This window comes from Marinobacter sp. L-13, assembly GCF_056857715.1.
The window spans coordinates 57,672-98,682 of the sequence record NZ_JBSXNQ010000056.1 but is presented as its reverse complement, the minus strand read 5'-3'; the positions used below and the strand labels follow the sequence as shown (position 1 = coordinate 98,682).

Here is a 41,011-nt window from a genome sequence, read left to right as displayed (position 1 = left end):
CACTCGTTCAGGCTCGGGGGAAGAAGCAGTTCCTGGCCAGGCGAATACGGGCGGAAAGTGGTTCCCATCAGTCATCCTGTTGCTGAAGAATTTTGATCTATTGTGCCAGAATGTAGCTTCTGCCGCGCAGACTCCTAGGCGGTTCCATCCAGCTGCTGGATGGCAGCGGAGAGGTTGTTCCAGCGATGGTTCTGGTGAAAGGCAATCGGATAACGGTGGACCCTTGTGTGGTCGAGGATCCCAGGGACTGTGGCAGCAAGGACGATATCCTGGACACCGGCCAGACCTATACCCTGCGCCTGGAAAACCTGGCCAGCCTGACTTCGCCCGAAGCAGACCGGTTCAGTGAGGAAATCGCATTCACGCCCCGCGAGACAGGCCCAACGGTCGTACTTCAGCAGTCTGCTGTTGATTCCGGGCTGGCCGCAGGTATTGCTGAGCAAGACGTCACCCGATCAGTCCTGAACGGCCAGGTCATTAACGGCGTCACGCTCAACTCGGTGCTCCAGGGAGAAGCAGGCCCCTCCCAACAGACCGGCGATCTGTTTGCAGAGCTGGCTTATGCGCCGGCCTTCGAGGCTGATGAAGCGCTTCCGTTGCGTATCGCCCGGGGCAGCGTGCTGAACAGTACCAGTCTGGATGTTCTGGTGGGCGGCGAGGTTCCTGTGCTGGACGCCGCGACCGGCCAACTTCAGACCACCGGCAACATCAAGGTCACCATGTTGTCAGACGCATCCGGCTACCTGAGCCCCAACCCCTACACCGATGACATTAACGCGCCCAGACATATCACGCTGTTTATGGATGTCGCCATGAACACCGAAAATGCCCAGCCCAACGCTGCACTCTCCCAGGATCTGATGGGGGTCGAGTTGCGGGGCATCGCGCTGGTGCAGGATGGCGTATTGACCATCGATGCCATCGGAATGGTGGAACCAAACCTTCTCGGCCAGGAGTACACCGACTCGACCATCGCGTTCCATCTTCAGGCGGCCACCGATGCCGATTCGGTTCTCGACGCCGAGCTACTCCGCGAGCTGGATAGCACAGCCCCCAGCCTGATCAGCTGGATGCCCGGACCGGACAACGCCATTCCGGATACGCGCCAGTCCATGCAGCGCCCCGGGGATCCGGTCATTCTGTTCTTTGATGAGCCGCTTGCCGCGGACTCCATTGATACCGGAATTTCACTGTTCGCGGATGGTGTTCCTGTTGAGACACTTGAGACACAACTGGACGGAACTGCCGTTATCGTGAATCCGGGCGATGGCCTGCGCCATGGCGTTGACTACGAAATCGTCATCGATGGTTTGACCGATCTGGCCGGCAACTCAGCCACCGTGGCACCGTTACAGTTTTCACTGGATGATATTGGCGGCTCCGCTGTAACCCGACGCCCTGCCCTGGCCCTGACCACCTATCCGGGCTACCCCTGCGAAACCGATCATAGTCTGCTGGATCTCTCCGCCGGCGTACTGGGACAGTGCTATTCCGATGGAGGTGTGGGTGACACTCTACCAGTCAGCACCATGCCGTCAGATCGTCCCATTACCGTTGTCTTCTCCAAGTCCATGGACCTGAATTCCATTATTCAGGGAGACACCTTCATCGTCGAGAAAGTGAGGCAGGAACCCAATGGTTCGGTCACGGTTGTGGAAAGCAACGTACCTGGCCGGCTTGAAAAGAATCTCCAGCGGATCCGGTTCTACCCGGACCAGCCCTGGGAAGCCGACGCACACTATCGGTACACCCTGAAGTCATCGGAGGATGCAGGAAGCTGCTCGACTGGAAGCTACACCTCAGTTTGCGATTCCGATGGCCTGGCACTGAAAACCGACCTGCTTGAAGGGCTTGATGACGGAGGTGGCAACAACGGACCGGACGACATGGTGATCTATTTCACCGGAACCGAGCCTCTGGACAGCGTTTTCACGCCTCTGCGAAACCTGCCAGTTCGCGACACCAATGCCAACTTCATTGTGGACTGTGACTCCAACACTAACCCGGACTGTCTTGAGCCGTTTGACCACCAGGGCAGCGACGCTGAGGGCTGGGCCGCTTCAGCCAATTCAACGAAACTGAGGGTCCGCAATAACGAAGCATCAGCCTCTCCGCCCGTGATTGTAGCCAGTACCGCCGATGCGCGGGTTGGCTGCGAGACCGGCGAGCGTTGCCCAAAAGATAAGTTCATCTACCAGACCTACGCCCTCAACACGGAAGTTATTGGCCCTGGCGTTTATGAACCAACCGGTGATGAGGGGATTCTGGTGAACCTGTATCCCACGCAGTTGGCGACCACATCGATCAGTGTGTTCACAGAGCTTAGGGTTTTTGGATTTATCCCACTCCAGGAGGAGTCCATTACCAATACCCAGGTCCTCCGCATGCGCTATGCCAAGGACGACCCGGCGTGTTCCGGCCCGGGCTGCAGCCGCTCTGGCCTGATACCCGGGGTAATAACCGAGGGTGAAAATGGCCAGCCGGTCTTCAAAACCCGGGCCGAATTGATGCTCGATGCGCCCGATATGGAAATCCCGCTGGGAGGCCGCCACGACCTGTACGGTCGGGAGTTTGTGCTTGAACTGGAGGGCAACATCACCTTCTTCGATGACGGCCGGATGCAGATTGAGCAACGCAACTCAAACCTGGTCGACATTAATGTCCGGGCGCGGGCGCTTGGAGTGCCTGGCGGCGAAATCGTGACGATTGATCTGCCCCTGCAAATCCCCGAACAGGGCGTTTACCTCAACTTCATATCCAACCCGGTCAAAGAGATCCCGACAGAGCATTAAAAATGCTCTGAAACCATTGCAAAGGGCCAGCCTTCGGGTTGGCCCTTTTTGCACAGGGTACAAACGGTGGTTATTTCCCCATCCAAGCCATTTACTGCTAATCTGGTTGCAGATTGAAACTGCTATAGCAAAACAACAACCCTTCAGGAGAGCCCCTTCATGGAAAACGGCACCCACTATCGTACCTGTCACCTTTGCGAGGCCATGTGCGGTGTCGCGATCGAAATGAAGGACGGCCGGATTGCTTCCATCAAGGGCGATGAGAATGATCCGCTCAGCCGGGGGCATATCTGTCCGAAGGCGGTTGCGCTTCAGGATCTGCACGAAGATCCGGACCGCCTGAAAAAGCCCATACGCAAAACCGGGACCGGCTGGCAGGAAATGGAGTGGGCAGAGGCGTTTGACCTGGTCGCCGAAAAGCTCCACCAGACCCGCCAGGACCACGGCCACAACAGCATCGGCGTTTACCTCGGCAACCCGAACGTACACAACCATGGTTCCCTGGTTGCCACCATGCCATTGCTGCGAGCCATCGGAACCCAGAACCGGTTTTCAGCAACGTCCAACGATCAGCTGCCTCACATGCTCGCCAGTCTCGAGATGTTCGGGCACCAGGTTCTTTTCCCCATTCCCGATATCGATCACACGGATCTGTTTATCTGCATTGGCGCCAATCCCATGGCGTCCAATGGCAGCCTGATGACGGTTCCGGACTTCCGCGGGCGACTCAAGGCCCTGAAGCAGCGCGGCGGCAGAATGGTTGTGGTGGACCCCCGCCGCACCGAGACCGCAAAGCTGGCCGACGAATTCCACTTCGTCCGGCCCGGAAGCGATGCCCTGCTGATGATGGGCATGGTGCATACATTGTTTGAAGAAAAGCTGGTGGATCCCGGTCCGGCGGAATGGCTGGTGAAAGACGCAGACCTTCTGCGCCTGGCGGCTCTCAGCTTCACCCCGGAAGCGGTCAGCGCACACACCGGTATTTCCGCGGAGGACATTCGCGCCCTCACCCGACAGCTCGCCACCACGCGAAAGGCGGCTCTTTACACGCGCATGGGGACAAGCACCCAGACCTTTGGCGGTGTGGCAACCTGGCTGGCCTATTGCCTCAACATCCTGACCGGGAAACTGGACCTGCCCGGCGGCGTTCTGTTCTCGCAGCCGGCGATTGATCTGGTAGAGCTTGGTGCCATGGCCGGTCAGAAGGGTCACTTCGGCAAGCGCCACAGCCGCGTGAAGGGGCTGCCTGAATTCGGCGGAGAATACCCGGCCAGCACCATGGCCGATGAGATGTTAACCCCTGGCGATGGGCAGATCAGGGCTTTTGTCACCGTTGCCGGCAATCCCGTTCTCTCCAGCCCCAACGGCCGACGTCTGGAGGAAGCCCTGGGCGGCCTCGACTTCATGGTCTCGGTGGATTATTACCTCAACGAAACAACCCGGCATGCGGATATCATCCTGCCCCCGACCGCGGCGCTGGAACGCAGCCACTACGATCTGATTTTCAGCATGTTTGCGGTGCGCAATTTCGCCAAATACAGCGAAGCACTGTTCGATGCCGGCCCGGGAGCCCGCCATGACTGGCAGATTCTACTGGAGCTGGCCCATCGGTTGGAAAAGCTCCGGAAAGGTGGGCAACTGGCCCTTCGGGCGGAACTCGGCTGGCGCGCCTTCAAGCAGATTGGGCCAGACCCGATTCTTGATCTGCTCTTGCGATCCGGCCCCTATGGCGCTGATGCCGGGCGTGCGCGGGGCTTGCTGCAGCCTGCGGTCGATCTGGTGATGGATATCCTGCCGAAACGACATCCGCTTCGTGGACTGGCCAAGCTCAGCCCCCTGAACCGCCACTGGCAGGAGCTACCGAAAGGGCTTTCCCTGAGTGCCCTGAAGGACAACCCGAACGGCGTCGATCTGGGCCCTCTCCAGCCGTCCCTGCCTGAACGCCTGTTTACCCGCGATGGCAAGATCAACCTTGCGCCAAGGCGCTACCTGGACGACCTTGGCAGGCTGCATGAGGCCCTGGCTGCACCGGCCGGCGAGTCTCTGCAACTGATTGGCCGGCGCCACGTCCGGAGCAACAACTCGTGGATGCACAACAGTCAGCGGCTGGTTAAGGGCAAGGACCGGTGCACCCTGATGATTCATCCCAAAGACGCCAGCCGCCTGGGTTTGCAGGCCGCTGACTCGGCAGAAATATCTTCGGAATCCAGGCAGATAGTCTTGCCGGTTGAAATTACCGAGGATGTCATGCCCGGCGTGGTATCCATTCCCCATGGCTGGGGCCATGACCGCGACGGCACTGGCCAGTCAGTGGCGGCTGCCCATGCCGGTGCCAGCATCAACGACTTGCTCAGCGACGGTCGAATTGATCCGCTCTCTGGCACTTCCGTATTGAATGGACAGTCCGTTGCTGTCAAAGTCTGGCGCCCGGAGCGCCAACGCAAACGGGCCTGATTCATAAGAGGAGCTGAAAATGCCCCAGTGGCTGCAGTGGAGTCTGATTATTGCTGGTCTCATCGCCATCGTTCTGCTGGCGGTCTTCATCCGGCGTCAGATGGGGTTGCTTTCGGAAAATCGCAAACGGCAGGCCAAAGCCGAGGCGTTCCAGACCAACCGCAGACAAGACATGATCCGCAGTGTTCATGTTATTGCGATGGCGGTTGAAGAGGATCAGATCGAATACTCGGAAGCCTGCCTCAGACTCAAGGGCCTGCTCGATCACATTGCTCCGGAGTTGCTGGAGCAATCACCTTTCGGTGTATTCCAGAAAGTGCATGACCAGTTGCAGCACATGCCCACGCACCGGGCACGGCAAGCAACTGAGACAAAGTTCGTGGACAAGATGGACAAGGAACGTTTCGAAGTGGAACAGAAGCATGCCGATGCGATTCGCCGGGCCGCAACCGCTATCCGACACCACTCCTTTTCAGGTTAGAGTCAGCTATTCAAGCATCCAGGGAACTGGTCAGACCTTATTTTTGTAACATTTTGTAACTACTCGGTCGACAAAAAGAATAATTTAGCTCATGAAATCAAAAGGTTCTGACGCGGTGAAAAACTGACACGACGATCATTCCTTCCAGGTTACAACTGTTGACTTTTCTTTTTTCCATCAGGGTCTAAATTAGAAGCAAGGGGGCACCGATCATCTGCGGCAGGTGCCACCTAACGTTGTTTTCTCCTGATAAGTTTGGACGACTCTGCAATAAAGCGGGTGAGCTTGCCGGCCTCTGAGCCGGCTTTTTTTGAATCAAAATATGGGGATGTAGACCTTACTGACTCATCATACCGGCCATTGCCATAACGCTATCTTTATTGTGAACCAGTTCATCGAACTGTTCCTCAACCTGCCCTCGATCAAGACCCAACTCATCGAAGACTGCCTGATCAACCTCTTCACCAGCGCCGAGAGCTACACCTCGTGCCGTTAGCAACTGCCGGCCGAGCCAGAGCAAACGGGCGTACACGCTGTTCGATCCACTGTAGAAGCGATTCTTTTGATAACGGATTGCCAGTGTGACCTCGTCGGGCATGCCCCAGTTCTCCATGAGCTGGGCTGCAATCTGCTCTCGGGTAATGCCAAGTAAATAGTGTTCAGTAACCGAGGAATCAATATCAGGATTCACTTCCAGCGAACGGCATACCAGCTTAAAATGTGGCGGAAACACTTGCGCCAGAACCAGGTGGCCAAAGTTGTGGAGAAGGCCTCCCAGATAGGCAAGACCAAAGACAGGACGCTCTCCGCGGGGCATCATGCTGGCCAAAATACCGGCGGACTGGGCTTGCCAGATAGCCTGCTGCCAGTAATCCACATAACCTTCGGGATGATCCTGAGGCTGCTTTAATGCCCGCCCCAACGAAAGGCCCATGGCCAGGTTCATGACAAGGTCGAATCCGAGAACTCGGGACACCGCATCATGCACTGATTTTACCTGGCCGGCGGCGGCATAGAACGAAGACGACGCCCAACTGACCACCTGCGCTGCCAAGCTTGGATCGCTCTCGACGATATCAACGAGGTCCCCCATAACAGCATTGGGATTTACTCGTAAATGGATGATTCTCTGCGCGGTTTCAGGCAGTGGTGGTAACTCAAGCGTATCTTCAAGTCTCTGCTGTATTCTTAAACCGGTGAATTTTTTGATGGCCGAATGGAATTGATCCCGATCTCTGTCTTGGTCATCATAATTAACCGAAATGGATTCCAGGGCGACTGCAAGAGAGTGTCGATCGGCGTTGGCTGTCAGAGCCTGAAAGTCCTCTGCAGGCATGACCATCGCGAGATTCTGTTCGCCAAGCTCCAACGCAACCGCAGAAAGTTGATCCACACGCTCATCAACAAGCGTCGGCCAGCCGGTCAATGAAGGCAGTGCTGGAAGCGCTTTAAGGCCAGCCCGCTCTCTCACCCGCACTTGCTCGCGGCGCTTCATCAGACGCAGATCACGCCCGAGTTCCTTGTTCATCTGTTCTAAATCAATCAGATCGTCCTTGCGACAAATCACCTGAAGGTTACCTTGCTCATCAGTCAGCAAGACCATGCGTAACAGTTCTTTTCGGCTGGCGGTGCTGACATCCCTCAAGGATACACCCGCTGCGGTCTCACCCAGAGCCTGCTGAACTGCGACAGGTAATTCCATAAATTTCTCCCGAATATTGCTGTTTTCCGCCGGATAACCCGAACCCGAAAATCATACTGAACCCAGTATAGGGCAAAGAAATGACTCTGACGTTGACTGAACTCTATTTCCAGAGCGTTTTCATACGCTTTCAGTGAATAAACGGACGCCTTTACACATCGCCGTAACGGGTTCTCTCACCGAGCCATCGTCGCACCAGAGCGCGGACAGTCTCCGGATGAACCATCAATCCCGGTGCCATTTTCCGAACTGGCTCAATCCAGCCCTTGTCGCGTTCGAAGTCCGCCAGACGAAACTGCATCATACCGGTTTGCCGGGTACCCAATACTTCGCCCGGCCCCCGAATCTCCAGGTCTTTCTCGGCAATAAAGAAGCCATCCTGGCTGTCCCTGAGCGCCTGCAGCCGGGCCTTGCCATTGGCGGACAAAGGCGGGTGGTACATCAGGACACAGAAACTTGCCTGCTCGCCCCGGCCAACACGACCACGGAGTTGATGCAACTGGGCCAGCCCCAGGCGTTCCGGGTTTTCAATGATGATCAGCGACGCGTTGGGGACGTCCACCCCAACCTCAATCACCGTGGTCGCGACCAGCAGGTCCAGCTCGCCAACTTTGAACTGCTCCATCACCGCCGCCTTTTCCTGAGCCTTTAGCCGGCCATGCACCAGCCCCACTTTCAGGTCCGGCAATCGCTCGGCAAGCTCCTGGGCAGTCACCTCCGCGGCTTGACACTGCAGAGCCTCGGACTCCTCGATCAGAGTGCACACCCAATAGGCCTGTCGACCTTCCCTGCAGGCGCCCCGAACCCGTTCAATCACATCTTCCCTGCGGCTGTCGGGAATCACGATGGTTTCGATCGGCTTCCGTCCTGGAGGCAGTTCATCAATCACCGAGGTATCGAGATCGGCATAGGCGCTCATGGCAAGCGTACGGGGAATGGGTGTTGCGGTCATGATCAACTGGTGAGGTGCCAGTGAGCCACCGACACCCTTTTCCCGCAAGGCCAGCCTCTGGTGTACGCCGAAACGATGCTGTTCATCGACGATGACCAGGGCAAGACGATGGAACCTGACGTCGTCCTGAAACAGGGCATGGGTGCCGATCACCACGGCGGCATCCCCTGACTGGACCGCTTCCAGCGTTTCCGTCCGGGTCTTTCCTTTTACCTTCCCGGATAGCCACGCGAGACGGATGCCCAGAGGCTCCAGCCATGCCCGGAAATTCTGAAAATGCTGTTCGGCAAGGATTTCGGTGGGCGCCATCAGGGCTACTTGTGCACCGGCGCCAATAGCCTGCAACGCCGCCAATGCCGCGACGACGGTCTTGCCCGAGCCAACATCGCCCTGAACAAGCCGGAGCATCGGCAGTGGCTGGCTCAGGTCCTGACGGATGTCGGCCAGCACATGGCGCTGGGCACCGGTGAGTGCAAAGGGCAGGGAACCGAGGAAACGCTCGGGCAAATCCCCCGTGGGCAGGAGCGGGAGCGCTTCACGGGCCTGAATCTGTTCACGCACCTGGAGCAAGCTCAGCTGATGGGCCAGCAGTTCTTCCATCACCAGGCGCTGTTGCGCCGGATGGCGCCCTTCCATAAGCAGGTTGACCGGCGCGCTGGCTGGCGGGGAATGCACCAGCTGGACAGCTTCGGTGATTCCAGGCAGCTGATACTCGGCCAGCAGGTTTCCGGGCAACCAGTCACGGATCGGGAACCGGTCAAGATAGCCCAGAGCCTGCTGGCAGAGCGAGCGAACGCGTGGCTGCTGGATGCCCTCTGTCAGCGGGTAAACCGGGGTCAGGGTCGCATCACCTTCCGCCGGCATGGGCGGCGGATTGGTCTGGTACTCCGGGTGGTAGAACTCATAACCTGCGCGCCCGGGCCGGACTTCGCCAAAGCAGCGAACCCTGGCGCCCTCGCTAAACTGGTTTTTCTGGGCCGCGTTGAAATGAAAAAAGCGCATCACCAGAAACCCGCTGTTATCCCGGAGGGTTACTTGCAAACTGCGTCTGCGACCCATGATCAGGTCCGCTTTCATAACCTCCCCTTCCACCACGGCCACGTCACCGATGCGAAGACTTCCCATGGGTATTACCCGGGTTCTGTCTTCGTATCGGTGAGGCAGGTGAAACAGCAGGTCCTGCAGGGAGATAATACCCAGCTTGGCGAGCTTTTCTGCCAGGGCGTTTCCTACGCCCTTGAGCTGGGTGACCGGTATGTCATCCAGTGACGTCATAGTCAGGCTCAGGCGCTTTCGGCCACAACCGGTGTGTCTGTTTTCGCCTTTTCGATTACCCGGCACTGGCTGGCAGCCAGGGAAAGCACATCAATAGCCTTGGGCCGCGGGAACGTGACCCGCCAGGCCAGAGCCACCGTGCGGAACGGCACCGGGGGCGCAAACGGTCGAACGGCCAGAATGTCCTCGTGGTACTGCATGGCGGTGGCGGCCGAGAGCGGTAACACCGTAATACCCAGGCCGGAAGCGACCATATGGCGAATGGTTTCCAGAGAACTGCCTTCGGTCACCAGCGCCGGTGAGCCGTTGTTTGCCCGGTGGGTTACGGCTTCTACCAGGGGTGGGCAGGATTCCAGAACCTGATCCCGGAAACAGTGTCCGGGCCCGAGCAATAGCAATTGCTCCTTGGCCAGCTCGTCGGCAGTCAACTGCTCCTTGCTGGCCAGCGGATGTCCCGCGGGCAGCAACACAACGAACGGTTCGTCATAGAGCGGCAGGGTAACCACTTCCGGCTCCTCGAACGGCAGGGCAATAATAATGGCATCCAGCTCGGACTGCCGGAGCTTCTGCCTCAGGTTGGCGGTGTAGTTCTCTTCGATATAAAGCGGCATTTCCGGGGCCGCACGCCTCAATTCGGGGAGCAGGTGCGGGAACAGATAGGGACCGATGGTGTAGATCGCACCGACCTTCAGAGGCGAATTGAGCTGGTTCTTGCCATCCTGAGCCATGTCTTTGATCAGGCCGACCTGATCGAGCACCCGCTGGGCCTGCTCGATAATGCGCAGACCGGTTTCGGTCACGCGGATGCTGCTTTTGCTTCGCTCGAATAGAGGGATACCGAGCTCGTCTTCCAGCTTTTTCACAGCAACACTGAGCGTTGGCTGGCTGACATGGCAACGCTCTGCAGCCCGGCCAAAATGCCTTTCGCGGGCCAGCGTAACGACGTATCGTAACTCGGTGAGAGTCATGGTGAGCTCCGGTCAGATAGATGCGGGTCGAAGTTTCACGAATTTATGAGGTAAAGCATAAGGATTGAAATTGTCTATGGCAATCACTGAAAGTCGTAAGACGCCCCGAATTCTCGTTGCCGGTTGCGGCAAACTCGGTGGCGCCATTGCCAGCCGGCTGACAACCTCGGCCACCGTGTTTGGCCTGCGGCGAAATCCCGGGCTTGTTCCCGAGGGCGTTCACGGCATTGGCGCCGATCTGACCAGGCCTGAGACCCTGGCCCGCAAACTTCCTGCTGATCTCGATATCATCCTCTATTGCCTGACGCCCTCCAGCTACGACCAGCAGGGCTATCGCGATGCCTATGTGACTGGCCTGGAAAATTTGTTGGCGGCCGTCGGCAGTCAGTCTCTGAAGCACCTTTTCTTTGTGAGCAGCAGCAGTGTCTATTCACAGGATGACGACAGCTGGGTAGATGAATCCAGCTCCACAGAACCGGCCCGGTTCAGCGGCGAGCAGGTCCTGGCCGGTGAACAGACCGCATTGGAAAGCGGCCATCCGGCGACAATCATTCGATACAGCGGCATTTACGGGCCTTCACGGCGTCGTTTTCTCGAGGAGGTACAGGAGGGGCGCATGAATCCGGCGAAGCCAGCACCGTTCAGTAACCGGATTCACGAGGAGGATGCAGCGGAGGCGGCTGCCCACCTTGTGAAGCTGGCACTTTCGGGAGCGTCATTGGAGACCTGCTACCTTGCCAGCGATTGCGAGCCGGTAAGACTTGATGAGGTAGTAGATTGGGTGCGGCAGCATACGCCCTGCGCCGATCCGCAGCCTGATGCCCGGAAAGGTGGCCGGGCCGGGAGCAAACGCTGCAGCAACAAGCGACTGCTGGGCACCGGCTTCCAGTTCCGCTATCCAGATTTCCGTGCCGGCTACCGCGCCATGATTGACCAGGGATGAGCCTTCGGCATTAAAAAAGGCGGCCAAGGCCGCCTTTTCTCAATTCAGGTGTTTTCAGGTCTTAGCTGAGCACCATCACCGCTTCCATTTCAATGGGCACTCCCTTGGGCAGCGCCGCGACACCTACCGCCGCTCGGGCCGGATACGGTTCCTGGAAATAGGTGGCCATGATCTCGTTGACCGTGGCGAAATTGGCCAGGTCTGTCATGTAGATGTTCAGTTTTACAATGTCCTTCAGCTCGCCACCGGCGGCCTCGCAAACGGCCTTGAGGTTATCGAATACCTGCCGGGTCTTGGCAGAGAAATCGCCGGCGACAACTTCCATGGTTTCCGGCACCAGCGGAATCTGGCCAGACAGGTACACGGTATCCCCTGCCTTTACCGCCTGGGAGTATGTGCCGATTGCCTGGGGCGCATTCTCGGTCTGAATTACGGATTTGTTGGTCATGACCCTTGGTTTCCTCTCTTCCAAAACGCCAATCCTCGCCCTTGCGTGGCGCGCCTGTCAACCGGGCTTTGGTCGGGGTCAGTGCCGCACACGGCTGATGTGGGTAATCGCACGAATGTTGCGGATCCGGCGCATCACCCGGGCCAGGTGCCGGCGACCATTAACGTGTACCACGAGACTGACAACGCCAAAGCGTGCGTTCTGCTCTTCCACGTTAATGCGCTCGATGTTGCCGTCCGCCATGGCAACCGCACTGGCCATCTCGGCAATCACACCGCGCTGGCGCTCCAGCTCTACCCGGAGCTCCACGGAAAATTCGTCGGTAATGTCCTTGGCCCATTTAAGATGCGTGAGGCGAGCCCGCCCCTCATCGTCCTCGGGCAACCGGGAGCAGGTATCGGAATGAATCACCATACCTTTGCCGGAATCCATCACGCCAACCACCGGGTCTCCCGGAATCGGCTTGCAACAGCTGGCGAACCGAACCAGAAGGCCTTCCGTGCCCCGAATGGTCACCGGGCTATGATTGCCACCCTCGATATCCCTGGGAGCCTCGATGGCTTCGGCAACCTCCGAGCCGCTCGCGAGCTGACGAGCCACCAGATAGGCCATCCGGTTGCCGAGCCCGATGTCACTGATCAGATCATCAAAACTGTTCACCTGATTGTGGTTTACCACCGCTTGCTTCTGGGCGTCGCTGATTTCCGACAGTTTCGCACCAAACCCCTTCAGGGATTTCTTCAGCAGGGTGCGACCGAGCTCCAGCGATTCCGCGCGCTTCTGGCTCTTGAGCACATGCCGGATACTGCTCCGGGCCTTGCCGGTCACCACGAAACTGAGCCAGGCCGGGTTGGGGCGGGCGCCGGGCGCGGTGATGATTTCCACGGTCTGGCCACTCTGCAGAGGCTGGCTGAGAGAACCCAGGTTGCGGTTGATTCGACAAGCTACGGTGGCGTTGCCGATGTCCGTGTGGATGGCATAGGCAAAGTCCACCGGCGTCGCCCCGCTTGGCAACTCCATGATGCGGCCTTTCGGGGTGAAAACGTATATCTCGTCCGGGAACAGGTCTACCTTCACATGCTCGATAAACTCCATGGAGTCATCGGCCCGCTCCCGCATTTCCATCAGCCCCTTCACCCATCGGTCGACCCGGGCCTGGTTGGCGCTGGTCACGCTGCTGGGTTCATTCTTGTACATCCAGTGCGCCGCAATCCCGTTATTGGCGATATGCTCCATCTCCTCGGTACGGATCTGGATCTCGATGTTTACGTGCATCCCGAACAGAGTGGTGTGGATGGACTGGTAGCCATTGGCCTTGGGCATGGCTATGTAGTCCTTGAAGCGGCCCGGGAGGGGTTTGTAGAGGCTGTGTACGGCACCAAGGATCCGGTAGCAGTCGTCTTCGGTATCGGTGATGATCCGGAACGCGTAAACGTCCATGATTTCATGGAAGGATTTCTGCTTGAACTTCATCTTGTTGTAGATGCTGTTCAGGTGCTTTTCCCGGCCCAGAATCCGCCCCGGCAGGCCCCGCTCCTCTAACTTTTCCTGCAGTTTGCCACGAATATCCTCGATGATTTCGCGGTGGCTGCCCCTGAGCTTGTCCACCGCTTTTGATATGTACTTCGAACGCATCGGATACAGCGAGGTAAACCCCAGATCCTCGAGCTCGGTGCAGATCGAGTGCATGCCCAGACGGTTGGCGATCGGGGCGTAGATATCGAGGGTCTCGGTGGCAATGCGCTGGCGCTTCTCATAGGGCATGGGGCCCAGGGTTCGCATATTGTGAAGGCGGTCCGCCAGCTTCACCAGGATTACCCGAATATCTCTGGCCATGGCCAGAGTCATCTTCTGGAAGTTTTCAGCCTGGGCTTCCGCCCGGGACCGGAATTCGATCTGGGTGAGCTTGCTGACGCCATCCACCAGTTCCGCAACATCGTCGCCGAACTGCTCCGCCAGCGCATCCTTGGGAATGCCGGTGTCTTCGATCACATCGTGAAGCATCGCCGCCATCAGGCTCTGATGGTCCAGACGGAGATCGGCGAGAATGTGGGCGACAGCCAGGGGGTGCGTAATGTACCGGTCGCCGCTTTTACGCATCTGGCCCTCGTGGGCCTGCTCGGCATAATAATAGGCGCGTCGCACCTGATTGATGCGAGTGGTATCCAGATAGGAACTTAGCTCTCGAGCCAGTCCTTCAACCGTAGCCTCTGCCGACACCGCGCCTCCACGACTTCATGAAATTCAGGGACAAAAAAACCCGAATGCACGCATCCGGGTCCTTCCAGAGTCCTTCCAGCAACGCTCTATAGCTACACTATAAAACCGCGGGGACAGATTTCAATGCTTCTCGCTTGCGGACAGATACTTATATACCCGGGTCCGCAGCTGGATCACTCGTCGTCTTCTTCCTTGAGGAGATCACGAGTAATCTTGCCTTCGGCAATTTCGCGCAGAGCGATAACCGTGGGCTTATCATTTTCTTCAGCCACCATCGGCTCGGCACCCTTGGTAGCGAGCTGACGGGCACGCTTGGTTGCCAGCATTACCAGCTGGAAGCGGTTATCAACGTTTTCCAGACAATCTTCAACGGTAACTCGTGCCATAACTTCCCCGACTCATAAAATGACTGTTTCAGCAGACCGCACAGTTTACTGTGGCCGGTTCAATTTGTATACAGGAAAACCCCGTATCACGCCGGGCCGGACAATCCCGCCAGCAACGCTCGATGCCTTGGCTGCTGCACTTCCATGCGAAGGCGCTGGGCCCGGACAATCGCGAGCAGATCTCCGAGGGCGGCTTCGAAGTCGTCATTGACCACCAGAAAGTCGAACTCCACTGCGTGACGGCACTCTTCCTCAGCCTCGGCCAGGCGCCGCTCCACGACCTCCGGCGCATCGGTACCACGCCCGACCAGTCGCTCGCGCAGCACTTCCGGCGACGGCGGCACGATGAAAATACTGACACACTCGGGAATAAGCCGTCGCACCTGTGCGGCACCCTGCCAGTCGATCTCCAGGATCACATCCTGGCCTGTTGCCAGAGTTTCCCGAACCCATGCCTGGGAAGTGCCGTAGTAATTGCCGAAGACATCGGCGTGCTCCAAAAAGTCGCCCTCGCCAATCATCGCCTCGAACACGGTCCGGCTGACAAAGTGATAGTTCACCCCGTTCTGTTCGCCCTCCCGCATCGAGCGGGTCGTGTGCGAGACGGAAACACCGAGCTTCTCGTCATTGCGGAGCATTTCCGCCACAAGGCTGGTCTTGCCGGCACCGGATGGCGCGGAGATAACGTACAGAGTACCCTGCTCAACTGCCTGACTCATAACCCGAGAACTCCAAACCTGGACACGGCGGCCGCGTATTCCGGCCAGTAAAGCACGGAATTATACGGACTTTGGCAAAACACCGCACCCCACAAGGGCGTCAGCTGATACTATTTGCCTATCCACTGTTCAGCGACTGCAAGAACCCATGCGAACCACCATCGACATCACCGTTAAGCAGCCAGGCAAAGCCATCGACGCCCTGAGCGAGGCGGCCCCCGGGCTTTCGCGTCAAAAAATCAAGGACGCCATGACTAAAGGCGCCTGCTGGTGGACTCACAAAGGCAAACGCCTTCGGCTACGCCGTGCCACAAAGGAGCTGAAACCGGGTATCCGACTGCAGCTTTACTACGACGAGAAGGTGCTTGAGAGGAAACCGGAAAAGCCGATTCTCCTTGAGAATGCGGGGCGCTACACCGTCTGGTTCAAACCTCATGGACTTCTGGCCCAGGGCTCCCAGTGGGGCGACCACTGCAGTTTGCTTCGCCTGGCCGAAATCCAGCTTGAGCAACCATGCCACCTGATCCACAGGCTCGACGCCGACGCTGCCGGGCTGATGCTGATCGCCCATGATTCGAAAGCGGCCGGCGCCCTTTCCCAGTGTTTTTCGGGGCGGACCATGACCAAACACTACAAGGCGCGAGTGGCCGGCCTTATAGACGCTCGGGAGCAGCTCGTTGATGCGCCCGTCGAGGGCAAGGCGGCCGTCAGCCGTGTATCAACGCTCGAGCTGGACGAAACCGGGGAAACTTCGCTGTTGGAAATCAGTATCGAAACCGGACGAAAACACCAAATTCGCCGGCATCTGGCGGGCCTCGGCCATCCGATCATCGGTGATCGCCTTTACGGGCGACCGGCCGGCGTACCCTTGCAGCTTCTCGCCTTTTTCCTGGAATTCGACTGCCCCCTGAACAAGCGCAAGATGACGTTCGAACTGCCGGCGGAACTGAGCGACCTCACACTGAATTGACCACCGGCGTAGAGATCCGGCTTATTCCAGATTCTGGACCTGCTCTCGCATCTGTTCGATCAGAACCTTGAGATCCACTGCAGTACGGGTAACGCCGGCATCAATGCTCTTGCTGCTCAGGGTGTTGGCCTCTCGATTGAGCTCCTGCATGAGAAAATCCAGCCGCCGACCAATGGCATCTTCGCTTTTCAGAGTATCGGACACCTCACCGATATGGGCATCCAGCCGGTCCAGCTCCTCGGCCACATCGCTTTTCTGAGCCAGCATCACCATCTCCTGGGCAACCCGCTCGGCATCCAGTTCCACTTTGGCCTTTTCGAACCGATCTCGCAGCGCTTTCTCCTGCGCCTCGAGCAATTCCGGCATACGCTTACGGACATCGGCAACGAGATCACCCATGGTTTTCAGGCGATCTTCGAACAGTGGCCGCAGGCGCTCCCCCTCCCGCTCGCGCACCGATGCAAGTTCGGCCACGGTTTGCTCGAACAGTCCGACGGCAGCCTCTTTTGCAGGGCTATAATCCTGTTCCGGCACTGACAGCACGCCCGGCCACCTGAGTATGTCCAGGGCATTGATGTGGGCCGGATTATCCAGAATCCGGTTGATGTGGTTGGCCGCCTCATTCACCGCCTGGGCCATGTCTTCGCTGATCTCGAAACTTTGCGAGCCTTTCTCTGCCGACTGCAAGCGCATGGAGACATCCACCTTGCCCCGTTTCAGCTGCTTTCTCAGTTCCTCCCGGAACCGGTTCTCCAGCTCCCGGAACGCTTCCGGCAGGCGGAAGGAGGGTTCGAGATACCGGTGATTCACGGTCCGGATTTCACAGGTCAACGTTCCCCAGTCTCCCTGGACGTCCTTGCGGGCAAATGCAGTCATACTTCGGATCATGTCAGCTCCGCTTCGATAGTGTTGTATCGATGAAGTTTAACAGGCTCTTAACAGCAACGGCGAACCGGACAAAAGGCCAACCCCAACGTGATATACTGACCGGCCTTTTCGACAAACGTTCGCCCGGGACTCGCTCCCGGACATTCAAAACTGACTTCAGGAAAAACTATGCGTCCAAGCGGCAGAACGCCCGAACAACCCAGAGATGTTCGAATCACCCGCAACTACACCCGTCACGCCGAAGGCTCTGTGCTGGTGGAATTCGGGGACACAAAAGTCATCTGCACTGCCTCCGTCGAAAACAAGGTCCCTCCGTTTCTGAGGGGTGAAGGCAAGGGCTGGATCACCGCCGAATACGGCATGCTGCCCCGCTCTACCGGCAGCCGAATGGGCCGTGAAGCTGCCCGCGGCAAGCAGGGTGGCCGGACCGTCGAAATCCAGCGCCTGATTGGCCGTTCCCTGCGTGCAGCGGTGGATCTGACCGCTCTCGGTGAACACTCCATCACCATTGACTGCGATGTCATCCAGGCCGATGGCGGCACCCGCACCGCAGCCATCACCGGCGGCTGCGTGGCACTGGTTGATGCCCTGAACCACCTGGTTGCTGACAAGCGCCTCAAGAAATCTCCGCTCAAGCAGATGGTCGCCGCGCTTTCAGTCGGTGTTTACAAAGGCACCCCGGTGGTGGATCTGGACTACCCGGAAGACTCCGAAGCCGAAACCGACATGAACGTCATCATGACGGACCAGGGCGGTTTCATTGAGATTCAGGGGACTGCGGAAGGTGCACCGTTCGACCAGTCAGAACTGGACAGCATGCTGACTCTGGCCAAACAGGGTATTGAGCAGTTGTTTGAGATTCAGAAGGCGGCGCTGGAAGGCTGAATTCGAGTCTGGCGCCCGCGTGTCCGGAGGGGGGAACCTTTCCGGGACACGCTACTGTTCGAAAAACCTCACAAGCCCGGGGCGCCTGCGTGGCAACGCGTTCCCAGACTGTTGAGGGCCATGGATGGCCCGATTCAAGCGCACATGGATGTGCTTGTAGCGTGTCTGGGAAAGCGTTGCCGCGCAGGCGCCTTCCTCAGAGCTTAGAAGCCGATTTCGATGTCGTAATCCATGATCACGGGGGCGTGATCGGAGAAGCGGGTTGAGTCGTCAATCCAGCCATCTTCGATGGTCTTGCGGATTCCCGGTGTCAGCAGCTGGTAATCCACCCGGATGCCGGCATTCTTGCGGGAACCCTCGGCCTGCTCGGGCCACCAGGTGAACTGGTTGCTCTGCTTGTTGATCTCCCGGAAGCCGTCAACGCAGCCCATCTCATCGAACAGACGATCCAGCCAGGCACGCTCGTGGGGCAAGAAACCGGAGAAATCCAGTTTGTGGTACAGCGGGCTGGCGTCGGTTACGTGATGAGCAGTCTGCAGGTTGGCGCAGAAGATGAACTGACGGCGCTTACGGAGGGTCTTTTGCATGTGCAGACCGAAGGACTCCATGAATTCGTCCTTGTGGTCGAGAACCGTCAGGTCGTCCTCGCCAATCAGCTCGTCCTCACGACCCAGCGCACAGGGCGCCAATACGCAGGCAACCGAGACCTTGTCAAAATCGGCCTGAATGAACCGGCCTTCCCGATCGGCCTGTTCGTTGGCAAATCCATACATGATGGCCTTCGGGAAATGACGGGTGTATATGCCGACACCGCCATCTTCATTCTTTTCGCCATCAATAAAGTAGGCCTCGTAACCTTCCGGAATCAGGTTATAGTCCTCAATCTCATAGGCCCGCATGCGATGGTCCTGAACGCAGACCACGTCAGCGTCCTGCTCCGCCAGCCAGTCGAAAAAACCTTTTTCAACAGCCTGGGCGAGGCCATTGACGCTGATTGATACTACCCGCATACGTATTCCCTGATTCGGTTTGTGTGTATGATACCGTTTTTACGAGCTAATTAAAGATCAACACCCGCCAGAAGCCTTGTCATGCACGACTATCAGCAAAAATTTATCGAATTTGCCATCCGCCGGAATGTACTACGCTTTGGTGAGTTCACGCTCAAGTCAGGCCGAACCAGCCCCTACTTTTTCAATGCTGGACTTTTCAATACCGGGGACGACCTGCTTCAGTTAAGCAAGGCCTATGCCGCCGCGATCGCGCGCAGTGGCCTGGATTATGACATTATTTTCGGCCCTGCCTATAAGGGCATTCCGTTGGCCACGGTCACAGCAATGGCGCTGGCTACAGACGGTAACAGCAAACCCTTTGCGTTTAATCGTAAGGAAAAGAAAGATCATGGTGAGGGCGGCAACATTGTTGGCGCACCGTTGCAGGGCAAAGTACTGATTGTCGATGATGTGATCACCGCCGGTACCGCGATCCGGGAATCCATCGATATCATCCGGGCCACCGGGGCTGAACCTGCAGGCGTGCTGATTGCTCTGGATCGCCAGGAAAAAGGCAATGGCGAACTGTCTGCCATCCAGGAAGTGGAAAAGGAATTCGGTATTCCGGTCGTGAGCATTATTCGTCTCGAGCAGGTTTTGGACTATCTTAAAGCCAACCCGGAGTTTGCCGGGCATGCCGAAAAGGTAGCCAGTTATCGGGATCGTTACGGAGTCTGATTGATGGCCAATCGTCTGACCGCACTGTCTGTTAAAACAACGGCGCTGGCGCTTGCCCTGGGGTTTTCTGCCCAGGCGGCTGCCAATATGTACCGTTACACGGATGAGAACGGCCAGATCGTAATCAGCAGCACCATCCCCCAGGAAGCCACCAAGCGGGGCTATGACATCCTGAGCAACAATGGCCGCGTGATCGAAACCATTCCGCCGGCACCAACCGAAGAAGAAATTGCTGCCCGGGAAGCGGAAAAACAGCGCCAGAAGGAACTCGCAGAGCAGCGCGAGCAAGACCGCGCGCTGCTGAAACGCTTCAGCCATCCGGATCAGGCCGTGAAAGCCATGCACCGGAAAATCCGCGAGCTCGAGGGTCTTATCCAGCTCAAGCGCGGCAATATATCGGTGATATCGAGCCAGTTGGATAACGAACAGAGCCGGGCCGCCAACATGGAGCGGGCCGGTCGCGAGATTCCCGAGGGCACGCTGGACAAGATCCGGCGGCTGGAGGCCCAGATTCGCGACATTGAGCGGGAAATCACCTCACAAACCCAGGAAATCGAAGAACTGCGCAAGGCCTTCGAGGCCGACATAGAGCGCCTGGAAGAGGTTACCGGCGAGCCACGGACCTTACCGCTTGACCATACCGAAACCGAAAACTGATCCTTTTACTGGAAATGCCCAGCAGACTAAAAAGGCCACCGGTTTTACCCGGCGGCCTTTTGGTTTCACTCACCTATCGGTAATTCACTATCCGCGGCTCAGGCGGAAGCAGTACTCTTCTTGGCAGTGGAAGTGGTCTTGCGCGCAGTGGTCTTGCGTGCAGCCGTCTTCTTCGGCTCAACCGTTTTTTTCGCATCCTTCGCAGCGTCAGACACATCTTCCGCGGCTTCTGCAACTGCATCAGCGCCTTCGGCTGCTTCTTTTTCCAGCTTGGCGACCAGGTCACCAGCAAAGCTGCCAAAACGGCTGTTCAGGTTGCGCAGCTGATCGAACAGGCTATCGCTGTAGCCGTTGTAACGCTTGCGCAGGGTCTTCACGCTGTACTCGCGCGCTTCAGACTCGAGCTTCTCGGCGTAATCGAACGGCTTGGAAGCCAGCTTCTTCTGCTGCTCTTCAGCGGCGTTGATACCCTTGTCCACGATTTCCTGGAGCTGTTCCTGATAAGACTTGAGTTTACCCATGATAAATCCCCTTGGTTTCCTGAAAGTTCCAAGGCCCTGTCGAAACCAGTGCAACGAAGGCCTTACTTCAATCTCACCACCCAAGTTACGCCTTAAAATTAGAATGTTCATACTAAAAGCAGGAAGTGAACGAATAAGGGCTTTTACGGATTATTCACTTGATCCTGAAAACCCGGCTGGCATAATGCCGTGCTTTCACAGAAGCCCGTCTCCCCGTTTTATTCAGGCTCCATACGCTTAATCACCAAAGGCCTCGATCAGGCCCGTATGCGAGTAACCATGACCACCAGCAAAACCCGACAACCGCATTTCTTCATATTTCTTTTACCAGTGATTGCCGCCTCTTTCCTCCTTGCTGCCTGCCAGGAAGATTCCCGCGCCGTCAGCACCAGCTCTGACAGGGCCAGTGAAATCGCAGATTCGCGGCTGAACAAGGCGACCGACGGGCTCATGACCACACTTGGGCAGACTCGGGAAACCGGATATACAGCCACTGAGCCGAAGGAGTTGACATGGACAGCTCCACTGACCCGTGAGGACGGCTCGTCACTGGCACTTGGAGAGATTGCGGAATTCAGGGTCTACTATCGGTTCAGACACCAGGACAACTTCAAGGTTATCCACATTGAGAGTCCTGCAACCACAAGACTCTCTCTGGCGGAGATGGCGCCAGGCGCTTACGAGTTCGCCATCACCACCGTGGATATTCAGGGGTTGGAGAGCCGGCGCTCAACGCCGGTCAACGTCGATCTGATCTGACTGAGGTTTACCAGCGGAAAATCACCCAGCTAGGCACCAACATGTCGGACTCGGTTTCCCGGATCCAACCGCCGCCATCCGCCGGCACCAGGTAATACTCCGGTCCGACTTCCGGTACAACCTTGATTTCCATCAGCTGTCCGTTGACCCGGTATTCATAGAACACTTCCTGCTCACCCGGGCGAATAACAATCTCGGGGCCCTGGCTTGCAGGCTGGTAATCCGAGATCACCACTGGCTCGTCGGGAGTTGTCACCGGCGTCTCATCCAGAGCGCCTTCTTCCTGGGCCAGAGCAGCCAAAGGCAGACAGGCGAGCAACAAAGCCGGGCAGGCGATTCGTTTCATTTTCGTGATACCCTTTCGTCCATCGATTTCAGTACAGAGTTGCATAAGCCAACCCACGCTTCAATCAGATTCCGGACCTGTTTTGACATGACCAGCAAAAACACACCACCTGTGGTTCTTGTGGACGGATCGTCCTATCTTTTCCGTGCTTATCATGCACTTCCACCGCTCACCACAAGCAAGGATCATCCGACAGGAGCCATTAAAGGCGTGATCAGCATGCTCCGCCGCCTGGAGCAGGATTTTCCCGGGTCCAAGATGGTGGTGGTGTTCGACGCCAAGGGCAAAACCTTCCGGCACGATCTCTATGAAGAGTACAAGGCCAACCGACCTCCCATGCCGGAGGATCTCGCCTGCCAGATCGAGCCTATTCACGAGATCGTAAAGGCCATGGGGCTGCCGCTGCTAACGGTGACAGGCGTTGAGGCCGACGACGTGATCGGCACCCTTGCCAACGAAGCAACCAGCAAAGGCATCGATGTGGTGGTCTCCACCGGCGACAAGGACATGGCGCAGCTGGTCAGCGATCACGTTACGCTGATTAACACCATGACCGAGACCCGGATGGACCGGGACGGCGTGGTGGAGAAATTCGGCGTTACTCCGGAGCAGATTGTCGATTACCTGGCCCTGGTGGGCGATAAGGTGGACAACATCCCCGGCGTCAACAAGTGCGGACCGAAGACCGCGGTCAAATGGCTTCAGAGCTACGACAACCTGGACAACGTCATCGAACACGCCGACGATATCAAAGGCAAGATCGGTGAATACCTGCGGGACGCAACGGAGACCCTGCCCCTGAGCCGTGAACTGGCGACCATCCGCACCGACGTGGAACTGGATTTTGGCCTGGAAGACCTGAAACTCCGGGAGCAGGACGACCAGCAATTGCTTGAGCTGTTCAGGGAGTATGAATTCCGAAGCTGGATCGCCGAACTCGAAGAGGACGAAAGTTCCTCTTCCAGCAATGCCAGAGCCGGCGATGAAAACCCCAAACCGGAAACCGGCGAAAAAGACTACAGCATCATCACCGACCAGAAAGAACTGGATCAGTGGATGGAGCGCCTTGGGGCGGCGGAGCTGTTTGCCTTCGACACAGAGACCACCAGCCTTCGCTACATGGACGCCGAAATCGTCGGTGTGTCTTTCGCCATCGAACCCGGCGAGGCCGCCTATGTCCCCCTGGGGCACGATTATATGGGCGCTCCCGAGCAGCTGGACCGTGATCAGGTGCTGGACCAGCTTAAACCACTGCTGGAGAACCCCGGTCTGGCCAAGGTCGGCCAGAACCTGAAGTACGACAAGAACGTACTGGCCAACCACGGCATTACCCTGGAGGGCATTGCCGAAGACACCATGCTGGAATCCTACGTGCTGAATTCTGTCGCTACCCGGCACGACATGGACAGCCTTGCAATGTATTACCTGGGCGAGAAGACCATCAGCTTCGAATCCATTGCCGGCAAAGGCGCGAAACAGCTCACCTTCAACCAGATCGAACTGGAAAAGGCCGCACCCTATGCCGCCGAGGATGCGGACATTACCCTGCGCCTACACCAGACCTTGAGACCAAAACTGAAGGAAACCGGGAAGCTGGCCTCTGTCTACGAAGACATCGATTTGCCTCTGGTGCCGGTACTGTCGCGCATGGAGCAGCGCGGCACCCTGATCAGCGCCAGCACCCTGCGACAGCACAGCCAGGAACTGGCAGAGCGCATGGCGGAACTGGAAAAAGAAGCCCATGACGTGGCCGGCGAGACCTTCAACCTGGGTTCCACCAAGCAGCTGCAGGCGATTTTCTACGACAAGATGGGCCTGCCGGTGGTCAAGAAAACCCCCAAGGGCGCGCCATCAACGGCGGAACCGGTGCTGCAGGAACTCGCCCATGAACACGAGCTGCCGCGCCTGATCCTTGAGCACCGCAGCCTGAGCAAGCTGAAGTCTACGTACACCGACACCCTGCCGGAGCTGATTCACCATCGCACCGGCCGTGTGCACACTTCCTACCATCAAGCCGTCACCGCCACCGGTCGACTGTCGTCCTCCGAGCCCAACCTCCAGAATATCCCCATTCGCAGCGAGCAGGGCCGCCGAATACGGCAGGCGTTTATCGCACCCGAGGGTTACAAGCTGGTGGCTGCCGACTACTCCCAGATCGAGCTGAGGATCATGGCCCACCTCTCCGGGGACAAGGGACTGCTGAAAGCGTTTGAGAAGGGCGAAGACATTCACAAGGCAACGGCATCGGAAGTATTCGGGGTCAGCCTTGACGATGTGTCCTCAGACCAGCGTCGGAGCGCCAAGGCCATCAACTTCGGCCTGATCTACGGCATGTCCGCCTTTGGCCTTTCCCGGCAACTGGACGTTGAGCGCAAACTCGCCCAGCAATACATCGATCGTTATTTCGAACGCTATCCCGGCGTTCTTAAATACATGGACAACATCCGCAAACAGGCCCATGACGACGGTTTCGTGGAGACGCTCTTCGGCCGCCGCCTGTACCTGCCAGAGATAAACGCCCGCAACAAACAGCTGCAACAGGCTGCGGAGCGAACCGCTATCAACGCCCCGATGCAGGGTACTGCCGCGGATATCATCAAGCGGGCCATGGTGGATGTGGAGAACTGGCTGCTCAAAGAGCACGCCGATGAAGCTCGCATGACCATGCAGGTGCACGATGAACTGATTCTTGAGGTCAAAGAATCGGCACTCGACAAGATCCGATCAGGACTTGAGAAGCGCATGTCGGCAGCGGCCGAGCTGGACGTTCCCTTGCTGGTGGAAGCCGGCGTCGGCGACAACTGGGACGAAGCACACTGACACTCCCCAAAACAGGGCATGGACGCCCTTGCACGCACCGAAAACGCTCATACTTGCAAGCACTGAACCTGCCCTCAGCTTTCGCGGCTTGCCGCCAGGCCGCGGAGGTGCCAAGGCCGGCCGATTCTATCGCCTTTACGGCACGATATTCGCTACGATTCCAGAGTCGGCGCCGCCCCATCAGACACTCCGGGCTGCGCCATGTTGTGACACCCATCTCCGAGGCTCATACCATGACTTCTCTGGCATCTGAACGTAGCTGGCTGCTGGACCCCAGCGTGCTGAAACTGGTTCACCAGTGCCGCCGCCTGATTCACACGGAATTCGGCGTCAAACTGCACCTCACGGAAGAGCATCTGGAACAACAACTGGCCGATTACGCGCGGAAAACCCGCTCCAGTCAGCTGACTCGTGTTTGGGAGACCCTCAAAGAACGGGTTCCGCAGCTCAATATTGAGCCCGAGGAAGAAGATGACGGCCTCAAGCGTAACTACAGAGGCCAGGTCATTGCCGATGCTCCGCCCGCATCAGCGGAACAGGACGAGGAGGGACAGATCGACCCGCCACGGAAGAAAAAAGTCATCTACCGTGGCCAGGTGGTTGGCTGACCGGCCTTCAGCCGGCCAGATTCTCCGGATTTTAGAAGGACTTGCTTACTTCGAACGCAGCGCTCCAGGCGCTCAGATCGTACTCAGCAGCGTAAAGGCTTGGATCCTCGACACCAGGCGCCAGTTGCGCGATCTCGCTCGGGTTTTCATGCTGGTAATTCCGATCGTTGACTCGTGGATCGTCCGTGAACAAGAGCGTTCCAACCGCTACGTCGACCGTCCAGCCACTTTGGGCGTCAGCCCATTGGGCACCGAGAGTCAGCCAGTGACGATCACTGGAGGGAATTCGGGCGGTAACATACTGATTCACGGGCGACTCATCCCAGGCATATCCGGCTTTAAACGCCCATTCAGGCGAAGCCTGCCAGATAGCACCAGCGTTGATCTGCCAGCTGTTTTCCCATTGTTCGGTAACATGAGAAATCACAGCGCCTTCTTGCGGCGCACCACTAACGGCACCACCAGCTTCGGTGCTGACGATATCAAGCTCCTCGAATCGGCTCCAACGAGCGTAAGTTGCTCCAGCCAGAAGAGTAACGTTATCGGTAAGGCTGTGACGAAGCCCCAGGGTCGCGCTCTCAGGAATCGCAAGAGGCACCTTGATACTCTCTGAGGCGGACAGCGTCGGCCCCATCGGGTTGGACGGATTGGTTATGCCAGAGATTTCCAGGTCACCCTCCAGCTCGAGTTCCGTACCCGTCTGAAGCGTGAGGCCAATCTGAGTAGCGCTGGTCAGCTCATAAAGAAAGCCAACACGGAACGTCATGCCAACATCGTCACCCTCTGCATCCGCATAAGGCTCCTCAAGTGCAAGCGCCGCTGTCCCTACTTGAGCACTGATGTCCTGGTAGCGGCTCAAGCGTCCTTCCGCGTATAGGACATTCAAACCAACACCCATTGACAGGCCCTGGCCATTGTTAAGAGAAACCGAGGGCGTGAATGCGATCGCCGTGAGCTCTGTCTTGTCAGCGAAAAAACGCCCTGCAAAGTCGTTATCGTAATCCGCCGCCAAACCATAGGGCGCATGGATTCCAAAACCTACATCTATCGACTCGTTGATTTCATGACTTAGATAAAAATTCGGCAGCACCGCAGGGTCTGCAATATCCCCTCCGCTACTGGCCGGGCTTACAGGCACCGAGGGATTGTTTCTGGAGGTCCGGATACTACTTTCCTTGGCCTCAGCATCAATATCCAGAACCGCAGCACCAAACGAAATATTTGTGCCCGACAACTGGCTCATACCGGCGGGGTTAAAAAGAACGGTGGTCGCATTTTCGGGGTTGGCGGCGGCACCGGCGTTAGCGGTGCCCATCGCACTGGCGCTCTGCTCATTGAGGGAGAAGCCGCCTGCCAGGGTAGAGGCAGGTGCGGCGAGCGCCGCGAGGGTGGTAAGACGTACAGCTCGTGCAAGCGTTGAGGAACGGTGGTGGATGGTATCTCCTTATTGAATCGCGCGGAGTATACGCACCACCCCTTACTGGCCTCAAATGCCATCCCTAACGGTTCGGGGCCCTAACTTTCTACGACCAACGTCTTATGCTCAGCCGGTATTCAGTCATCCTGAATGGAAAGCTTGTCGACGGAAGACGAGAGCTTGTCGGCTCCCTGGGCGTCGGCACCCAGTTTGATCATCAGGCGCAGGTCGTTAGCAGAATCAGCATGAGCCAGGGCGTCCTCATAAGTAATCGACCCTTCTGCATAGAGCTGATAAAGCGCCTGGTCAAAGGTCTGCATGCCGGATTCGTTGGATTTGGACATCAGCTCTTTCAGCCGATGCACCTCGCCCTTCCGGATGAGGTCCGATACCAGCGGGGTATTGATCAGCACCTCGATAACCGCCTTACGGCCCTTGCCATCTGGCGTTGGCACCAGCTGCTGAGCCACGATCGCCTTGAGGTTCAGGGACAGGTCCATCCAGATCTGGTTGTGCTGTTCCGGCGGGAAGAACTGGATGATCCGGTCCAGCGCCTGGTTGGCGTTGTTGGCGTGCAGGGTCGCCAGACACAGGTGACCGGTCTCGGCGAATTGCACGGAATATTCCATGGTCTGCCGGGTACGAACCTCACCGATCAGAATAACGTCGGGTGCCTGGCGCAGGGTGTTCTTCAGGGCCACTTCAAAGCTCTCGGTGTCGATACCCACCTCGCGCTGGGTGACGATACAACCCTGATGCTGGTGCACGAATTCGATCGGGTCTTCGATGGAAATGATGTGGCCACGGCTGTTGCGGTTACGATGCCCGAGCATGGCCGCAAGGGACGTAGACTTGCCGGTACCGGTAGCGCCCACGAACATGATCAGGCCACGCTTGGTCATGGCCAGTTCCTTGATTACCTCCGGCAACGACAGATCATCGATTTGCGGGATCTTTACCTCGATCCGACGCAGCACCATCCCGCACAGGTTGCGCTGGAAAAAGGCAGAAACACGGAAACGGCCAATGCCACGGGCACTGATAGCGAAGTTACACTCATGGGTTTCCTCGAATTCGGCGCGCTGCTTGTCGTTCATGGCGCCGTAAACGAACTCCCTGGTCTGCTCCGGCGTCAACGCGTTCTTGGTGACCGGTAGAACCTTCCCGTTCACCTTCATACTCGGCGGCACACCCGCTGTAATAAACAGGTCCGAACCGCCCTTCTCCACCATCAGCCGTAACAGTTTTTCGAATTCCATTTTTTGTACCCAGCCTTCATCGTTTGGTGCCTGGGCGGGGCGGGTACAGCTTCCCGGGACACGCTGTGAATACGTCCATGTACGCTTGACTGCAGCATCCATGCTGCAGACAGTCCCGGGAAGCTGTACCCGCCCCACCCGTCAAACCATATTCGGGGAGTCTGACTGATTCCCCTTTGCTCCCGGCACCGATAATTCAGTTTCAGGAGCAAACCAGATTAAAAGTTGTCAGGCATCTTGGCCTTGGCCCGCGCTGCTTCTCGGGAAATAAGCCCTTTCTGCAGCAGCCGCTCGAGGCACTGATCCAGCGTTTGCATGCCCAGGGAACCACCGGTCTGGATTGATGAGTACATCTGGGCAATCTTGTCTTCCCGAATCAGGTTCCGGATCGCAGACGTACCAATCATGATCTCGTGCGCGGCAATGCGGCCGCCGCCCATTTTCTTCATCAGGGTCTGGGATATAACTGCCTGCAGGGATTCTGACAGCATCGACCGCACCATGGACTTTTCCTCCGCCGGGAACACGTCGACCACACGGTCAATGGTCTTGGCGGCAGAGGTGGTGTGCAGGGTGCCGAACACAAGGTGGCCCGTTTCGGCCGCCGTCAGCGCGAGGCGGATGGTTTCCAGATCCCGAAGCTCACCCACCAGAATGATGTCGGGGTCTTCCCGCAGTGCTGAACGCAGTGCTTCGTTGAAGCCCAGGGTATCGCGGTGAACTTCACGCTGGTTGACCAGACATTTCTTGGAGTCGTGTACAAATTCAATGGGGTCTTCAATGGTAAGAACGTGTTCGTAGCGGGTGTCGTTGATGTAATCGATCATCGCCGCCAGCGTGGTGGACTTACCCGAGCCGGTCGGGCCGGTCACCAGAACCAGCCCCCGGGGCACTGAAGACACGTCCTTGAACACCTGCCCCATACCCAGATCTTCCATGGTCAGTACTTTGGAAGGGATGGTCCGGAACACGGCGCCTGCGCCACGGTTCTGGTTAAAAGCGTTAACACGGAAACGGGCGACGCCCGGAACTTCGAAGGAGAAGTCGGTTTCCAGGAATTCCTCGTAGTCCTTACGCTGCTTGTCATTCATGATGTCGTAGATGAGCCCGTGGACTTCTTTGTGCTCCATGGGCGGCAGGTTGATGCGGCGTACATCACCATCAACACGAATCATCGGGGGCAAACCGGCAGAGAGGTGCAAGTCAGACGCACCCTGTTTCGCCGAAAAGGCAAGCAGTTCAGTAATATCCATAGGAATCCTCGGAAGGCTTTTTCTTTTATCCCGGTAGCTTCCGCCCGGCGGGGCCCCGGCGCGGTTCACTTGGCATTTCAGTGACCTGCGGGTAACGTGTCACCGTACAAGTGACAGACCGAGCGTGGCATTCTCACACTATGAGCAGCATAGCAGACAACATCGGGAGCGTAACCCGACGCATACAAAAAGCAACATTGCAGGCAGGCCGTGCGCCCGGGTCTGTGCATTTGCTCGCCGTCAGCAAAACCCGACCACCGGAAGACCTGCGGGAAGCCTTCGCTGCCGGGCAGCGGGCCTTTGGTGAGAACTACCTCCAGGAGGCCCTCGAGAAGATCGAGGCGCTTTCAGATCTCGAGGGCGTCGACTGGCATTTCATCGGGCCGATCCAGTCCAACAAGACGCGACAGATGGCCTCCGCCTTTGCCTGGGTGCACAGCGTCGACCGACTCAAGATTGCCCGTCGCCTGAGCGAACAGCGCGATCCTGCGCTGCCGCCATTGAATATCTGTCTTCAGGTCAATATTAATGAGGAAGAGAGCAAATCCGGCTGCACTCTGGATGAGCTGCCGGATCTGGTGGCCGAAATCGGCGAATTGCCGAACCTCATCTTGCGAGGCCTGATGGCCATTCCGGACCCGGATCAGCCTGAAGCAGGATTGAGAGCCAGTTTCCGGAAACTTGCCAATACTCTGAAACAGCTGCGGTCAGACCATCCCGACGCCGGCCCACTCGACACACTGTCGATAGGCATGTCCGGCGACCTGGAAGTCGCGATTGCGGAAGGCGCCACCTGGGTACGGGTCGGCACTGCCCTATTCGGCAAACGCCCAGTAAAGAGCTGAACCGGCCGGTTCCTGCTATGATCAGGGCCGGACGTTTAACCGATCAACCGGGGAGTTAACCTTGAGCACATCACCAACCATTTCTTTTATTGGCGCCGGCAACATGGCCAGCGCCATCATTGGCGGTATGCTGGATAACGGCTATAAGGCCGGCAATATCTGGGTCAGCGCGCCGGATGACGCGCACCTGCAGACAATCCGCAAGCGCTTCGGCGTTAGCGTCACCACAGACAACCGGTACTGCGCCCAGCAGGCTGACATGGTAGTTCTGGCGGTGAAACCCCAGGTCATGGCCGATGTCTGTCGCGACATTGCACCAGTGGTCCAGAACACTCGCCCACTGATGGTATCCATCGCCGCCGGCCTGACAGCGGATACCCTCGATGGTTGGCTTGGTGGCGGCCTGCCGATGGTTCGGGTAATGCCCAACACACCGTCCCTGGTCGGCAAAGGGGCTGCAGGCCTGTTTGCCAACAAAGAAGTGAAAGACAAACAGAAGAAGATGGTGGAATCGGTGTTCGAAAGCATCGGGTCAGCGCTCTGGGTTGAGGACGAAAACCTGCTGCACGCGGTTACCGCCCTCTCCGGCAGCGGCCCCGCCTATTTCTTCCTGATGCTTGAGGCGCTTGAGGAAGCGGCCACCGAGGCTGGCATCGCCGCCGGAACCGCGAGGGAACTGGCTATCCAGACCATGGCGGGAGCCGCGGAAATGGCCGGTCGAAGCGAGCACGATCCCGGCCAGCTCAAGCGTAATGTGATGTCTCCTGGCGGAACCACCGAACAGGCCATCAACACGTTCGAGGAAGGTGGTATGCGCGATCTGGTAGCCAAAGCGTACAAGGCCGCCTTCAAGCGTTCGGAAGAAATGGCCAAAGAACTGGCAGGCAAACAGTAACCGATAACGGAGACACGGCTTCATGCTGGCAGATATTCTGATTACCATCCTGCTCATCGCATCCACCTTTTACCTGACCATTGTGCTGCTTCGGTTCCTGCTTCAACTGGCCAGGGCCGACTTCTACAATCCCATCACTCAATTCGTGGTCAAGGCCACCAATCCACCGCTACGCCCGCTACAGCGGGTTATTCCTGGCCTGGGCGGTTTCGATGGAGCTTCGCTGGTTCTTGCAGTCATCATTCAGGGCATCACCTTCTTCCTGATCCTGGTGGCGCTGAACGGCGGCATTCCGGCCATAAATCCGATTACGCTGCTGGTGTGGGCGGTACTGAACGTACTGGACCTGATCGTGAAGATCTATTTCTGGTCGGTAATTGCAGTGGTCGTCGTCAGTTGGATCGCGCCGGGCAGCGGCCATCCGGCCATCCAGCTGGTCGCCCAGATCACCGAGCCGGTCATGCGCCCGGTGCGCAATATCATGCCCTCCATGGGCGGCCTGGACCTGTCACCCATCATCGTTTTCCTGATTCTGAACGTGATCTCAGTGGTGATTGAACACATGAAAATGGCCGCAGGCCTCGGCTCCATCGGGCTCGGTATGTAAACGCCGTCTCAAATATACATTTTGTAACACTTAGCCACGAAATCCATCATTCCCGAGCTGCAAAGTCATGTAACTGATTTTGCAGCTTTTTTAGTGAATTTCCGGCAAGTTTGGCCACTTCTTCCACTCCGGCCCAGCCACAAACTTGGAAATAACAGGATAGTATTAACGGTAATTAATCCGTCACCCGTGAGCACCCCGTTCTGAGCGGGATACCAGGAAGTCGCGCAGAAGGAAAATCCGATGAACCAACAGGGAACTCTGTCGCAGCAGGTAGAGGCTTATCACAACTGGAAAAAAGAGCTGATCCGCCAGATCGGCAGGTACCGGCTGTGGCTGCAGGATAACAATCTGTTCTCCGACGATGTCAGCACCCGCATACGCCACGGGCTGGAGCTGCTGATTGAGGATGAACTGACCATTGCGTTTGTCGGCGAATACTCCCGCGGTAAAACCGAACTGATCAACGCCCTGTTCTTCTCCGAGTATGGCCAGCGCATGCTGCCGTCCCAGGCGGGGCGCACGACCATGTGCCCCACGGAGCTGTTCTTCGATCGCAGCGCCAATGAAAACTACCTGCTCCTGCTTCCCATCGAGACCCGAAACGGCGAACTGTCCCTGCAGCAGTTGCGCAAGCAGCCGGAACGCTGGGTCAAACATGAGCTGGATGAGCGCGACCCTGAGATCATGCGGGAGGTGCTTGCCGAGGTTGCCCGCGTCAAGAGTGTGCCACCTGAGGAGGCTCGCGCACTCGGCTTCGACGAAGGCATGCTCGAGAATGATCGCAACAACCCGGGCAATGTACTCGTACCTGCCTGGCGGAACGCACAGATCAGCATCCGCCACCCCCTGTTCGAGCGCGGCCTGCGGATCCTCGATACGCCGGGCCTGAATGCTCTTGGCTCCGAGCCGGAGCTGACGATCAGCATGCTGCCCCGCGCCCATGCGGTGATCTTTGTGCTGAGTGCCGACACCGGTGTGACTGCCAGCGACATGACCATCTGGAAAGAGCACATCGACACCCAGCACGCCGATCATCGCGCCGGCCGCTTTGCCGTGCTGAACAAGATCGACGTGCTCTGGGATGACCTCCAGGGCGAGCGCCACACTAACGAGGCGATTGAGCGGGTGCGCGGTTATACGGCCGACCACCTGGGCATGCGCCAGCACGATGTCATCCCGGTTTCTGCCAAGCAGGGGCTGGTCGCAAGGGTGAAGAAAGACAACGACCTGTTCGACCGTTCCAATATCAATCAGCTTGAGCAGCTGATTATCCAGCGCATCCTCATGCACAAGGAACAGCTGATCACCCAGAGTCTGATCAACGACCTGCTGGGCATGCTCCAGAACAGCCAGGCAGCAATGCAGTACCGCCTCGAATCCCTGGAGGAAGAGCTTCAGGCGTGCGCGGGCGTTACCATGGACAAGGCAGCGCTGGGCCGCCTCGCAGAACGCGCCCAGAAAGACTACGACTTTTACTACAAGAAGCTGATCACCCTGCGCTCCAGCCGTCGCCTCATGGACTCCCAGGGCGACCTGTTGAAGAAGCTGGTGAGCGAAGACCGCTTCGAAGCCCATGCGGAACATGTACGTACCAGTATGTCGAAGAGCTGGACCACTGCGGGGATGAACCGCGCCATGGATCAGTTTTTCGAACTGCTCGAAAGCGACTTGACCAACCTTCTGAGCGAAGGGCACCTGGCCGAAAAAATGGTGGGCGCGATTTACCGTCGCTATAACGAAGACAACCGGGCACGTCACCTTGAGCCCATCCCGCTGCGGGCCGGGCGCCATGTTATTGCCATCCGCGAGTTGCGCAAAAAAGCGAGACGCTTCCGCATCAGTCCGAAGAACCTGCTCACCGAGCAGTCGGTCCTGGTTCGCCGTTTTTTCAATGTCATGGTGGGCGAAGCCCGCACACTGCATGCCCGTGTACGCCAGGACGTTGAGCGCTGGCCATCGGAAGCCCTGCTACCGATCATGCAGTATTCCATGGAGCAGAAGCAGCTTCTGGAGCACCAGATCCGGCGCCTTCGCGATATGGTCCGCAACGACAAGGACAGCCGCACCGAGCGCCTGCGCCTGACCAACACCATTGCCGACCTGCGCAGGCAACTGGAACTGGCCGACGCGATGCAGCGCCAGATCCGCAAACCGGCCCCCACCCTGATCCAGCAAAAAGTGGTGAACATCTCCGGCGCTGTGTAGTGTCCCGCAAGCGCGACCATTCAGGCGGTTGCAGCCATCACGCCCCGGCTTTAAACTGCTGGGCTGGCGATGGCTTTGTCATTGCTTTTCCAGACACTTACGGATCGAACCAGGAACCATTCGCGCCGATGCCTGATACCCTGCCTGCGGATTCTGTCGGGATTGTCTCCCCGCAGACCTATCATTTCGACGCTCCCATCGATCTGGCCTGCGGCCAGTCCCTGGAAAACTATGACCTGGTGGTGGAAACCTACGGCACCCTGAATGCCGACGCCAGCAATGCCGTTCTTATCTGCCATGCCTTGAGTGGCCATCACCACGCGGCCGGCTACCACTCTGCCGAGGACCGCAAACCCGGCTGGTGGGACAGCTGTATCGGCCCCGGAAAACCCATCGATACCGATCGTTTTTTTGTTGTCAGCCTGAACAATCTGGGGGGCTGCCACGGCAGCACCGGCCCCAACAGCATCAATCCCGAAACCGGAAAGCCGTTTGGCCCGGAGTTTCCGGTTATCACCGTGGGCGACTGGGTCAAGAGTCAGGCGCTGCTGGCAGATCGGCTCGGCATTCAATGCTGGGCGGCCGTTGTTGGCGGTTCCCTCGGCGGCATGCAGGCCCTGCAGTGGAGCCTGGACTACCCCGATCGCCTGCGGCATGCGGTGGTGATTGCGTCCACTCCGCGATTGACCGCCCAGAATATTGCCTTCAATGAAGTGGCACGCCAGGCAATAACCTCTGATCGGGAGTTTCACGACGGGCGCTATTACGACTTTGATACGGTTCCCAGGCGTGGTCTTATGCTGGCGCGGATGGTTGGCCATATCACGTATCTGTCTGATGCCTCCATGGGCGAGAAATTTGGCCGCGAACTCCGTGACCAGGCTTACAAGTTTGGTTATGACGCGGAGTTCCAGGTCGAGAGCTACCTCCGCTATCAGGGCGAACGCTTTTCCGAATCGTTTGACGCCAACACCTACCTGTTGATGACCCGTGCCCTGGACTACTTTGATCCGGCCTACGAGTTTGGCGGCGACCTCTCGAAAGCACTGGCAGCGGCCAGTTGCGAATACCTGGTGTTGTCATTCAGCACCGACTGGCGCTTCACGCCGGCCCGCTCGGAAGAAATGGTCAATGCCATGATTGGCGCGCGCAGGAAGGTCAGCTACGCCGAGGTGGACGCACCCTGGGGGCACGACGCGTTTCTGATTCCGACCCCGCGGTACACTGACATCTTTAACGCCTATATGGACCGGGTAGCACGGGAGGTCGGCGCATGAGACCGGATCTCGAAATCATCCAGCAGTGGGTTCAGCCCGGCCACCATGTTCTGGACCTGGGCTGTGGCGACGGCACTCTTCTTGATTTCCTCCAGCGGGAACGGGGTGCCAGTGGCTTCGGCCTGGAGATAAACCCGGACCACATCACCGCCTGCATGGGCCGCGGAGTGGCGGTTATCGAACAGAACCTGGACACCCAGGGGCTGGGGAACTTTGAAGATGGCAGTTTCGATATTGTTCTGATGACCCAGGCGCTTCAGGCGGTCCGGCGTCCTGACAGGGTACTGGATGAAATGCTGCGGGTTGGCAGCGAAGGCATCGTGACCTTCCCCAACTTTGCTCATTGGCGATTGCGCTGGGGACTGACTTTGAGCGGTCGTATGCCCGAATCCGAGGCACTGCCGTATAAATGGTATAACACGCCCAACATAAGGTTGTGCACCTTCAAGGATTTTGAGGCACTGTGCCGTCAGAAAGGCATCAGGATCAAAAGCCGCCGGGTGGTTGATGGCCAGCACCAGAACAGTTGGCTGGCTCGTCTCTGGCCGAACTTGTTGGGCGAAATTGCCATTTACCGAATCACACGGGAGACCTAGCAATGATCGCAAAAACCTTTTCCACATTCCGTACGCTGCTGGCAATCACGCTGATTGGCCTGTTCAGCCTGCAGGCACAGGCCGGCTCGAAGGATTTCGGAGACTACAAGGTACTCTGGAGTGTCCTGCCCAGCACCTTCCTGGCTCCGGAAGTCGCCCAGGCCAATAATCTTCAGCGGAGCAAGGGCATAGGCATCGTCAATATCTCCATCATGGAGGAAAACGACGATGGCTCAATGTCCCCGGTGAGCGGCCAGGTCGAGGGCAAGGTAACCAACGATGTCCAGCAGGTACGCTTCCTGGCGTTCCGCCGCATCCAGGAGGGCGACTCCGTGTACTTTATTGCCAAGTATCAGTATTCCTCCGGCGAACTGATGACTTTCAATATTACCGCACGCCCTACCGGACACCAGCAGGACCTGGCGGTACGGTTTGCTCACACACTGTTCAGCGATTAAGCCTATATGACCAACCGACTTGTCATCGCCAGCAATAACAGGGGCAAAATCGCCGAGTTGACCGAGCTCCTGGCACCTCTTGGCATGACGCCGATTGCCCAGGGCGAACTGGGCGTCGGTGAAGCCGAGGAGCCGGCGGTCACCTTTGTAGAAAACGCGATTCTCAAGGCGCGCCACGCGGCCCGGGAAACCGGGCTGCCAGCACTCGCTGACGACAGTGGTCTGGCGGTGGACGCGCTTGAAGGCCGCCCGGGCGTGCGCTCTGCCCGCTTTGCCGGCGATGATGCAACCGATCAGGACAATGTGGACGCCCTGCTGGACGCCATGGCGGGCGTGCCGGACGGGCAACGGGGCGCCCAGTTTCACTGTGTGCTGGTATACCTGCGCCATGCCGAAGACCCGACCCCGATCATCTGCCATGGCCGCTGGCCGGGCTCGATCCTCAGATCCCCTCAGGGCGATGGCGGCTTCGGTTATGACCCGGTGTTCCTGGCACCAGAGCATGGCTGCAGTGCGGCGGAACTGTCCCGCGCCGAAAAGGGCAGCATCAGCCACCGCGGACGCGCCCTGAAGATTCTGCTGGATCAGCTGAAGGCCGAGGCCTGAAACAGTTGAGTAATACCAGCCCCGGGGACGATCAGCAGCCAGCGGCGGTTAGGCCGCCGTTGAGCCTCTATATTCACGTACCCTGGTGCGTGCGGAAGTGCCCCTACTGTGACTTCAACTCCCACGCTTTCACCGGGACAATCCCGGAATCCGCCTATCTGCAGGCTCTGCTCGAAGATCTCGACCAGGACCTGGCCTTTGCCACCGATCGACCAATAGAGACCGTGTTCATCGGAGGCGGCACTCCGTCCCTGATGAGCGGCGACTTCTACGATCGCCTGTTCAGGGAACTGCGGGCACGCCTTGCCTTCGCCACAAATCCCGAAATTACCCTGGAAGCCAACCCCGGCACGCTCGAAGCCGGCCGGTTCGACGCGTTCCGGGCAGCGGGCATCAACCGTCTGTCCATCGGGGTCCAGAGTTTCAATCCCGACCATCTCAAAACGCTGGGGCGCATTCACGATGCCGATGCCGCCCACCGGGCCATACGCGCCGCTCGCCGTGCCGGGTTCGATAACTTCAATATCGATCTGATGCACGGTCTGCCGGGCCAGACGCCCGGGCAGGCACTTGAGGACATCCAGACTGCCCTGGACTACAAACCACCGCATCTCTCCTGGTACCAGCTGACCCTCGAGCCCAATACCGAGTTTTACAGCCGTCCGCCAGAACTGCCCGACGACGATCATCTCTGGGACATCTATCGCCGGGGTTCCGATTACCTGCACCAACACGGCTACGAGGATTACGAAGTCTCGGCCTGGAGCCTCCAGGGAAGGGCCTCCCGTCACAATCTGAACTACTGGACGTTCGGGGACTACCTGGCCCTCGGGGCTGGGGCCCACGGCAAGATCAGCCTGGTGGACGGGGGTATCAGGCGATACTGGAAGACCCGGCAGCCGGACGCTTACCTGAACCGGATCGGCAGCCGAACGGCCGGTTCTGATGCGATTGCCGTGGACGATCTGCCGCTGGAATTCCTGATGAACGCCCTCAGACTGAAAGAAGGAGTGGATGAAAGCCTTTTTTCTGAACGAACGGGTTTACCCCTGACAACAGTTGGAGTAAAACTTGAACAACTGCGGAATGAAAAGCTGCTGGTAAGCGATCGACTCCAGGCAACCGACCTGGGCCAGAGATACCTTAACAGCCTGTTGGAGCGTTTTCTGTAATGGACCCTGCACACGGAGTGGCAGCATTTCCCAAAAGCCTGAAAGCCAGCCTGGTCGTGGCTGCCGTGCTGCTGTTCGCTCTGCTTATGGTCAACCAGCCTCTGCAGACGGCATCAGCACCCCAGGGTATCGTGAGCTATCAGCTGGCCGGGACTGCCGATCAGGCCCACGCCATTTTTCGCAGCTGGGGAAGCGAAGGGGTTGCCTGGGCGAAGGTTTCGCTGTGGCTGGACTTCCTGTTCATTCCTGCCTACATGCTGGCCCTGATTCATCTTACCCGGCACTTTACCCGTGATCGCCCCGGCATTCGCGAGCGGGTGGGTGCCCGTTGGGTACGGGCCCTGTTCGCAACTGCCGGCCTGAGCGACGGTGCAGAGAACATTCTGTTGCTGAACAATTTCAACCCGCCCACCGATGAGATGAGCCTGTCCGCAACCCTATGCGCACTCATCAAATTCACGGCGCTCACGCTCGGCATCGCCGGGCTGGTCATCATCCGGGCGTCACGGCGCCACCCGCTCGCGCATCACTGACCCCCGATCAACGCCTCTTAATTGGTGCGATAGAACAACAGGTCCCAGACACCGTGACCGAGGGTTTCGCCCCGCTTCTCAAACTTGGTAATTGGACGGTCGTCAGGGCGCGGTGAATAGCCACCGGTCTCCTGGGTGTTGGCAAAGCCCTCGGACTCGCTCATCACCTCGAGCATATGCTCGGCATAATTCTCCCAGTCGGTCGCCAGGTGCAGAATGCCGCCTACCCTCAACTTGTGACGAACCCGCTGGACAAACTCGTGCTGGATCAGCCGGCGCTTGTGATGCTTTTTCTTGTGCCAGGGATCGGGGAAGAACACCATCACGCGATCCAGGCACGCATCCGGAAGGCAGAGGTCAATCACATCGTTGGCATCAATACTGTAAATCCGGACGTTTTCCAGGCCACGGTCCTCGATCTCCTTGAGCAACGCGCCAACACCGGGCTGATGAACTTCAACCCCGATAAAATCCTGTTCGGGAGCGGCCTCAGCCATGTCGGCCAGGGACCGCCCCATACCAAAACCGATTTCCAGGTTCAGCATGTTGTCGCGGCCGAACACTTCCCTGGGATCAATCATTCCGTCCTCACGGGTCAGCCCGTACTTCGGCCAGCTCCGCTCGAACGCCTTTTTCTGGCCTTCCGTCATCCGGCCCTGGCGCAAAACAAAGCTGCGCACACCGCGACGGGTGGTGACCGGCGAATCGGCGGCCTCTTTGGGATCTTGCGGTTCTTTATGGTCTGTCATCTGCAATCCTTAACCGCAGGCAGCGGGTCATGGTTAACGGGATTTGCCAACAGTTTACCAGAGTGTTGTCGCTCAGGCGGAGACCACCGAGTTGCGGCCCTGCTGTCGGTCGAGCTGCCGGTAACCCAGAGCCTCAACCAGATGGCTCTGTCGTAGCTCCTCGCTGCCTTCAAGATCGGCAAGCGTTCGGGCAACTCGCAATATGCGGTGCAGTGCACGGGCCGAAAGCCCCAGCTTTTCCATGGCACCGGTGAGCAACTGCTCGCCCTGGCGATCCAGCCGGCACGCAGCCTGCAACGCACGCCCGGACAAGGCCGCATTCAGGCAACCCCGCTCTGATTGCCGGGCTCTGGCAATCAGGACACGCTCCCGGACGGTGGCGCTGGTTTCGCCATCCCCGCCCGACTGCATCAATACGTCGCCACCCTGCACAGGCACCTCCACATGCAGATCAAACCTGTCCAGAAGGGGGCCGGAAATTTTCGACCGGTAACGGGTAACCTGTTGCGGCGTACACTGACACTCGATGGTGGGATGACCACTGTAGCCACAGGGGCAGGGATTCATTGCAGCCACGACCTGAAATCGCGCCGGAAAATTCACCTGCCGTGCTGCCCGGCTGATCGAGATTTCGCCGGTTTCCATCGGCTCACGCAGGACCTCCAGCACCCGGCGTTCAAACTCTGGCAACTCGTCGAGAAACAGTACGCCCCGGTGAGCCAGTGAGATTTCTCCGGGCCTCGGGCTGCTGCCGCCGCCCACCAGGGCCACCGCTGAAGCGGTATGATGGGGCGCCCGGAAAGGCGGCTGGCGCCAGCCCCCGGCCCGAATCGGCAGCCCGGCCACCGAATGCACGCTGGCGACTTCCATGGCGGAGCCATCATCCAGCCCCGGAAGAATGCCGGGCAAACGACTGGCCAGCATACTCTTGCCGGTTCCCGGTGGGCCGAAGAACAGCAGATTGTGGCTGCCTGCCGCAGCCACTTCCAGTGCACGGCGGGGAACTCGCTGACCACGGACATCCGACAGGTCCGGCACTTCCCTGTTGCTGCCCGGCGCCTGTTCCAGCGAGGACCTGGGCACCGGCACCAGGCGGGCGCGGCCACTCAGGTGCTCGCACACGGCCAGCAGGTGGCCGGAAGCCAGAACGTCACCCTGGCTGGCCAGGGCCGCCTCCTCGGCATTGCCCTGGGGAACCAGCAGGTTTCGTTGCTCCTGCCGGGCGGCTAATACCGCCGGCAGCACGCCTTTAAGCGGCCTCAATGCACCATCAAGGGACAATTCGCCGAGAAATTCGCAGTCCGAAAGGCTCTCGGCCGGAATCTGGCCCGAGGCCGCCAGAATGCCCAGGGCAATAGGCAGATCAAAGCGACCACCCTCTTTGGGCAAGTCGGCAGGGGCAAGATTAATGGTGATTCTCCGGGCGGGGAACTCGAACCCGGCGTTCAGAAGGGCACTGCGAACACGCTCTTTGCTCTCCCTTACACCGGTTTCCGGCAGCCCCACAATCGAGAGCGCAGGCAAGCCGCCTGAGAGATGGACTTCAACGGTAACGGCGGGCGCCGACACGCCAATGGTGGCGCGGGAATGAACGATAGCAAGCATGACAACC

General features: G+C 58.2%; 37 protein-coding genes. 21 read left to right on the top strand and 16 right to left on the bottom strand.

The window, feature by feature from the left end:
* The first annotated feature begins 185 nt into the window (after positions 1–185).
* From AC13DD_RS12340 to AC13DD_RS12330, 3 genes are all read left to right on the top strand, one after another.
* On the top strand, positions 186–2,792 hold the full coding sequence (locus AC13DD_RS12340; RefSeq protein ID WP_482931229.1) for an Ig-like domain-containing domain: 2,607 nt from the start codon (positions 186–188) through the stop codon (positions 2,790–2,792).
* A 159-nt stretch (positions 2,793–2,951) separates the two neighbouring features.
* Positions 2,952–5,246 carry a molybdopterin-dependent oxidoreductase gene (locus AC13DD_RS12335; protein ID WP_482931228.1) on the top strand — a complete coding sequence of 765 codons (2,295 nt, stop codon included), beginning with the start codon at positions 2,952–2,954 and terminating at the stop codon, positions 5,244–5,246.
* Between the two features lie 19 nt (positions 5,247–5,265).
* The gene (locus tag AC13DD_RS12330) at positions 5,266–5,727 is read left to right on the top strand and encodes a DUF2489 domain-containing protein (RefSeq protein ID WP_482931227.1); all 462 of its coding nucleotides are present in this window, start codon (positions 5,266–5,268) and stop codon (positions 5,725–5,727) included.
* A 337-nt stretch (positions 5,728–6,064) separates the two neighbouring features.
* Here the strand turns inward: AC13DD_RS12330 and AC13DD_RS12325 are convergent, their stop codons facing one another.
* The 3 genes from AC13DD_RS12325 to AC13DD_RS12315 form a co-directional block, all read right to left on the bottom strand.
* Positions 6,065–7,429, bottom strand: coding sequence for an HDOD domain-containing protein (locus tag AC13DD_RS12325; protein ID WP_482931226.1), 1,365 nt, complete (start codon positions 7,427–7,429; stop codon positions 6,065–6,067).
* A 151-nt stretch (positions 7,430–7,580) separates the two neighbouring features.
* Positions 7,581–9,656: an ATP-dependent DNA helicase RecG gene (recG, locus tag AC13DD_RS12320; RefSeq protein ID WP_053114225.1), complete on the bottom strand. Its 2,076-nt coding sequence runs from the start codon at positions 9,654–9,656 to the stop codon at positions 7,581–7,583.
* Positions 9,657–9,664: 8 nt separating this feature from the next.
* Positions 9,665–10,624: a hydrogen peroxide-inducible genes activator gene (locus tag AC13DD_RS12315; protein WP_053114223.1), complete on the bottom strand. Its 960-nt coding sequence runs from the start codon at positions 10,622–10,624 to the stop codon at positions 9,665–9,667.
* Positions 10,625–10,700: 76 nt separating this feature from the next.
* On the opposite strand from AC13DD_RS12315, the gene AC13DD_RS12310 reads away from it, so the two are divergent.
* The gene (locus AC13DD_RS12310) at positions 10,701–11,567 is read left to right on the top strand and encodes an NAD-dependent epimerase/dehydratase family protein (RefSeq protein ID WP_482931225.1); all 867 of its coding nucleotides are present in this window, start codon (positions 10,701–10,703) and stop codon (positions 11,565–11,567) included.
* Between the two features lie 61 nt (positions 11,568–11,628).
* Here AC13DD_RS12310 and AC13DD_RS12305 read toward each other — a convergent pair whose 3' ends face one another.
* The 4 genes from AC13DD_RS12305 to gmk all read right to left on the bottom strand — a co-directional run bounded on the left by AC13DD_RS12305 (position 11,629) and on the right by gmk (position 15,340).
* Complete coding sequence (locus AC13DD_RS12305; RefSeq protein WP_008169589.1) at positions 11,629–12,015, bottom strand: RidA family protein; 387 nt, start codon at positions 12,013–12,015, stop codon at positions 11,629–11,631.
* Between the two features lie 78 nt (positions 12,016–12,093).
* Positions 12,094–14,235, bottom strand: coding sequence for a RelA/SpoT family protein (locus tag AC13DD_RS12300; RefSeq protein WP_482931224.1), 2,142 nt, complete (start codon positions 14,233–14,235; stop codon positions 12,094–12,096).
* A 173-nt stretch (positions 14,236–14,408) separates the two neighbouring features.
* Positions 14,409–14,621, bottom strand: a complete 213-nt coding sequence (gene rpoZ, locus AC13DD_RS12295) for a DNA-directed RNA polymerase subunit omega (protein WP_008169593.1) — start codon at positions 14,619–14,621, stop codon at positions 14,409–14,411.
* 86 nt (positions 14,622–14,707) lie between these two features.
* A complete protein-coding gene (gene gmk, locus AC13DD_RS12290; protein ID WP_108019571.1) occupies positions 14,708–15,340 on the bottom strand; it encodes a guanylate kinase in 633 nt (210 codons plus the stop codon).
* A gap of 148 nt (positions 15,341–15,488) precedes the next feature.
* Between gmk and AC13DD_RS12285 the strand changes: the two genes are divergently transcribed.
* A complete protein-coding gene (locus tag AC13DD_RS12285; protein WP_439531833.1) occupies positions 15,489–16,310 on the top strand; it encodes an RluA family pseudouridine synthase in 822 nt (273 codons plus the stop codon).
* A gap of 21 nt (positions 16,311–16,331) precedes the next feature.
* Here the strand turns inward: AC13DD_RS12285 and AC13DD_RS12280 are convergent, their stop codons facing one another.
* Positions 16,332–17,198, bottom strand: a complete 867-nt coding sequence (locus tag AC13DD_RS12280; RefSeq protein ID WP_424005791.1) for a YicC/YloC family endoribonuclease — start codon at positions 17,196–17,198, stop codon at positions 16,332–16,334.
* Positions 17,199–17,366: 168 nt separating this feature from the next.
* Between AC13DD_RS12280 and rph the strand changes: the two genes are divergently transcribed.
* A complete protein-coding gene (gene rph / locus AC13DD_RS12275) occupies positions 17,367–18,083 on the top strand; it encodes a ribonuclease PH (RefSeq protein WP_064228396.1) in 717 nt (238 codons plus the stop codon).
* 203 nt (positions 18,084–18,286) lie between these two features.
* Here the strand turns inward: rph and AC13DD_RS12270 are convergent, their stop codons facing one another.
* Positions 18,287–19,093 carry an exodeoxyribonuclease III gene (locus AC13DD_RS12270; RefSeq protein ID WP_008174210.1) on the bottom strand — a complete coding sequence of 269 codons (807 nt, stop codon included), beginning with the start codon at positions 19,091–19,093 and terminating at the stop codon, positions 18,287–18,289.
* Between the two features lie 81 nt (positions 19,094–19,174).
* On the opposite strand from AC13DD_RS12270, the gene pyrE reads away from it, so the two are divergent.
* Both pyrE and AC13DD_RS12260 read left to right on the top strand, forming a co-directional pair.
* Positions 19,175–19,813: an orotate phosphoribosyltransferase gene (gene pyrE, locus AC13DD_RS12265; protein WP_439531832.1), complete on the top strand. Its 639-nt coding sequence runs from the start codon at positions 19,175–19,177 to the stop codon at positions 19,811–19,813.
* 3 nt (positions 19,814–19,816) lie between these two features.
* Positions 19,817–20,470 (top strand): DUF4124 domain-containing protein, encoded by a 654-nt coding sequence (locus tag AC13DD_RS12260; RefSeq protein ID WP_421867534.1) that lies wholly within the window; start codon positions 19,817–19,819, stop codon positions 20,468–20,470.
* A gap of 98 nt (positions 20,471–20,568) precedes the next feature.
* Here AC13DD_RS12260 and AC13DD_RS12255 read toward each other — a convergent pair whose 3' ends face one another.
* On the bottom strand, positions 20,569–20,991 hold the full coding sequence (locus tag AC13DD_RS12255) for a hypothetical protein (protein WP_014575893.1): 423 nt from the start codon (positions 20,989–20,991) through the stop codon (positions 20,569–20,571).
* A 279-nt stretch (positions 20,992–21,270) separates the two neighbouring features.
* Here AC13DD_RS12255 and AC13DD_RS12250 point away from each other — a divergent pair, with 279 nt between their 5' ends.
* Complete coding sequence (locus tag AC13DD_RS12250; RefSeq protein WP_482931223.1) at positions 21,271–21,750, top strand: fibronectin type III domain-containing protein; 480 nt, start codon at positions 21,271–21,273, stop codon at positions 21,748–21,750.
* 7 nt (positions 21,751–21,757) lie between these two features.
* On the opposite strand, the gene AC13DD_RS12245 is transcribed toward AC13DD_RS12250, so the two are convergent.
* Positions 21,758–22,096: a DUF2782 domain-containing protein gene (locus AC13DD_RS12245; protein WP_008174197.1), complete on the bottom strand. Its 339-nt coding sequence runs from the start codon at positions 22,094–22,096 to the stop codon at positions 21,758–21,760.
* Between the two features lie 87 nt (positions 22,097–22,183).
* Between AC13DD_RS12245 and polA the strand changes: the two genes are divergently transcribed.
* Entirely contained in the window at positions 22,184–24,916 is a 2,733-nt protein-coding gene (polA, locus tag AC13DD_RS12240; protein ID WP_482931222.1) for a DNA polymerase I, read from the top strand.
* Between the two features lie 233 nt (positions 24,917–25,149).
* The gene (locus AC13DD_RS12235; RefSeq protein ID WP_008174194.1) at positions 25,150–25,524 is read left to right on the top strand and encodes a hypothetical protein; all 375 of its coding nucleotides are present in this window, start codon (positions 25,150–25,152) and stop codon (positions 25,522–25,524) included.
* Positions 25,525–25,555: 31 nt separating this feature from the next.
* On the opposite strand, the gene AC13DD_RS12230 is transcribed toward AC13DD_RS12235, so the two are convergent.
* The 3 genes from AC13DD_RS12230 to AC13DD_RS12220 form a co-directional block, all read right to left on the bottom strand.
* The gene (locus AC13DD_RS12230; protein WP_008174193.1) at positions 25,556–26,839 is read right to left on the bottom strand and encodes an OmpP1/FadL family transporter; all 1,284 of its coding nucleotides are present in this window, start codon (positions 26,837–26,839) and stop codon (positions 25,556–25,558) included.
* A gap of 239 nt (positions 26,840–27,078) precedes the next feature.
* Positions 27,079–28,200, bottom strand: coding sequence for a PilT/PilU family type 4a pilus ATPase (locus AC13DD_RS12225; RefSeq protein ID WP_008174191.1), 1,122 nt, complete (start codon positions 28,198–28,200; stop codon positions 27,079–27,081).
* A 218-nt stretch (positions 28,201–28,418) separates the two neighbouring features.
* The gene (locus tag AC13DD_RS12220; protein WP_008174189.1) at positions 28,419–29,453 is read right to left on the bottom strand and encodes a type IV pilus twitching motility protein PilT; all 1,035 of its coding nucleotides are present in this window, start codon (positions 29,451–29,453) and stop codon (positions 28,419–28,421) included.
* A gap of 140 nt (positions 29,454–29,593) precedes the next feature.
* Here AC13DD_RS12220 and AC13DD_RS12215 point away from each other — a divergent pair, with 140 nt between their 5' ends.
* From AC13DD_RS12215 to AC13DD_RS12170, 10 genes are all read left to right on the top strand, one after another.
* A complete protein-coding gene (locus AC13DD_RS12215) occupies positions 29,594–30,298 on the top strand; it encodes a YggS family pyridoxal phosphate-dependent enzyme (protein ID WP_104271533.1) in 705 nt (234 codons plus the stop codon).
* A gap of 61 nt (positions 30,299–30,359) precedes the next feature.
* The gene (proC, locus tag AC13DD_RS12210; RefSeq protein ID WP_014575886.1) at positions 30,360–31,193 is read left to right on the top strand and encodes a pyrroline-5-carboxylate reductase; all 834 of its coding nucleotides are present in this window, start codon (positions 30,360–30,362) and stop codon (positions 31,191–31,193) included.
* Between the two features lie 22 nt (positions 31,194–31,215).
* The gene (locus AC13DD_RS12205; protein ID WP_008174183.1) at positions 31,216–31,800 is read left to right on the top strand and encodes a YggT family protein; all 585 of its coding nucleotides are present in this window, start codon (positions 31,216–31,218) and stop codon (positions 31,798–31,800) included.
* A gap of 243 nt (positions 31,801–32,043) precedes the next feature.
* Positions 32,044–34,008 (top strand): dynamin family protein, encoded by a 1,965-nt coding sequence (locus AC13DD_RS12200; RefSeq protein WP_008174181.1) that lies wholly within the window; start codon positions 32,044–32,046, stop codon positions 34,006–34,008.
* 128 nt (positions 34,009–34,136) lie between these two features.
* Positions 34,137–35,285 carry a homoserine O-succinyltransferase MetX gene (gene metX / locus AC13DD_RS12195; protein ID WP_008174179.1) on the top strand — a complete coding sequence of 383 codons (1,149 nt, stop codon included), beginning with the start codon at positions 34,137–34,139 and terminating at the stop codon, positions 35,283–35,285.
* Entirely contained in the window at positions 35,282–35,881 is a 600-nt protein-coding gene (gene metW / locus AC13DD_RS12190; RefSeq protein WP_008174176.1) for a methionine biosynthesis protein MetW, read from the top strand. The genes metX and metW overlap by 4 nt, the downstream gene beginning before the upstream one ends.
* 2 nt (positions 35,882–35,883) lie before the next feature.
* On the top strand, positions 35,884–36,339 hold the full coding sequence (locus tag AC13DD_RS12185; RefSeq protein ID WP_273018333.1) for a DUF4426 domain-containing protein: 456 nt from the start codon (positions 35,884–35,886) through the stop codon (positions 36,337–36,339).
* Between the two features lie 6 nt (positions 36,340–36,345).
* Positions 36,346–36,945, top strand: coding sequence for an RdgB/HAM1 family non-canonical purine NTP pyrophosphatase (gene rdgB, locus AC13DD_RS12180; protein WP_008174172.1), 600 nt, complete (start codon positions 36,346–36,348; stop codon positions 36,943–36,945).
* A 5-nt stretch (positions 36,946–36,950) separates the two neighbouring features.
* Positions 36,951–38,117, top strand: a complete 1,167-nt coding sequence (hemW, locus tag AC13DD_RS12175) for a radical SAM family heme chaperone HemW (protein ID WP_273071545.1) — start codon at positions 36,951–36,953, stop codon at positions 38,115–38,117.
* The gene (locus AC13DD_RS12170) at positions 38,117–38,650 is read left to right on the top strand and encodes a hypothetical protein (protein WP_008174168.1); all 534 of its coding nucleotides are present in this window, start codon (positions 38,117–38,119) and stop codon (positions 38,648–38,650) included. Before hemW ends, AC13DD_RS12170 begins: the two co-directional genes overlap by 1 nt.
* Before the next feature lie 17 nt (positions 38,651–38,667).
* Here the strand turns inward: AC13DD_RS12170 and trmB are convergent, their stop codons facing one another.
* Together trmB and AC13DD_RS12160 are read right to left on the bottom strand one after the other, a co-directional pair.
* The gene (gene trmB, locus AC13DD_RS12165; protein ID WP_008174166.1) at positions 38,668–39,399 is read right to left on the bottom strand and encodes a tRNA (guanosine(46)-N7)-methyltransferase TrmB; all 732 of its coding nucleotides are present in this window, start codon (positions 39,397–39,399) and stop codon (positions 38,668–38,670) included.
* Between the two features lie 72 nt (positions 39,400–39,471).
* Positions 39,472–41,004, bottom strand: coding sequence for a YifB family Mg chelatase-like AAA ATPase (locus tag AC13DD_RS12160; RefSeq protein ID WP_273018330.1), 1,533 nt, complete (start codon positions 41,002–41,004; stop codon positions 39,472–39,474).
* Positions 41,005–41,011: the final 7 nt, after the last annotated feature.

Bases quoted from the DNA above. Each gene is read 5' to 3' on its own strand.
- AC13DD_RS12340 (WP_482931229.1), top strand. From the start codon at position 186: ATGGTTCTGGTGAAAGGCAATCGGATAACGGTGGACCCTTGTGTGGTC.
- AC13DD_RS12335 (WP_482931228.1), top strand. From the start codon at position 2,952: ATGGAAAACGGCACCCACTATCGTACCTGTCACCTTTGCGAGGCCATG.
- AC13DD_RS12330 (WP_482931227.1), top strand. From the start codon at position 5,266: ATGCCCCAGTGGCTGCAGTGGAGTCTGATTATTGCTGGTCTCATCGCC.
- AC13DD_RS12325 (WP_482931226.1), bottom strand. From the start codon at position 7,429: ATGGAATTACCTGTCGCAGTTCAGCAGGCTCTGGGTGAGACCGCAGCG.
- recG (WP_053114225.1), bottom strand. From the start codon at position 9,656: ATGACGTCACTGGATGACATACCGGTCACCCAGCTCAAGGGCGTAGGA.
- AC13DD_RS12315 (WP_053114223.1), bottom strand. From the start codon at position 10,624: ATGACTCTCACCGAGTTACGATACGTCGTTACGCTGGCCCGCGAAAGG.
- AC13DD_RS12310 (WP_482931225.1), top strand. From the start codon at position 10,701: ATGGCAATCACTGAAAGTCGTAAGACGCCCCGAATTCTCGTTGCCGGT.
- AC13DD_RS12305 (WP_008169589.1), bottom strand. From the start codon at position 12,015: ATGACCAACAAATCCGTAATTCAGACCGAGAATGCGCCCCAGGCAATC.
- rpoZ (WP_008169593.1), bottom strand. From the start codon at position 14,621: ATGGCACGAGTTACCGTTGAAGATTGTCTGGAAAACGTTGATAACCGC.
- gmk (WP_108019571.1), bottom strand. From the start codon at position 15,340: ATGAGTCAGGCAGTTGAGCAGGGTACTCTGTACGTTATCTCCGCGCCA.
- AC13DD_RS12285 (WP_439531833.1), top strand. From the start codon at position 15,489: ATGCGAACCACCATCGACATCACCGTTAAGCAGCCAGGCAAAGCCATC.
- AC13DD_RS12280 (WP_424005791.1), bottom strand. From the start codon at position 17,198: ATGATCCGAAGTATGACTGCATTTGCCCGCAAGGACGTCCAGGGAGAC.
- rph (WP_064228396.1), top strand. From the start codon at position 17,367: ATGCGTCCAAGCGGCAGAACGCCCGAACAACCCAGAGATGTTCGAATC.
- AC13DD_RS12270 (WP_008174210.1), bottom strand. From the start codon at position 19,093: ATGCGGGTAGTATCAATCAGCGTCAATGGCCTCGCCCAGGCTGTTGAA.
- pyrE (WP_439531832.1), top strand. From the start codon at position 19,175: ATGCACGACTATCAGCAAAAATTTATCGAATTTGCCATCCGCCGGAAT.
- AC13DD_RS12260 (WP_421867534.1), top strand. From the start codon at position 19,817: ATGGCCAATCGTCTGACCGCACTGTCTGTTAAAACAACGGCGCTGGCG.
- AC13DD_RS12255 (WP_014575893.1), bottom strand. From the start codon at position 20,991: ATGGGTAAACTCAAGTCTTATCAGGAACAGCTCCAGGAAATCGTGGAC.
- AC13DD_RS12250 (WP_482931223.1), top strand. From the start codon at position 21,271: ATGACCACCAGCAAAACCCGACAACCGCATTTCTTCATATTTCTTTTA.
- AC13DD_RS12245 (WP_008174197.1), bottom strand. From the start codon at position 22,096: ATGAAACGAATCGCCTGCCCGGCTTTGTTGCTCGCCTGTCTGCCTTTG.
- polA (WP_482931222.1), top strand. From the start codon at position 22,184: ATGACCAGCAAAAACACACCACCTGTGGTTCTTGTGGACGGATCGTCC.
- AC13DD_RS12235 (WP_008174194.1), top strand. From the start codon at position 25,150: ATGACTTCTCTGGCATCTGAACGTAGCTGGCTGCTGGACCCCAGCGTG.
- AC13DD_RS12230 (WP_008174193.1), bottom strand. From the start codon at position 26,839: ATGGGCACCGCTAACGCCGGTGCCGCCGCCAACCCCGAAAATGCGACC.
- AC13DD_RS12225 (WP_008174191.1), bottom strand. From the start codon at position 28,200: ATGGAATTCGAAAAACTGTTACGGCTGATGGTGGAGAAGGGCGGTTCG.
- AC13DD_RS12220 (WP_008174189.1), bottom strand. From the start codon at position 29,453: ATGGATATTACTGAACTGCTTGCCTTTTCGGCGAAACAGGGTGCGTCT.
- AC13DD_RS12215 (WP_104271533.1), top strand. From the start codon at position 29,594: ATGAGCAGCATAGCAGACAACATCGGGAGCGTAACCCGACGCATACAA.
- AC13DD_RS12205 (WP_008174183.1), top strand. From the start codon at position 31,216: ATGCTGGCAGATATTCTGATTACCATCCTGCTCATCGCATCCACCTTT.
- AC13DD_RS12200 (WP_008174181.1), top strand. From the start codon at position 32,044: ATGAACCAACAGGGAACTCTGTCGCAGCAGGTAGAGGCTTATCACAAC.
- metX (WP_008174179.1), top strand. From the start codon at position 34,137: ATGCCTGATACCCTGCCTGCGGATTCTGTCGGGATTGTCTCCCCGCAG.
- metW (WP_008174176.1), top strand. From the start codon at position 35,282: ATGAGACCGGATCTCGAAATCATCCAGCAGTGGGTTCAGCCCGGCCAC.
- AC13DD_RS12185 (WP_273018333.1), top strand. From the start codon at position 35,884: ATGATCGCAAAAACCTTTTCCACATTCCGTACGCTGCTGGCAATCACG.
- rdgB (WP_008174172.1), top strand. From the start codon at position 36,346: ATGACCAACCGACTTGTCATCGCCAGCAATAACAGGGGCAAAATCGCC.
- AC13DD_RS12170 (WP_008174168.1), top strand. From the start codon at position 38,117: ATGGACCCTGCACACGGAGTGGCAGCATTTCCCAAAAGCCTGAAAGCC.
- trmB (WP_008174166.1), bottom strand. From the start codon at position 39,399: ATGACAGACCATAAAGAACCGCAAGATCCCAAAGAGGCCGCCGATTCG.
- AC13DD_RS12160 (WP_273018330.1), bottom strand. From the start codon at position 41,004: ATGCTTGCTATCGTTCATTCCCGCGCCACCATTGGCGTGTCGGCGCCC.